This is a genomic window from Aequorivita sp. CIP111184, assembly GCF_900489465.1.
In the GTDB taxonomy this organism is placed as follows: Bacteria; Bacteroidota; Bacteroidia; order Flavobacteriales; family Flavobacteriaceae; genus Aequorivita.
This window is the reverse complement of sequence record NZ_UEFQ01000015.1, coordinates 1-57671: the sequence shown is the minus strand read 5'-3', so window position 1 is coordinate 57671 and position 57671 is coordinate 1. Positions and strand designations below refer to the sequence as shown.

Here is a 57671-nt window from a genome sequence, read left to right as displayed (position 1 = left end):
ACCTCCGCAACAATCTCTGCTTGTCTTTTAAAAGCTTTTCCGCCATTGAACAAAGGTTGCGTTAAGGTGGCGAGGCCCTGGTAAAGCCCTCCATTAGTACTTGAGAGATCGTACCCATAATAATCGCTTGAACCGTTTGAATTTGCTTCAAAACGGGTTTTACCATTTTCTGTTGATATGATAGGGGCAAAAAGATAATTCCCGTTCAGGTCGATTTTTGGTCTATTATAAACTGCTGCAAGCCGCTCCGCTTCGAGTTCGCTCACTTTGGCCTTATTATTATTATCATTGGCCAGAGGGCTGTTGACCCTCGCTGTTTCCAGATAATAATCAAGCGTTTTCTGTGCCTGAAGCTGACTAGCTATCAATAGGAAAAATAGTACAATAGGAAATTTATTCATATAATTTGTAATGGGATTTTATAGAGAAAGGAGTAAGCCTTTGATCAATCGAGCTCTTCTTTTACGAACTTACCATTGTGGTCAAATATGAGCTCCATTCCGGTAATTTGGATTTCTTAGGTTATAGCACCGTCCGGTTTTGCGTCTTTTTCAAAGTGATCAGGAATTTCACCGGAATAGTGGGTCTTTATATACTCTTGGATTATTTTTGGGTTTGCCAACTGGTTTTCCTTAATGACCAGTTCGGTTTCCGTAACCTTACCATTTGGGTCGAGGGAAACCGCCCCTTTTTCATTGCTATCCTTATACTTGGCCTCCCAAATTGGGGGTTCATCGTTCCATTTGGTAATGGTGGCATTCGGATGTAACTTGAAGAACGCTTCTTTTATTTTTTCAGGAGCTTCCCTATTCTTCTTATTTTGGCAGGATATACCGATCAGTAAAAAGAGACTGAGGGTAAGGGCAAAATATCTCATCGTTTTATCTTTAAGCAACAAATATGAGATTCAATTTTAAAGAAAATTTGAATTTTAGAACCTTATCGTAAAATTATGTTCATTTTTTAGATAGCTATAACTGATTATAAAACCATTCAAATCGGCGATTTTTTTAGAAATTGCCAATCCAAGCCCTGAGCTTTCCGCACGTTCCGTACTTCTGGAAAACCGTTTAAAAAGTTTTTCAGCTTCAAGGGCTTCCGTTTTTCCTGAGTTGGCAACGACTAATTGATCTTTGGTCAAAGAAATAGTGATGCGTCCAAATTTTACATTGTGCCGAATGGCATTTAGGAAAAGGTTATTCAACATTATTTCAAACATTCCCTTATTGGTTTGGATAGTTATATCGTAGTCAAAATGTATGTCGATGGTCAATTTTTTTTCCTCGGCCTGTTCTCTAAAATAGGGAAGTACATCCTGAATAATACTTACCAATTGGAGCTTTTCATTCTGCGAAAATTGGTCGTGCTCCAATTGGGCCAATAGGAGCAGGTTTTTGTTTATTCTGTAAAGCCTAGAGATCGCATCGTACATATGTTGTAGAATATGGGCCTGTTCTTCAGTCAGATCCTTGTTTTGCAGAAAAAGATCCAGTTTGGACTGTATGACCGCCAAAGGGGTCTGCAATTCGTGGGAGGCATTTTGTGTAAATTCCTTTTCACGCTCAAAAGCTTTGAGGTTTTGGCCGATGAGTTTATTCAAACTGTTGTTCAACCTATCAAATTCCAAGGTATTCGTTGTTGGGAAATCAGGTTGTCCCCCTTTTTCCAAATTAAATTTGGCGATGTATTCCAGCGTTTGGTTGAAGGGTTTCCATAGTCTATCGGATATAAGTTTGGTTAACAAAACAAAACCTAATAAAAGAATTACGACAATACTGCCGTCAATAAACAAGATCGACTGGATTAGGTCTTCGGATTCAACAAGGTTGATACGGATCATCAGGTTGGCCCTATGCCCATCTACCGTAATCTCCCTGTATAGTACCCGGTACGGTTCAAATTCATCGGCAAATTTATCGTAGAAGACTTGCTGGATGATCTTACCTTTTTCAACGTTTACCGTATCGGGCAATATCTTGATATCGCGACTAAAGGCGTTCCACTTTTGTAGATCTTTATCTTCCAGCTTGGTGTAAGTGCCATCAGTTAAAAACTCTTTCTGTCTAAGCAAAATAGCTTCGTCAACATCGTCCAGATACAATTTTTGCGTTATCCAAAAAAATAACGGAGTCGCAAGACCCAGCATCAATATGGCAAAAAGAGAATAATAGATCAGACTTTTGGTAGCAAGTTTCCTCATAGTTCCCATTTATAACCCATTCCATAGATGCTTTTTATATAATCCTCACCACCAGCACGGGAAAGCTTTTTTTTTAGATTATTTATATGTGTATAAACAAAATCGTGATTGTCCAGCATATCGGCCATATCCCCAGATAAATGCTCTGCGATCGATCCTTTTGAAATGACCCTATTTTTGTTACCGATAAGGAAAAGCAAAAGCTGGTACTCCTTTTTAGTGATTTTTATGGACTTTTTATCTACGAGTACTGACTTGGACATTAAGTTTATTTGTAATTCATTATACTGAAGAATGTTTGTATTTTCAAAATTTTTTCTGCGCATTAATGAATAAATACGTGCGCTGAGTTCCGAAAGATGGAAAGGCTTGGACAGGTAGTCATCTGCCCCAAGCTGCAAGCCTTTTATCTTGTCCTCGACCCGGTCTTTGGCGGAAATAATAATAACCCCCTCATTTTTATTTTCTCTTCTGAACGCTTCAAGGAGTTCAAGGCCATTTCCTCCCGGTAGCATTAAATCCAGAAGGATACAGTCGTATTTGTAATCAAATATTTTAGAAAGGCCTTCTGAATAAGAGGTTATATTTTCGCACAGATACCCTTCTTTGCTCAAATAAGCGGTAATACTTTCTGCAAGGGCTATTTCGTCTTCGATTATCAAAATTTTCATCCTGCAAAGTTAGCAGAGAAATTTGATTTTTTAACTATTTGATCGCAATAGGGGTTGTTTTGACGTAAATCAATTTAATGATTTTTTTGAAGAACATACTATTTTTGATAATAGATTTATAGACAAAATTATGAAAGCTATTTCAACCATTCTGTTACTGATCCTATCCAATACATTTATGACCTTTGCCTGGTACGGGCATCTGAAATTTAGTGAATGGAAGGGCTTCTCCAAGTTCGGTCTTGTCGCGATAATCCTGATCAGTTGGGGTGTTGCCCTTTTTGAATACTGTTTTCAGGTTCCTGCCAACCGTATCGGCTTTGATGAAAATGGCGGGCCTTTTTCTTTGATGCGGTTAAAGGTTATTCAGGAAGTGATTACGCTCACAGTCTTTGTGGTTTTTTCACTTATCTTCTTCAAAACGAAACTTTAAAGATCAATCATTTGATCGGGTTTGGCTTTTTGATCCTAGCCGTCTATTTTATTTTCAAAAAATAAAAAACCACTTTAAGCATAAAGGATTCAAAGAAGAATCAAGCTTAAAAACATAATCTTTTACTCAAAAAAATAAAAATGAATAGTGATTGTGAATAATAATCTTATTTTTGCACACTTAACATATCAAAGGCGATGGAGTTCGCCAATAACCGCGTAAAAAGCTAATGACTCCTACTCAATTTAATCTAAAACGGTTATGGGTAGGATTTTTTTATTGGTGGGCACTGGTGGTTTTTCGGGAAGTATTGCAAGATACCTCAGTGCAATAGGGTTGACCAAACACTTCCTGTCCGCGTTCCCGTATGGAACTTTCGCCGCGAATATATTGGGCTGCCTGTTGATCGGGGTCGTTTTTGGACTGGGGCAACGCTTTGAATGGTTGACCCCTGAACTGCGCCTTTTTCTAGCAACCGGCTTCTGCGGTGGCTTCACAACATTTTCATCCTTCACTTTAGAAAATACAATCTTACTTCAGAATTCCAACTACTTCACTTTTGCCATCTACGCCATAAGTAGTTTTTCAGTTGGATTATTGGCGGTTTTTGGTGGAATAACTGTAACAAAAATATGATTATGAAAAATTTTAATCCTTGGCATAATGTGCCTATCGGAAACGAACAGCCTGAAGTGGTTCAGGCGATTATTGAAATACCCAAAGGGAGCAAGGCAAAATATGAACTGGACAAGGAAACGGGAATGCTCCGGCTGGATCGCGTATTGTTTTCCTCGGTCAATTATCCTGAAAATTATGGTTTTATTCCCCAAACCTTGGGCGAGGATCACGATCCGCTTGATATTCTGGTGCTGTCTCAAATCGAGGTGCAGAGCCCCTTTGTATCATAGAGGCCAAAGTAATCGGGGTAATGCGGATGATAGACAATAACGAAGCCGACGATAAGATAATCGCGGTCGCCCAAAATGATATGAGCGTCAATCACATCAACGATGTTTCTGAACTTCCAGCTCACTTCATCCTGCAATTGCAAAACTTCTTTGAGGATTATAAAAAACTGGAAAACAAAGAAGTAAAAGTAAACGAGTTTCAAGATGTCGAAACCGCCATCCAGATTATTAAAAAAGCCATTACTGATTATCAAAATGAATTTAAAAACCAAAATTAACTTATGAAATTAACAGCAATTATTATCGGAAGCCTATTTTCGCTTTCACTTTGTGCACAAACCACCAAAGCTCAAAATAAGCAAGAGACAAACAAAAAGCCTAAATTAGTAGTGGGCATTGTTGTTGACCAAATGCGGTACGATTACCTTTCAAAATATTACGATAAATTTTCGGACAAGGGTTTTAAAAAACTCATTAGCGAAGGTTTCAATTGCAAAAATACCCATTACAATTATGCGCCCACCTATACCGGCCCAGGACACGCCTCTGTGTATACGGGAACGACACCAGCATTTAACGGTATTGTTGCAAACGACTGGTTTGTCAGGGAAACGGATAAAACTACCTACGTAACAGATGATCCAACAGTTGAAACGGTGGGAAGCAATTCAGAAAAGGCGGGAAAAATGTCCCCTCGAAATCTTCTATCCTCAACAATTGGTGACGAAATGAGGTTGTATTCAAATATGAAATCAAAAGTGATATCCGTTTCCCAAAAAGACAGGGCAGCGATTTTACCGGGAGGTCATTTATCCAATGGTTCATATTGGTTGGACACCGATACGGGCAACTTTATTACTTCTACCTATTACGAAAACAGATTGCCAAAATGGGTAAGTAATTTTAACGCACAACATCTTGCGCAAAAGTATTTATCCAAATCTTGGAAAACACTTTTGCCCATTGATCAATATACCGAAAGCGCCGCTGATGATAATCCCTACGAGGGACTTTATAAGGGCGAGGATAAACCTGTTTTCCCGCATAACCTGCCCAAAATGTATGATAAAAACGATTATGGCGTGATACGTTATACCCCTTTTGGGAATACACTGACCAAAGACCTGGCGTTAGCGGCCTTAAAAGGTGAGAACTTGGGAAAAGGTAATTATACTGATTTCTTGGCCATAAGCTTTTCTTCTACAGATTATGTAGGTCACAAAATGGGGCCGCAGTCGGTTGAAGTTGAAGACACATACCTTCGGTTGGATCGCGACCTTGGAGAAATCATTAGCTATTTGGAAAATGAATATGGAAAGGATGGATTTTTACTTTTTTTAACTGCCGACCACGCCGCAGCTTATGTTCCTTCGCAAATGATGGATTTAAAAATGAACGCAGGCTACTTTAATTATAAAGATTTTTCAGATGATTTAAACGACCACTTAGAAAAAAAATACGATGAAACCCAATTGGTTTCATCCGTAATTAATGGCCAGATTTACCTTGACCACAAAAAGTTAAGGGATAAAAATATCGACCTTAAAAGCATTGAAAACTATATCGCCTCTTTTGCACTTCAGTTTGAAGGCATTGCGAATGCCTATACCTCATTTCAGCTAAATGGCGCCATATTGAAAAATAAATCGGCGCAATTGATTCAAAATGGATTTTACCCTAAACGTTCAGGGGATGTTGCTTTATTGCTGGAACCCCAATGGTTGGACGACTATTCCCATACAGGAACTTCACACGGCAGTACTTACAATTATGATACCCACGTTCCCCTTTTATGGTATGGCTGGAACATTAAAAAAGGAAATACCGCGGCATCAGTTCAAATTACCGATATAGCACCAACAATCGCATCGTTTTTAAATATTATGGAACCCAGTGCGTGTACGGGAAAGCCAATTATGGCGATTACCAAATAAACGAATACTAATAAAAATGAATGGGAATATAAACTTTATTGTAGGTATTCTACTTTTTCTTTTTGCCTGCGCCATTGCACAAAACCTGGATATTGAGGTGCTTAAAGAAATCTACCTTAATAGGAATCAATCTTTGGATGAAACCTTCAGGGTTATTACAAATTTGGCATATCCAATAGTATTTAGTGTTCCTGTTTTTTTATTGGTAAAGGGATTGGCTAAAAAGGAGGTAGCAGCAATTCAAAATATACTGTATGTCATTATTTCAATTTTTTTGGCAGCCGTTATTGCTGCGGCCTTTAAATATGGCATCGACCGGCCAAGGCCATTCGTTACCTATGATTATTTACAAAACGTCAAAGAAAGTATAAGCCCTTCATTTCCCTCTGGGCATACTACTTTAACGTTTGCGTTGGTTGCTTCCCTTGCAAAAATATATGGCAAACGGTTTTTAACCCTGCTTTTATATATTTGGTCAACACTTGTAGCCTATTCCCGACTGCATTTAGGGCTTCATTATCCAAGTGATGTTTTGTTCGGAATGATTATCGGTATTACATCAGCTTTTCTTTGTCATAAAATGAGGCTATACATCGTTAAAAAATAAATTTTTTCTAAAATCTAATTCAAATTTTCATCAAATATGATAGAAAAATTAAACAATATAGACACAAAGCTTTTCCTTTACCTCAATGGTCAGCATAATGCATTTTTTGACCCTATAATGTACTGGGCAAGCGATAAGTTATTTTGGGTCCCATTTTATGTGCTTCTTGCAATACTTTTGGTTTGGCATTATAAAAAGCAGAGCATCCCGATTTTCATTTCCATTGGGCTGCTCATTACATTGGCCGACCAAATAGCCTCACACCTTATAAAACATACCGTTAAACGCTTGCGCCCTTCTCACGAACCTTCGCTTCAAGGATTAATTCATTTGAGTGAAGCTGGACCGGGCGGACAGTATGGATTTGTTTCTTCTCACGCGGCCAACGCTTTTGCCCTTGCTTCATTTTTGTTTTTCATTTTACCGAAAAAATTCAACTGGTTGAAATGGATATTGGGTTTTTGGGCGCTTCTCGTTACCTACAGCCGGATTTATAATGGAGTTCATTATCCCGGCGATGTGATAGTAGCTGCATTTATAGGGATTGTTTTAGGGTTTCTGATAAGTAAGTTATTAATGTTCTATAGAAAAAAGTTACAAGATAAAAGTAAATAACACTTCGAAGTATTTTATTTCAGAATCAAAAAGTAAAACCATTAGTTAAGTTAGTATGAAATTGAAAAAAATTAGAAATTTTCTTACCTCAATAGAGCAAATACCTTCCTTACTTTATCTACTAAAGTGGATTTTAATTTGTGGATTAATCGGTGCCATTGCCGGAAGTATCTCTGCATTTTTTCTTTTGAGCTTGGAATGGGCAACCGCTTGGCGGGAATCCCATTTATGGATTATCGCTTTACTGCCCGTTGGCGGTTTTATAATTGGACTCTCTTACCATTTATATGGAAGTAGTGTGGTAAAGGGAAATAATCTTTTGCTCGAAGAATTCCATTCCCCTAAAAAAACAATTCCTTTCCGTATGGCTCCATTGGTGCTTTTCGGGACTGTGCTGACCCATTTATTTGGCGGTTCAGCGGGTCGTGAAGGTACTGCGGTACAAGTTGGCGGGGCCGTTGCAGATAGATTTACCAAACTGTTCAAGCTCTCGAAGCGCAATCGTCAAATTGTATTGATTGCAGGTATAAGTGCCGGATTTGCTTCGGTTTTTGGAACACCTTTGGCTGGAGGAATTTTTGCCCTCGAAGTTTTGGTATTAGGTAGAATACGGTTAGATGCGATTATCCCGAGTTTTATGGCTGCGGTATTTGCAGACTATTTTTGTAGAATTTGGGGTATCTCCCATACCCAATACCATATAAGCGAAGTGGCCAATATGAATCCCGCAAATCTTTTATGGGCCTTATTGGCGGGGATTATTTTTGGGCTGGTGGGAATGTTGTTTTCCAAATCAACACATTTTTGGGGCAGTTTGTTTAAAAAACATATAAACTATCCGCCTTTCCGACCAGTAATTGGAGGGGTTGTTTTAGCAGTTGCTATCTATTTTATGGGAACTACCAAATACATCGGGTTGGGCATCCCAACTATTGTAGATTCTTTCAATATCCAATTAAATTCTTATGACTTTTTATTAAAACTTTTGTTCACCTCATTTACCCTCGGGGCAGGCTTTAAGGGAGGGGAAGTTACCCCTCTGTTTTACATTGGGGCAACCTTGGGAAATGTCTTGATTTGGTTTATACCCTTGCCAATGGGTTTATTGGCGGGGATGGGTTTTGTGGCCGTCTTCGCAGGGGCGACCAATACACCTATCGCCTGTACGGTTATGGGAATTGAACTGTTCGGGATCGAATCAGGGGTGTTTATTGCATTGGCTTGTAGTACGGCATATTTGTTTTCAGGTCATTCAGGAGTCTATTCTTCCCAAATTATAGGAAGCCCAAAACACCCAGTCTATACTCGTGAAAAGGGACTTCAGTTAGCAGATATTAAAAATAGAAGAAATAAAAACCATAATAAATGAAAAATCATATAACTATTAGGATTTACTTTGAATACGGTCAAAAAATAAAAAACCTTTCTTTTTGGAACAGGTTGAAAGCAGGCGATTTTGCTTCCGAACTGATAAAAAAAGCCAAAGCTTTCGACTTGGCCCAAGCACTCAACTTTAACGTGAGCAAGGGCTATTTTGAAAAAGGAAAAATCCATTGGGGTGTAAGTGAAACAAGACATTTTAAACATCCCCACGTCGTGGAATTAACCGATACAGAAGAAAGAATCAATAATTTTTTGCAACATCAAAAAGAATTACTTGAAGAAACAAAAATAGTATTGGTAAAAAGTGAGATCGAACTGAAAAATTAAAAGATAATTCACAAATTGAATGTTTAAAAATATAACCCGATTAGTCTGGATACTTTCTTTGGTAAGTATGTTTGCGGATATCGCAAGCGAAATGCTGTATCCCATTATTCCGGTTTATCTGCAAAACATCGGTTTTTCAATATTTTTGATAGGAGTGCTCGAAGGGCTTGCGGAAGCTACCGCAGGGTTGAGCAAAGGTTATTTTGGCAATTGCAGCGATAGGCTGGGCAAGCGGATGCCTTTTGTACGGATGGGCTATTTTTTAAGCGCACTTGCCAAACCGATGATGGCCATTTTCACATTTCCGGTATGGATATTCTTATCACGGACTACCGATCGTCTGGGGAAAGGTTTTCGTACCGCCCCAAGGGATGCGCTACTTTCGGGAGAGGCTACATTGGAAACCAAAGGACAGGTATTCAGTTTTCATAGAGGTTGGGACACCCTGGGCGCGGTATTTGGTCCAGCACTTGCTCTATTATTTTTATATTTTTATCCTGGGCAATTACGTTGGCTTTTTTATATCGCTTTTGTTCCAGGGATTATCTCGGTAGGTATTACCTACTTTATCAAAGAAAAACCATTAATTGCCAAAACGGAAAAAAAGTCACCGGGTTTTTTTTCTTTCTTCAACTATTGGAAAGTTGCACCGCCCACCTACAAAAAGTTGATTATCGGGCTTATCGCGTTTGCCCTTTTCAACAGTTCGGATATGCTGTTATTGCTAAAAGTAAATGAAGCAACGGGAAGCGAGAACAATGTGCTCACGGTCTATATCTTTTATAACCTGATCTATGCACTTGCCGCATTTCCTTTGGGCATATTGGCAGACCGTATCGGTATAAAGAAAATATTCCTTTTCGGTTTGATTCTTTTTTCCGGCATTTACTTCGGAATGGCAGAGGCCAGCACCAATTCGCTTTTTTATGTGCTTTTTGGAATTTACGGAATTTATATGGCAGCTACCGAGGGCATTTCGAAAGCGTGGGTGGCAAGTCTGGTCAAAAACGAAGAAGTGGGTACAGCAATGGGGCTTTTTGTCGCCTTGCAGAGCATCGCCCTGATGATCGCTAGTGCGTTCGCAGGATTGTTATGGACATTTTACGGGGCATCGGTCACCTTTTTGCTTACCGCAATAATGAGTATCTTAGTATTTCTGTTTATGTTATTTTTCGTTCCCAAAACCAAAAGTCAAATGAAGCATTAATAATGACTCGTAAATGCAAAAATTAAGGGATATGGCCTACAAGAAAATTTTAATCGCCGTCGATAGTAGTGAATATTCAATGAAAGCCGCCAAAAAAGGCTTAGAGCTCATACATCAATTGAGCGTTAAAGCTGCTCTGCTTTTTGTAATTGAAAATTCCAAGGCCTTGGGCAATATAGATGCCGGAATTACCCACGAACAAGCCTCGATCGTACTAAAGAAAGAAGCAGAGCAGCTTTAATCGAGCACTCCGCTTTTACATTTTCAGGGATTAGCCTTACGGCGAAATAAATACCAATTGGTAATAGAATTAGATCATCGAGATATCCAATTATCGGAATGAAATCAGGAATCAGGTCGATGGGGCTTAGCGCATAAGCAATTATGACAAAAATCAGCACTTTAGCGTACCAAGGTGTTCTTCTGTCTTTGTAGGCCAAATGCAACATAATTAATTGCTGCTTTAGTTTTTTTGCCCAGGTTTTTAATTTTTTCATCTAAATAAGACATTTGGTCTGTCAGATTTTTTTTTCTATGTATTGCCGTAAATAAACGTCTCTAAAAGTTTATAACACTATCCAACGCATCATCAGTATCTTTATGAATAAAGTTAGCTTGGTAACGTATGGTTGTAGTTACTGAAGAATGGCGATATAGTTTTTGCAACATCTGAATCGGGATTTTATCCCCAGAAATATTTCCGAAACTATGTCTTGCAATGTGCATACTGATGTTTTTCTTTATACCTAATTGCTTTACAGCAATCTTTAATCTTCTATTTAGATTTCGGGTAATAGATTGTGTCCTTTTTGAAACTTCTTCTGTGTCATTAAGGTCTATATGTTTTAGTTGAGGAAACACCAAACCATTGCTTTCTGAATCATCCTTATAATTATCAAAAATTTCAATAGCCTTATCGGGTACTTTGAGTGAAACCAATTTGCTGTTTTTGTTCATACGATAAAGTAATCTACCATCGTTAAAATCCGCCCACTTCAACTGAAGGACATCACCAACTCGAATACCAGCAAAATAAAAACTGATAAGCCATATATGGATTGCCTTTTGTTGGGCTTCTGTAATATCTTTGGCATTTTCAAACTTTTGTATTTCATTAGCTGTAAAGCCAATTTTTTGAGATTCAGGAATTCTAATGGTCATTTTACCTTTGCCAAAAGGATATAGTCCTCTGTCCGTGATAGATTCTGCAATAGCAAGATTATAGATTGTTCTGATTAAAATAAGGTAGTTTACAACCGTTCTTGGAGAAAGCTTTTTGCTGTGCAATAAATAGGTTTCAAATTTCTTAAGTAAGGCAACATTTAATTTATTGAAAGGAAGCACATCCTTACCTAAAAATTCCTTGAACTTTTTTAAACGGCCAAACTCAGTATCATATTGATGATGTTTGTTTCTGTTTTTAAGATTTTGAAGATGCATATTAGCAACAATAAAGAAATCGAATCCCTTCTTTTCTACTATCTTATTCCTAATTTCTGCTACTGATTCATACTCTGGTTTCATTTCAGATTTCAAAACCTTATCATTAGCTTCTGCAACTTTGCTGACAATAAAATTGTTAAGCACCTTTGAGTTAGGATGGGACTTCCGCACGTTACGATTTTTTTCGTCCCAAAATTTTTCATCTATATATTGTCCCGTATTTAGGAAAGAACTTTTGCGGTCTTTAGTTATCCGTATGGCAATAGGGAATCGACCAGCTTTATTCTTTTTTTTTCTCAAAACTACTCTTACCGTTGCCATATTAAAATTATTAGATTATAAAGATAATCATTTTAGGTACAACATAGGTACAACATTTGCTAGTTTTGTTTGTTATTAATTGATATCAAAAAATATTGAACGTCGCTTAATACATTGTATATCAGCATATTTGTATTAATATGATGTACGAGTATCAAACACTCATAACCCGAAGGTCACAGGTTCGAGTCCTGTTCCCGCTACAACAAAGCTCCAAGTTTACTTGGAGCTTTTTTTATTTATAAATTCTGTAATTTTAAAGGTATATTTAAACAAATTATATGCTTTGGATTACTTTCTGATTATCACCATAATAATTACACTTGCCGCTACATTCGGTTACATAAATGTACGGTTTTTAAAACTGCCCAATACCATTGGGCTTATGCTGATAACCATAGTTTTTACCTTCGGTGTTTTCGCGCTTAGTTATATTAATCCAACTCTATTAAATGCCGAAAAATATATAATTACCAAAATAGATTTCCGGACAGCACTTCTGGATATAATGCTAAGTTTTCTTCTTTTTGCAGGCGCGCTCCATACAAATTTTGAACAATTGAAGGTGCAACGCTGGCCAATTTTGGTTTTTTCTACGCTGGGAGTGTTATTATCCACTTTTTTGGTCGGTACCTTTCTCTATATGCTGTTGAAACTTACAGGCTTAGAGGTGGAATATCTTTATTGTATTCTTTTTGGTGCTTTAATATCTCCTACAGATCCAATAGCAGTATTGGGAATTATGAAAAAAGCTAAAGTGCCAAAAAATCTAGAAGCAAAGATAGTAGGCGAATCTCTCTTTAATGACGGTGTAGGCGTCGTGGTTTTTCTTACCATTTTTGAAGTTGCAAACTTGGGTGTTGACGAAGTAAGCACGCTAGGGGTTTTAAAATTATTTGGAATTGAGGTAATTGGTGGAATAGCTCTCGGCTTGCTTTTGGGGTGGATTACATACCGCCTTTTAAAAACAATCAATGATTATGATATTGAGGTTATAATTACTTTGGCAGCAGTAATGGCCGGAACAGTTTTAGCTGAGCGCCTTCATGTTTCTGCTCCGTTGGCAATGGTAACAGCAGGTCTTTTTATTGGTAACGATATTGTTAGGCAAGGAGCCATGAGCGAATTAACAGAATCCTATGTAGACAAATTTTGGGAGCTTATTGATATTCTTCTCAATACCATCTTGTTCGTTTTGATTGGTATGGAAATGCTTGCGCTGGAGTTTAAGGGAATCTATATTTTAGCAGGGCTACTCGCTATTCCTGTGGTACTGTTTAGTCGATATACGTCTATACTTTTACCCGTAAATTTCTTTAAAAGGAAGTTGAATTTTGTTCCCCATACCGCAAAAATTATGACTTGGGCTGGCCTCCGCGGAGGTATTTCAATTGCATTAGCTCTTGGGCTTACCGAAGTAATGCATCGCGAATTATTTTTAGTAATAACATATGTGGTCGTGGTATTTTCCATATTAGTACAAGGTCTTTCTGTAGGCAAATTGGTGAAAAGATTGATTCCCACAAATTCAAATCAAGATCCACTACATTAAATATAATTGACTTCTATTTCTAATTGAATCCAACTTTGAATGACCAATTGTTTTAACAAGATTTTTACATCTCATTTATTAACTTCGCAATCTCTCCTTAATTAATAAAAAATGACATACTCAAAAAGCAGCTTTCTTTTTTCGCTGCTCCTTTTCACTTTTTCTGTAGTAATTTCAGCGCAGGAAGTAGTCCCAGACAACCAAAATCTTTTCGATAACTTTTCATACAGACAAGGAAATGTCTACCGTTCAGCCTCGGGAAAACCGGGACCAGAGTATTGGCAGAATTCTGCAGACTACAATTTGGAAGCAACCTTAGATGATATCAACCATACCGTTTCTGGAAATGTAACCATTCGCTACACAAACAACAGTCCAGAGGCTTTAGAGTTTGTTTGGCTTTATTTGGAACAAGATCGTTTCACTGAAAATTCACGTGGAACGCTCACAACACCCGTTCAGGGAAACCGTTACAATGGTGATGTAGAAGGCGGTTTTGAATTGAGTAATGTTTCAGCAAAAACTAAAACAGGCACTTCTTCAAAATATTTAATCACAGATACCCGTATGCAGGTTTGGCTAGATAAACCTTTGGCTGCAAAAGGTGGCGAAGTTGATATAAAAATGAATTTCAAATTTAAAGTTCCCGTTGAAGGAATGGACCGGATGGGGAGACTTGATGTTAAAGACGGAACCATTTACGCCATTGCACAATGGTACCCGAGAGTTTGCGTTTTTGACGATGTTGTTGGTTGGAATACCGATCCTTATCTGGGAGCAGGTGAATTCTATTGCGAATATGGAAATTACGATGTGAAAATTACTGCTCCAGCTGATCAAACAGTAATTTGTTCTGGTACCTTGGAAAATCCAAAAGAAGTGTTGACTAAAACGCAACAAGAGCGTTTGGCAGCTGCAGCTAAAAGCGATAAAACAGTTTACATTATAACCCCTGAAGAGGTAGGTAAACCAGCCACTCATACAAAAAATAATGGAATGGTTACTTGGCACTTTAAAATGCAAAATACGCGCGATGTAGCTTGGGCGTCTTCAAAAGCATTTATTTGGGACGCTGCAAAAATTAACCTTCCAGAAGGGAAAACTGCATTAGCACAATCTGTATATCCTAAAGAAAGTGATGGAGAAATAGCCTGGTCACGTTCTACTGAATTTACAAAAGCATCCATAGAATTTTATTCTAAAACCTATTTTTCATACCCTTATCCAAATGCTATAAATGTAGCCGCCAGTGTTGGCGGAATGGAATATCCTGGGGTTAGTTTTTGCGAATATAAAAATAGGGGGTCTGCAGATCTTTGGGACGTTACCGATCACGAATTTGGACACAACTGGTTCCCTATGATCGTTGGCAGCAATGAGCGTCGCTACCCTTGGATGGACGAAGGTTTTAATACTTTTATAAACCATTATAGTTCGGCAGCATTTAATAATGGCGAGTTTGTTTCAAACCAAGATGCTCCGCGCAATTTGGTGCAATATCTCACCAATGAAAACAGGGAGGGGATCGATACATATCCTGACGTTGCAAATTCACGAAATCTTGCTTATACCGCCTATTATAAACCTGCAATTGGACTTTATTTGCTTCGCGAATATATTCTCGGGCCAGAACGTTTTGATAATGCCTTTAAAAGCTATATTCATACTTGGGCATTTAAACATCCGCAACCGAATGATTTTTTTAACCATATAGAAAATGTTGCAGGTGAAGATTTATCGTGGTTTTGGAAAGGTTGGTTTTACGGCAATGGAAACATAGATTTGGGTATAACAGACGTGAAACCATATTCGGGAAACTACCTAATTACGCTTGAAAATGATGGACAGATCCCGATGCCTGTTCAACTTCAAGTGACTTATGTTGACAAAACAACCGAAAATATTCTGCTTCCAGTTGAAATTTGGCAGCGCGGCAATAGCTGGGAACACCTCTTAAAAACTACCAAACAAGTGCAGCGTGTGGTTTTGGACCCCAACAAAATGTTGCCAGATGTTAATGTTTTGAACGATACCTGGAATAAACTTTAAAAAATTCTAATAAAGGAAAAATGGTTCCAAATTTAAAGTTTGGAACCATTTTTTTATTCATTCGAGCGTGGCACACTGAGCGCAGTCGAAGTGCAGTCAAGAACTAAACACTTAAAGTTAACAACCGCCCAAATGTACATCTGGGTATTTGCTGACATCAATGGTAGCTTCTTTACTTTTCCGCACCAATTCAATCGCCTCATCTGTACTGTATTTATGCGGGCCTATATAAAAAGTTGCTCCGCGTTTCCCTAATTCCTTTATATATTCCACAGGATCTAAATTTGGAACGGGAGGTGCTTAGGCTGGCGTATATAAATTTCCGTTTTCTGCTGAAGGTACTTTAGGAGCTGGCAGCGGTGGCGGTGGAATGTCGCTTTCCTTACCTTTCTTCACTTTTGGAGCTGGCGGCGGTGGCGGAATACATTCAGGAAAAGGTTCCGCATTTGACTTTTGCGCATCGGTCATTTTTTTATAAATTATTTCCAGCCGTTCCAAATCATTCTTTTTTATGATTCGTTTTTCAATGTCCACTGCGTTGTATTTTTTTGCCAGTTTGTTGTATTCAGCAAGCTCTGCTTCAGTGGCTTTTTGTTGAACAATCTCTGATTGAATTTCCTTTTTTACAACTTCTTTCGTGCTAAACCCATAAATCAAGACTGATAATAATGGTAGTAGCAAAAGACTTCGAAGCCAAATGGCTCTCTTTGAGGTGTGTGTTTTCATAACTGTAAATCGTTTTTTGATGGATGAATAATTGATTGAATGTGCCAGTGAAGGCGTAACAGCATTTGATGAGAATGCCAATAATATTTTTTGATAGACTGAAGTTTCTACGCCAGCTTTCAAAACGGCGCGGTCTGCCAAAAATTCATGGTTTAGTTTAACGCTTCTTTTTAGAAAATAAAGCAAGGGATTGAACCAAAACAAAATCTGTAAAATTTCAACAAAAATCACATCCAAACTGTGTTTTTGCCTTGCATGTGCTTCTTCGTGAAGCATAACTTCCGCAGGAATTTCGTGGTTTTCAAATTGTGCCTTATTCAGAAATATATAGTTTAAAAAAGTGTGTGGAATTACAGTTTCCTTTAAAAGAACATTTATAAAACTGTTGTTTCGGTACTTCGGGTTCTTTCGTATTTGTTGAATTAATCCGAAAAGATTCCTGAAAAATTTCAAACTGAAAAATAAAACTCCCAGGCCGTAAACCGTCCATAAAACATAGTGCCAGTAATTGATGGCTTGTTCAGTTTCACTAAAAATAAGTTGTGGAGTTCCTTCTGTATAAGCTGCAATAAATGCCGAAGTTTCTACGTAAGTTGTAAACGTTATTAACGGAATTAAGAAGGATGCCAATAAGCTCCCAAATAAATAAAAACGCTTAAAATTGTGAATGGAAGTGTTTTCCAAAAACAGTTTGTAAAAAGTGAAAAACAGAGCGAGACAGGCAGCGGATTTTAAAATGTACATTTCCATAATCACTTCTTTTTAATTTCTGAATCTATCAATGCTTTTAGCTCTTCAAGTTCTTTTTTGGAAAGATTGGTTTCTTCGGTAAAAAATGAAGCAAACTGCGAAGGGCTATTATTGAAGAAATTTTTAATCAACCCATTTACGTGTTTTGAAAAGTAATCTTTCTTTTTCACCAATGGAAAATATTCACGCGAACGCCCAAGTTGTTTGTAATCTACAAAATTCTTGTCCTGCATTCGTTTTAAAAGCGTTGCTACGGTGGTAGTTGCAGGCCTTGGCTCTGGATATGCTTCTATCAAATCTTTCATAAAGGCGCGTTCCTGTTTCCACAAAATCTGCATCAATTGTTCTTCGGAATTAGACAAAGCCATACTTGAAGTTTTAATTACTGTTCTACAAACGTAGAATAAATATTTTAATTCTACAAGTGTAGAGGTTTAAAAATTTTGAAAGTATTTAATACCAAATTCCAAATGGACGTTTTAATTGAATCGGCTATCTTTACATCCTCATTCTCCAAAGCATTGGCAACGGAGTATAAATTTTAAAAAATGAATTCAGAAAAAGAACTACAGGAACGTAGCGGTAATACATGTGAACTTTGCGGTTCAGAAGAAAATCTGAGCGTTTATGAAGTGCCTAATTCCCCAACAGATGTGGCTGAAACTAGCATTTGGGTTTGCAACACTTGTAAAGAACAAATTGAATATCCTGAAAAAGTAGATGCTAATCACTGGCGTTGTTTAAATGATAGTATGTGGAGCACAGTTCCTGCAGTGCAGGTTATGGCATGGCGTATGCTGACCCGTTTAAAAGCCGAAGGCTGGCCACAGGATTTACTAGATATGATGTATCTGGAAGATGAAACTAAAGAATGGGCAAAGGCTGGTGTTGCAGAAAGTCAAGCAGAAGCTATTATTCATCGCGATAGTAACGGTGTTATTTTGGAAGCAGGAGATTCCGTAGTTCTTATAAAAGATTTAAAAGTGAAAGGTAGCAGTATGGTTGCCAAACAGGGAACAGCCGTGCGCAGAATTTCTCTCGATCACGAAAATGAAAAATATATTGAAGGCAAAGTAGATGGCCAGCAGATAGTACTAATTACTGATTTTGTGAAGAAGGTATAATAATTCACATGAGTTCTCTCCCGATGTTTCGTGAGAGAACTCATGTAAAAATCATAAAATCCCAGGGAACAACGCTTTACTTTTTGCCTTGTAATTTACGTAGGTTTCCCCGAAATATTCAGTAAGCCATTGCTCTTCCAATTTCAATTTTCTCCAAAGGGAAATAAATACTATGAGTATCGCTAAGATTCCGCGATAATCGCCCACAATAATTACATTACCCAAAAACAACAGTAAAATTGCAGTGTATATGGGGTGTCGAATAATTTTATAAGGTCCTTTTTTTATGAGTTCATGGTCCTTTTTCAATTGCACTGAAACACTCCAGTTTTTTCCGAGTAGATAACGCGACCAACACGCAAGCAACGTTCCCAACCACGCTATACTTGCGCCAATAATCCCTACTAAGTCGGTGTGCTCCACAAAATTTTCTCGAATCCACATACCCATAAACCATTCAGTAGGGCCTAAAAGTAAACCTGCTACAATTAGCGGAAACCAATACCATAAAAAACGCTTTAAAAACGGTTCTTTTTGGCTTGCTTTTTTAGTTTGAAATGCTCCTATTGTCCAAACAATAAGAAAAACTGCCCAGGCAAGGTGTAATGCTATTTTAGCTTGTTCCATAAAACTCAGTTTAATTTTCAGTAAACTTAGGGCTGAAAGTTGAGGTTATAGATGGCTTGGGATGAATAGCAAGCTTTTGGGACAAGCGTCAAGAATGAGGGTTCAAAACCTTCATTTTTTCTTCAAAAGAAGAAATTTTATTGCGAGAAACTGGAATAGGGCTTTCAAAATTTTTCAATTTTAATTGATATCCTTGGGCATTTCCGGAGATGTTTTCAATCTTTTTTAAATTCAATAAATACGAACGGTGGGTTTTAGCCACAAAATAAATGGGTTTCAATTGGTTTTCCAATTCAGACATGGTGATTCGTTTTACCAATCTCTGAATATTATTTTCACGTTCTAGGTAGATTTCCACATAATTTTTTTCAGATTTGGCAAAGAGGAAGTGATTAATTTCCAATTTAAAATCATCGACTTTCAATTGCGTAATTATAGGAATTGTATTTTCATTTTCCGAAGATTTAAATAGAGGGTGAAGAGGGATTAATCGTACCGACTTTTCTTGGTAACGATCGTGAAGCCTTTTAAAATTGAAAGGAATAAAAATAAAGATGAACAAAATGCCGGCGAGGAGCGTATTTTTTAGCTCCACCCAAAAATGGTGCACAGACCAATTATTTGGATTGTTATAAATTAGGTCGCGCACTAGGAAATTGAAAATCCCCACGAGAATTAAGTAGCTTAGTATTACTAAAACTTCTTCTTTTACTTGCCACTTTTCATCAATAGAGTTAATTCTTTGAATCAATGAAAAAAGAAAGAAAAATAAAAGGGAAGGGATTAAAGCGTGAACTACACAAATCCATTCATAGCCCATACGGTGCTCCGAAAGTGTTACCTGAAAAGGTTGAAAAAGATAATTGAAGAGAAAGGTAATGGCAAAAATAAGGAAGGAGATAACAGCTAAAGTCTTTCCCCGATAATAAAAAGGATAAGGCTGAGAAAGAAAGTGGGCCAGTTTTGTGAAGCTCATATTTCTCAGCCTTACTAATTATTTATTTACTCAATTCAGTAAAAAAATGATAAAACTGCGGAATGGTTTCAATTCCTTTTAAATAGTTCCATATTCCAAAATGTTCATTGGGTGAGTGGATGGCATCGCTGTCCAGACCAAAACCCATCAAAATGGTTTTGCTATTTAATTCTTTTTCAAATAGCGCTACAATTGGAATACTTCCACCACTTCGTTGGGGAATTGGTGTTTTTCCGAAGGTTTCTTCGTATGCTTTTTCAGCGGCTTTGTAGCCTAAACTATCAATTGGCGTTACGTAAGCTTGTCCGCCGTGATGTGGTTTTACTTTTACAGTAACGCCTTTTGGAGCAATACTTTCAAAGTGATTTTTGAAAAGCTCGGTAATTTTTCTCCAATCTTGGTTTGGCACCAAACGCATACTTATTTTTGCAAATGCGCTACTAGCAATAACTGTTTTGGCACCTTCACCAATGTATCCGCCCCAGATTCCATTTACGTCCAAAGTTGGTCTAATGGAATTACGTTCATTGGTTGAGTAGCCTTTTTCGCCGTAAACTGAATTAATACCTATTGACTTTTCATAATTTTCAAGGTTGAAAGGTGCCTCCGCCATCTTTGCGCGCTCTTCCTTTGAAAGATTTTCTACATCGTCATAAAATCCTGGAATGGTAATGTGATTATCGTCATCGTGAAGAGACGCAATCATCTTAGTTAAAATGTTTATGGGGTTTGCAACAGCTCCACCGTAAAGACCACTGTGCAGATCTCTATTAGGGCCTGTTACTTCAACTTCCACATAACTCAAGCCACGAAGACCAGTTGTTATTGAAGGCGTATCGGGGGCAATCATTCCTGTATCGCTAATTAGTATAACATCGTTTGACAGCTTTTCACGGTTTCTACTTACAAACCATTCCAAGCTGCTGCTACCCACTTCTTCTTCGCCTTCAATCATAAATTTTACGTTGCAGGGCAATTGATCGGTCTGTGTCATATATTCCAAAGCCTTTACGTGCATATACATTTGGCCTTTATCGTCACAACTTCCGCGGGCAAAGATTGCACCTTCGGGATGTAATTCTGTTTTTTTAATAACTGGTTCAAACGGCGGACTGTTCCATAAATCTAATGGATCTGGTGGTTGCACGTCATAATGTCCATAAACCAAAATTGTTGGTAATTTTTCATCAATCATCTTTTCGCCGTAAACGATAGGATAACCCGGAGTTTCGCAGATTTCTACTTTATCGCAACCCGCTTTTTCAAGTTGGTTTTTTACAGCTTCAGCTGTATTTAAAACGTTTTTTTTATAGGCAGAATCAGCGCTGATGGAAGGAATTTTTAAAAGCTCTACTAACTCGTCTATAAAACGTTGTTTGTTTTTTTCAATATAAGGTTTTGCACTTTTCATTGTAAATAATAATTTTTTCTAAAAGTACTAAAAATGCAGTAATTTGTAGGCTGAACCAATGCTTTCATTTTTATGCGAAATGCTTTTTTAAAATTGCCTTTTCAATTTTCGGAAGAAAAACTATTGTGCGATTTGGAAGTTTGCAAAAAATATAATTTCACTTCCCACTTCAATAAAAATGATTATTCTGGCGAATGGACTTCTATTGCGTTGCATTCTCAAAATGGTGAGATTGACAATATTTTCGCCCTCCCGCAACAAGACCAAAAATTTAAAGACACCCAATTGCTAAAGAAATGCACCTATTTTAAAGAAATTATTGATTCTTTTAAGTGTGAAAAGGAATCCATTCGGTTACTGAATTTGAAGCCGGGTAGTATTATTAAAGAACATACCGATTATAATTTGGGTTATGAAGATGGTGTTTTCAGAATTCACATTCCTATTACTACAAATGAAAGAGTTCATTTTTTTATAGATTCCGATGAGGTGAAAATGCTTCCTGGAACATGTTGGTATGGTAATTTTAATCTTTCACATAGCGTCTGTAATGAAGGAAACACCGATAGAATCCATCTGGTAATGGACTGTCTTCGGAATGATTGGTCTGATGCTTTATTTTTGGAATGTGGCTATAATTTTGAAATTGAAAGCGCAAAACCTGACTATTCTGACGAAACAAAATTGCAAATGATCGAGCATTTGAAATTGATGGAAACTGAAACTGCCAAAGAAATGATAGCACAATTACAAAAAGAACTTTAATGAAAGAGGGACCTGAGAACGAGTTAATTTTAGATAAGATTTTTACCTTTTTGGAAGAAATAGGTGTTATTTATAATTTGACTCAAATTGGAGTTGACACCTTTTTACCTGGTTTACAAATTAGAAATGGGGCGTTGCAAATTGATTTACAAAAATTAAAATATCCTGGTGATTTGCTGCACGAGGCAGGACATATTGCTGTAACACCTTCCCAAGAACGAGGTATTATAAATGATAATGTTACCGAAAACAACGAATCAAAAGCGGGTGATGAAATGGCTGTTTTACTGTGGTCTTATGCTGCTGCTCAAGAAATTGGTTTAGCTACTGAAATTGTTTTTCACGAAAATGGTTATAAAGGGGATGCCAAATGGCTTAAAGAACAATTTGAGAGTGGAAATTATATAGGACTTCCTCTCTTGCAATGGATGGGTTTTAGTGACATTTCGGGTGATTATGTATTTCCAAAAGTGAAAATGTGGCTCCGAAAATAAAAAGCTTTAAAAAATTTCAGAATAAGTTGGCAATCATTTAGAAGTATTATTTATATTTGCACTCCTTTTACAATATGTCCTAAGTGTTGTAAAGGATTTTTAATGCAGGCGTGGTGGAATTGGTAGACACGCTAGACTTAGGATCTAGTGCCGTGAGGTGTGAGAGTTCGAGTCTCTCCGCCTGTACAAAAGTAGAAAGCTCTTCAGAGATGAGGAGTTTTTTTTGTTTTTAAAAATGTTTTAATGTGAGAGTTCCCCCGACGCTTCGGGGTCTCCGCCTGTACAAAAGTAGAAAGCTCTTCAGAAATGAGGGGCTTTTTTTGTTTTTAAAAATGTTTTAATGTGAGAGTTCCCCCGACGCTTCGGGGTCTCCGCCTGTACAAAAGCAGAAAGCTCTTCAGCAATGAGGGGCTTTTTTTGTTTTAAAAAGTTTGTAACGTGAGAGTTCCCCCGACGCTTCGGGGTCTCCGCCTGTACAAGTTAAAAGCTTCCCATAATCGGGAAGCTTTTTTTGTTTTCAAAAAATTTGAGTCTCGAAGTTTATCCTGAGCGCAACCGAAGGGCCTGTACTTTCTATTTGCTATTCTTTCCTTCTTCTATCAACTCCTCAACCTCCTCTTTATCATCCCCATTTAGTTTCGGATTTTTTGGAGTTTGGACCTTTTTTTTATGGTGAATTTCATAATACATCGCAAAATGATCGCTACCAAAGTTTTTGGAACGTACCATTTCCCCAACATATAAATCGCGTGTGTGGAAAAGATGATCTAACGGAAAACGCAAAAAGAAATGATTTGCATTATAGGTAGCAAAAAAACCGCGGCCCACACGAGGGTCAATCATACCGGTCATTTTTTTGAAAAGACGAGTTGTTCGGCTCCAAACTACATCGTTCATATCACCACAAACAACAGTGGGTTTATCAAGTTTTCTGATTCTTTTTCCAGTGAGCATCAATTCGGCATCACGCTCTTTTGAAGTTTCGTTTTCGGTTGGGCTTGGTGGCGCGGGATGCAGACAACAGAAAAAGATGGGAGGATTTCCCTCAACGGGAAAATCGAAAAAGATGGATGGCTTATCGTCTTCAATCTGATATTTTACTTCAACATTTTCTAATTCTTTTTTAGAATATAAATGCATTCCATAAAAATTTTCAAGAGGTACTTTTACAGTAAAAGGATAATCATCTTCAATTTCTGAAAGACAGTTTTCCCAGTTCTTGTTGGTTTCCATTGCCAATACCAAATCTGGGTCAAAACGTTTTATTTCATTTAAAAAATCGGGATAGCAGGAATTGGTCTGAAGTACATTTCCGGCTAAAATGGAAACGTGGCCGTCACTTGTAGCGTGCGATCTTCTTCGTGGAAAAAGTGAACTGTAAGGGAATACTTTATAAAGTTGATAAAGGATGGACGCAGATAAAGCTACAAGAAGTATCCAGCTAAATACTGTGTAGTCTTTTTCAAAATAAAGAAACAGCCCCAATAAAATAAATTGGATGAATAGTGATTGAATCCTTACAAAATCGGCAGTCCTGAAAAACCAATGCGGATTCCGGGTTGCTGGAAAAAACGGACTAATGATAAACAAAATTATCAATATATATAATACCATTTTTCAAAGTTACTTCTTTTGGAAATATGTAAAACAACTAAAATAGCTTTTTTGACTAAGCACATATTCCTACTTTTGCGACTTAAAAAATATACAAATGAAAAAAATTATCGTTACTACTTTCTTAACTCTTTTAACTTGTGCACTTGCTATTGCGCAGGATTACACAACCCCAAACACAGGTGTAACTTGGACGCTTGACGATATTGCCGCAGCAAGCCCAACAACCATCACGATAACTGGAAGTGATTATACGCTTTTGGGTAATTTAACCATTGCGGAAAATGATACAGTTATTATCGATTCAGATTTAACCCTTTCCATTGACGCCGATAAATTGATTACTGTTTTTGGTGCATTTACGGTAGATTCCAACGCAGTAACAATTACGGCATTAGATGTGAACACACCCTATGAAGGCTTCCGTTTTGAAGAGTTTTCAGAAATTGATATCAATAACGCAACCATTGAATACGGTGGCGGACTTCGGGTGTTGACCGAGATTTTTTCAATTGATAATTGTACTATTACAAATAATGTTTCTGGTGCTACTACTAGTGCGGTTATTCAACTTTCGCGTGGTTTACCTCAAATTACAAATAATACAATTACGTTAAACGAAAATCCTGCCATTGGTTCTGCTGCAAATTCTGCAGTTTCGGCATATATTTTTAATAATACAATTGAGGGTAATAACCAATCCAATAGCAACCGTCCTCAAATAAATTTGGGCACAACCTTGGCAAATGAGCCATTACAAATTATCCAAAATACAATTATTGGTGATCAAACATTAGATCAAGCTGGGGGAATCGCCATTGCCAATTTTGTAGGCGGAAATATTAATGCAGTTATAAGTGGTAACACTATTCGCGGCAATCGCTACGGAATTACAATCCTTGGTGTAAACGATTCAGTAGAAATCACGAACAATATCATTGAAGATAATAATATTCAGGGTGATCCTAACCTTGGTGGAAGCGGGATTAACCTAAACAGTTCAACAGCAACTAATGCTGTTATTGTTTCTGGAAATGAAATACGCAGAAACCTTTGGGGGATTACAATGCAAGGTTCGGCCGCAATAAATCTTGGTGATGACGCGGGCAACCCTGGCGGAAATGTATTTTCTGAAAATGAAAACGGCGGACAAGTTTATGCACTTTACAATAATACAGCCAATACAATTTCAGCTAAAAATAACTGCTGGATTGAAGGCCAACAAAGTACACCTGCGCAGGTTGAAGATGTTATTTTTCACAGCGTGGACGACCCTACTTTAGGCGAAGTAACTTTTGATCCATTCTTGTGCGGCATCTTGGGAGTTACTCAGAATGCTATTGAAAATTTTAGTTTTTATCCGAACCCAACAAATTGGGAAATCAATTTCAACAACATATTTTCATTTGAAAAAGTTGAAATTTATGGAGTTCAGGGTCGTTTGATTTCTTCGGAAAATATTTCCGAAGGCCAACAAACACTATCAGTCAATCTTCCTTCAGGCTTGTACTTTGTAAATTTCAGTAATGACGCGCAAACCGTTACAAAGAAAATGATTGTTGAATAGCTTAAGTACCTGGTCTATAATAGTATAGACTTTTTTTACTGGCTAAAAGTTCTCAACTTCGATCGAACGGACATATTAGTTTCAAAATGCCTTGGCTTTTCGTCAAGGCATTTTTTATTGGTTTAAACCCCTTAATTCCTTTGTTAAAACCGTAATTTTGCACTTTCAAAAAAATCAAAAAACAAACACGTGAAAATTCAAAATAAAGCTACGCTGGAATTGAGTAATGAAGAAATGAAAAGCTATGGGTATAAAGTAGTTGACGCTATTGTGGAACACTTTGCAACCCAAAATGAAAAACTGCCTGTAGTCTCGGGATCAAGAGGGGAAATGGAAGAATTGTTTCTTGAGGATGCTCCCGAAAAACCAAGCGACCCACAAAAAGTTTTAAATTTTATTCTGGACGAAGTGATGACCAAAAGCAATATCGTTTCGCACCCAAAATCCTATTCTTTTGTTCCAGGTCCCAGTAACTATATCAGTGCGATGGCAGATGGCTTGGCTTCTGGCTTTAACATATTTTCTGGAGGCTGGCAGGCTTCTCCGGCTGCTGCCGAGATGGAAATCGTAACGATGAACTGGCTTCTTAAAATGTTCGGTTTTCCGCAGAAAAAAGGGGGTGGAATTTTTACCAGTGGCGGTTCAATGGCGAATTTAACCGCATTGGTTACTGCGCGAACTGTAAAATGTGGCGACGATTTCAGTAAAGCTATTATCTATCTTTCAGACCAAGCGCATTCTTCAAACATAAAAGCCATTCGCGTACTTGGTTTTCGAAAAGAGCAAATTCGCATAATTCCAACTGATGGCGAGTTTAAGTTTTCACTTAATAAATTAAAGAACGCTATTGCAAAAGATCGTTTGGAAGGTTTGCAACCTTTTTGTTTGATTGCAACTGCCGGAACTACAAATACGGGAACGGTTGATCCGCTTTCCGATATTGCGAAAATCTGTAAAAAAGAAGATATTTGGTTTCATATTGACGGCGCTTATGGCGGTTTTGCTATTCTTGCTGAAAATGGAAAGCAACTCTTAAAAGGAATTGAAAAAGCAGATTCACTTACCATTGACCCTCACAAGTGGTTTTTTCAGCCTTATGAAATTGGTTGTTTGTTGGTTAAAAACCACAAATGGCTAAAAGGGACTTTTACCGAAAAACCTGAATATCTGCGCGATATTGAAGGAAATACTTCCGAAATAAACTTTTATGATCACGGCATCGAATTAACACGCCGTTTCCGCGCATTGAAGTTTTACATGTCAGTAAAAACCTTTGGAATGGAAGAATTTCGAAAGGCGATAACTTATAACGTGAAACTGGCAGAGGCTACCGAAGCATTTCTTCGTAAAAGCTCCAATTGGGAAGTTATTTCTCCAGCTACTTTAGCGGTAATTAATTTCAGATATAATCCGATTGGCAACAAACTTTCAGAGAAAAAGTTAGATGCGCTGAACCAAAGAATTTCACAGAATGTTGTAGATTCTAAACAGGCTTTGCTTGTAACCACAGTGCTTAACCAACAAGTAGTTTTAAGAATGTGTTTGATAAACCCGCGAACTACTCTTGAAGATGTAAAAGAAACCATCGCCCTCTGCGAAAGTTTTGCAGAAGAAAAAGTACTAGCTTGAAACAGGCAGATGTTATAATAATTGGTGGCGGCGCGGCGGGATTTTTTACGGCAATCAATGCTGCAGAAAAAAATCCTGAGCTTAAAGTAATCATCCTTGAACGCGGAAAGGAAGTTCTGACCAAAGTAAAGGTAAGCGGTGGCGGACGTTGCAATGTGACCCACGCTGAGTTTATTCCAAAGGAATTGACGCAAAACTATCCGCGTGGCAAAAAAGAACTTTTAGGGCCTTTCCACACTTTTATGACCGGCGATACCATTGAATGGTTTGAAAAACGGGGAGTGGAGCTAAAAATTGAGGAAGACGGAAGAATGTTTCCAGTTTCAGATTCTTCGCAAACCATTATTGATTGTTTTCTTTCTGAAGCAAAACGTTTGGGGGTTGAAATGCTTTTGAATCAATCTGTGAAAGAGATTCAAAAAGAAGCATATAATTTCATAATAAATACAACTACAGATACTTTTTCAGCTGGAAAAATTGTGGTTGCAACTGGCAGCAATCCGAAGATTTGGCAATTGCTGGAAAGTTTGGGACATACTGTTGTACCAGCCGTTCCTTCGCTTTTCACATTTAATATTAAAGATGGAAGGATTATAGATTTGCCTGGATTGAGCACGGATGCTTCGGTGAAAGTTCTGGATGAAAAAGGAAAAACGGTTTTGGAAAGTAGCAGTCCGTTGTTGATTACTCATTGGGGTATGAGCGGTCCCGCTATTTTAAAACTTTCGGCTTGGGGTGCGCGGGTTTTAGAGCCTTTAAAATATCATTTCAATATTGAAGTGAATTGGCTGAATACACTTTCCGAAGAAGATGCTTTGGATGCTTTGAAAGAATTAAAATCACTGCAGGGAAAGCAGACACTTTTTAAATATGCCCAATTTGAATTGCCAAAACGACTTTGGCAAAGTATTGTAAAAGCTTCGGGAATTGATGAACGGATCACTTGGGCAGATGCAACACGCGAAAATCTTCAGAATTTGGCAAACCAATTAACGGCTGCTATTTTTGAAGTCACCGGAAAGAGCACCTTCAAAGAAGAATTTGTAACCGCTGGTGGTGTCGATTTGAAGGAAGTGAACTTTAAAACCTTTGAAAGTAGAGTCTGCAAAAACTTATTTTTTGCTGGGGAAGTACTCAATATTGACGCCATAACAGGCGGTTTCAATTTCCAGAATGCTTGGACGGGCGGCTATCTTGTTGCGCAGGCAATAACAAAGTAAATTATGAAAACATATATAGCACTTCTTCGGGGAATTAACGTTGGCGGCCATAAAAATCTAAAAATGGCGGACCTGAAACTTCTTTTTGAGGATTTGGGGTTTCAAAATGTGAGCACCTACATTCAAAGTGGAAATGTGGTTTTTTCAGCGAAAGAAGAAAATGATATTTCTGACATGATTTCTAAGGAAATAGAAAAATGCTTTGGATGGGAAGTTCCGGTACTGGTCAAAACGGCGTATTCGATTGCACAAATTATAAAGGATTGCCCTTTTGAAGAAGCTAAAAAAACCGAGGCTTATTTTATGCTACTTGCTTCAAAACCCGAAACGAAACTTATGGAGGCGGTCCACGAAATTAGTTACCCAAACGAGGAATTTGTACTGACTGAGGATTGTGTTTATATCTACTTTAGTAAGGGATATGGCAATGCGAAGCTGAATAATAATTTTTTTGAGAAGAATCTGAAAGTTGCGGCAACTACGCGAAATTATAGAACGCTTGCTAAGTTGGTTGATTTGGCGGGATAATTATACTTTTTAGAGTGCTTTCATTTCAAATGTAATGTGATTTCTATACTATTACTTTTCATTTTTAAATTTCCATTCATTCATAAGTTCTGCAAGTTTTATGGTTTTCACCCCATAGGTTTGGGGTAATGCCCCTTGATAAGAAGAAAGAAATCTAGCAACTTTTTTTCCGGTTTTATGTTTTTTATGTTCTCCGGTATAGTTGAAAACAACCATTGCATGAAACCTGATATAGAATATTCCGAACCCATCTACCTCTTCCCATTTTGTAAAATTGCTGCGGTATAATGAGCACACTTCAAAACCCTCGTTCGATAACTTTAGATATGCAGAATTTGGAAATAATTCAATAATAAATACAATAATTCCTAAACCAAAAAAGATTATTCCAACCCATTTTACAAGGATTTTTTCATCCATTACAGTAAATCCTGTAATAACAAAAAGGGTGCATATTAAAAGCCATATAATTGTGGTTATTTTTTTTGGTTTTAATATTAATGTTTCTTCTTTCATATTAACCTGAAATAGCGAAATATAAGTGAAATCTACAAAAAGTTTTTATGGGTTTACTTCCCTTTCTCCGCTTTCCAAGCCATATATCTACTAGCTAAAAAAGCATTTCCTTTTTCTTTGTATTCAGCAGTAAATACCGTAAAATGATCTCCAGGAAAATATTCAAACTGAAATTTTGTGTTTAGTGGTTGCATAGCTTCATCCAGCTTATGCACCGCACCGTTCAAGAGAAAATTATCCTGTTCGCCTACAGAAACGCGTATTTTACCTTCTAAGTCTTTTTTTAGGGACGACCAATTGTTACGGAGGTACAAGGAAAGGTCATACTTTTTCCAATGTTCAAAAACTTGTGGGTTTATTTCTCCGGTTTTGGGATCGCATATGCGTAGCGGATTGCCATCCGCACCTTTTGTGCTGAAAACAGCATCTAAAGAATGCATCTGTTCGCCACGATAAATTATATTTTCCATACCGTACATTTGTTTGCTCGACGCCCACGGGAAACGTCCTGCAACAGTTGCCACACTTCTTTGCGCCCCGTCTTCTTTGTAAAGCATATTTTCACCTTCATAAAGATTAACGCCTTGGTAGTCTCTAAAATCAACAACATCTGGTGAACTGCTCCAACAACCATCAAACACTTCTGGATAATGCACTTGAAGTGAAAGTGCCGTCCAACCGCCACTGCTATGGCCTGTTAAAAGCTTGGCGCCGTTGGTTCTGTATTGCTTTTCCAGCGTGGGTATAAATTCCTTAGTAAGCGCATCACCCCACGGCCCATTGTTTTCACTATTTGTATAAACCGAATGTCCTAAAGGGCAGTTGCCATCTAAATAAACCGTAATGCAAGCAATGGTATCTATGGGTTGGCTTTTATAGGTTTTGGTATTACTAAGATTATAATAATTGCCCCCATAACCAGATATATTAAATGAAACAGGAAATTTTCTATTGGGTTGCTCGTAATATTCTTTGGGAAGAATGACAGCCGCATCAACCGATACTTCTCTATTGTAGAATTTTGATAGTAGGATAGAGTTAACTTTCAATTCTTTTATAAATTCGGTATCTACAAAGGTGTTTTTTGGAAGTATTTCGGAACAATTTACCGTGTAAACGGCATCTCTGTTTTGTGAAATAGTTACTTTGGTAGCTGTATTGTAGATATTACCCGGACTTTCATTAATTGCGCGTCCCCCAAGATTCCGGTCCCAAACAGCTTGCACGTAGTATTCACCTCGTTCAATATCTGATAACTTTACAGGGTAACTTTTGGCATCATCATTAAAAACAACCATCTCACCAGATTTTACATCTTCAACATCTATAGAAAAAACAGGAAAGGAAGTAATACCCACAAAGCCGTCTTTCGGATTTTTGTTTTCCTTGCTCATATACAGAAATACCTTTCCCGTAAACGGACCTTTAAAATCTGAATCGGTATAGCTTACTTTAAATTGTTGGGCAAAAGAAAAGCTGCAAATAAGAAGGAGAAGGAGTGTAGTTAGTTTTTTCATATGTCAGATTATGGTTTGTTTTTCAGTTTTAGGAATTTAAAACTACAAAATTTCTTCCCAAACTAATGATGATATTTCTAACTCCTTTTCGATGTGTTTTTAATCTGACTACTGAGTGTGTGATTAAGTCTATAAATGTGAGGGAAAAAGCTTCTGGGAAGTTGTTACTTGGGACTTTTTTATTCAAAAAACAAATACATACCACGTTCATCATTATGAATTACGGGCTCTAAACGATACGCGGTTTTCATGTTTTCTGCATTAAGCACTTCTTCTTTGCTTCCAGCGGCCAGCAGTTCACCATTGTTCAGCAAGATTAAATGGTCTGCAAACTTAGCTGCGAGGTTGAGGTCGTGCACTACACCAACAATCACTAAATCCTTTTGTTTTAAAAGTTCACGCAATTTGTGCATAAACTGAAATTGGTAATGCACATCCAAAAAGGTGAGGGGTTCGTCCAAAACCAAATACCTACAACCATTTTCTGAAGGATACCAAATTTGCGAAACCACGCGCGCAAAGTGAACCCTTTGTTTCTCGCCGCCGCTTAATGTTAAGTAATCGCGATCTGCCATTTCAGAAACATCAAAGAATTCCATTGCTTCCTTTACGGCTTGCTCATCTTTTGCGGTAGGATTTACAGAAAAATGCGGGTAACGGCCCATGGTAACAACTTCTTTTACTTTTAAAGGAAAAGCGAGCTCCGTATTTTGTGAAAGCACGGCACGTACTTTTGCAAGTTCTGCTACTGAAGTATTTCGGATGTTATTTCCTTCATAAAAAACACTTCCATCTTGTGGTTTTAATTGATTGCAAATAACCTTTACAAGCGTAGATTTTCCCGCACCGTTGGGTCCTAGGATGAGGTTTATCTTTCCAGCTTCAAAATTTACGGAAATATCTTTGAGGATGGTTTTGCTTCCTATTTTATATGTTATGTTATTGGCTTGTATCATTTTTAGAAGAAATAATTTTTTCGCTGAAGCAAAAAGATGAAAATAGGTACACCAACCACCGAAGTTACAATTCCGATAGGAAGTTCCGCAGGACGCAAAACCATTCTTGAAATTAAATCGGCAACACAAAGTAAGATTCCACCAAGCAAAGCACTGTTCCGGATTAGGAAACGATTGTCGCTGCCATTAATGATTCTTAAAAGATGCGGAACAATCAAGCCCACAAAACTGATAACGCCCACAAATGCCGTTGCAACCGCAACCATAATTACATTAATGAGCAATATTTTCCACTTGAGGTTTTTGATGTTAACACCCAGAAATTGGGCTTCTTCTTCGCCTATCATCAGTGCATTTAAATGTTTTGCGTAGCGCAGGGAAATTAATATGGTTCCCACGGTTGAAATTCCAACAATTAAAACAGAAGTCCAATTGGCACCGCTCATTGTTCCAAGATTCCAAAAAACGATAGATCGCGCCTGTGGATCGCGGGCTATATAGCTTAAAAATCCAACGCCGCTTAAAAAAAGCGCATTTATGGCAATACCTGTAAGCAACAATGCTACAATGGAGCTTTTACCGCTATTCCGTGATTGAGAAAGGAAAAAAACCAAACTAGTTGATAACAGTGCTCCCAAACAAGCTGCTAAAGGAAGTGTCCATTTGCCTATGCTAAACCCGAAAGTAGCGCCCAATGCAAAATAAAGCGCAGCGCCAAAAGCCGCTCCACAAGAAGTGCCAATGAGCCCAGGTTCTACAATTGGGTTTCTAAAAAGTGCTTGTAGCAATGTTCCGCCCACAGCTAAACTGGCACCCACAAAAATGCAGAGAATGGCTCGCGGCAAACGTATTTCTATAAAAATACGTTCGGTAAGATCCATTGAATCGGGTGCGGTAAAGAATTTTTTCAATGAAGAAATTATTTCTTCCATAGAAATACTAACCGATCCATACCGAATGGAGAAGAAAGTGATTACTACTAAAAGAAGTAATAAAATTGGAAATGTTCCTTTATATCTATTGTTTTTCATCAATACTAAATATTCAACCTATTTAAAGGCACAAGTGAAATGCTACAAACACTAATTTTACTCACTACTCACTACTCACTACTCACTACTCACTACTCACTACTCACTACTCATTACCGTGTATTAACTTTTGTAATTCAATAATATTTTCACCCGTTCTTGGCCCTAAATAAACCATATCGTGCTCTTCCACACGAAATACTTTTCCTTCTTTAAAAGCTCTAGTGCTTGAAATTCCTGGTAGCGTTCCAACTTCCTCGGTGGAACCCAAACGGTCATAACCAAAATCTGTTAACAGTATTACATCTGGATCGCTTTGAGCAACAATTTCTGGGGAAAACTGGGTCATGCCGTGCTCGCCATCAACAGCCATTTCGCCGCCGGCCCAATCAATCAGTTTTCCAGCGGTGCTGTTTTTGGTCATTACTAAATAAATATTATTTGCCTGCCCAAAATGGATTACCAACACTTTTGGCTTCTTTTCATACCAAAGTGCTTGTTGTTTTGCGTAATTTATATCGGTATCTAATTTTTTGCAGAGTTCCTCAGCTTTTTCTTCTTTGTGAAAATAGCTGCCCATTTCGCAAATTAAGGAATCGGTTCCAGCGATAGTATTTTCATATTGCCCGAATTGTTTCATCGGTATTTTTAAATCCTTCAACTGTGTAACCACGTGTTCGGGACCAATGTTGTTGTCTTCCATAATCAAAGTTGGTTTCATTGAAAGTATAGGTTCCGCTGCCAAAGCACGATGATAGCCAATGGTTGGCAAATTTTTTATTTCTGGCGGATAAGTACTGGAAACATCTACCGCCACTATATCTTCTTCCGCACCAAGCGCATAAATTATTTCGCTGTATTGTTTTGAAATGCAGACGATACGCTCTTCGTGGTCTTTCTTTTTGTCTTCATTGCCAAATCTTCCGCAGGAACTGAGGAGTATTGTACAAATGATTAATAGGATTGCTTTCATCATTTTTTTATTTGTCAGTTCGAGCGCAGTCGAGAACTACCCATTAGGTTTCGACTGCGCTCAACCTGACATTTGAACTTTTAAAAATTATATTTCAAGTTAAGTCCGCCATAAAAAACGGTGTCTAATGGCGCTGGAATGTATGCGTCATCCAATTGGTTCAAGAAAAGCATCATGTAATATTTCTCGCCAGTAATGTTCTCTGCACCTGCATACGCATCAAGGTCAAAGTGCCCAAAACTCATTCTGTAACCAAGTTTGGCATTCAGCAAACTATAGCTATCTGCAACGTTTAAACCATCTGAGGTAAAAGGAACGGGATCGTGATAAGAATAATTCACTGTTCCGTAAACTCCTAAATTTGTGTTGAAATCAATACCTGCGTTTACTACCCAAGGTGCTACACCGGCCACGTCGTTTCCGCTGTAATCTTCTGTTACTACATTGCCACCAACAATTTTTTGGTATTGAAAATCATCGTACTGAAAATCTGAATATGCCAGATTTAAATAAGGACTAATATTTCCGAAGAAACCTGTTGCAGATTCATAAGCGGTATATTTTACCAATGCTTCCACGCCTTTATTGTTCAATTCACCACCGTTCGCTATGTATGAATAAAGTGTAGTGCCATCACCCGCCGGTATAGCTATGGAAGTGAATTTATTTTTGAACTTCGCTTGAAACAGAGCCACTTCATAATGCAATTTGCTGTCCAACAAATTTCCTTTTGAACCAATTTCAAATTGGTCGCCTTCTTCGGGAACCAGACCAGTGTTGAGATCGCCAGTAGCTCCAATAATTACGTTCCCACTAACTGGAGCTTTGTAGCCTTTGCTGTAAGATGCATAAACCGAAACCATATTGTTAAAGATTTTGTTCACTGCGAAATGTGGCGAAAACAAATCTTCATAATTTGCGGAAACCACTTGTGGCTTTCCACTTGTTGGGTCAAATGCACGATCTTCAAGATCAAGATTCATAGTGCTTTTGCCGATACCTGCAGTGAATGAAATGTCATAAGGCATTTTTAAAATCCATTCTGTAAAAAGCGATTTGTTTTTCGATTTTGAATATTGATTGCTTTTTATGCCGCCAATAATATTATACCCTTCCGGGTCTGATGGGTTTTCTATCATTGAATAACTGATGGATTGTGCTCGTTGTTCCTGAAATTCAAGACCTGCAACTCCCGAAAGGCTGAAGTCTTCGCTTAAATCAAAATTGAGGTCAAATGTTATGCGTGTTCCGAAGTTAACGGGGTCTTTATCAGTCCAGCCACCAGCAGAGCTTGCGTTTGTATTCAATCCAGAACCATAAACAGTTGCGGTATTGGAAAGCCATTTTGTAAAGTTGTATTTATGGCTCAAACCTGCACGGAAGCTAATCACTTCGCTGTGTGCGTTGTTTTTAATGTACCGAGCATTTCCGCTGTAGTCCAAAGTATCGTATTGACCAATGGTAAGCTCACCACCGCGTTCGTCATAACTGTTGCTAAAACCGAAATAAGTACTTACGGCTTGCTTTTCACTTGGATGAAAATCCAGAACGGCATTCAAAAAATCTTTTCGTGAAGCGTTGTGGTCTAAATAGCCATCAGAAATTTGGTGGCCGTAATTCAGTAAAACAGAAGATTTTTCAAGACCCATTTGCAATTGGGTAGTGAATCGCGCTAAGCCGTAACTTCCCACAGTTATTTTTTCACCTAGTGAAGTTTGCCCTTTTTCGGGACGAATTGTTTTTAAATTAACAACACCTGCTATTGCAAATCCGTATAATGAACCAGCCGGACCTTTAATAACATCAACACTTCCCACAGAGTCGAAATCTATATCGTCCAACATCGTGATGCCCTCAGCATCTGTAAGCGGAATGTTGTTGTAATACACTTTGTAGCCTTGTCCATCAAAGTTATTGGTGGCGCCTTTAAAGCCAACTCCATTTCCATAACCGCGAATGTTGAATTGTTGCCCCGATGATACCGCTCTTCGGCTCATGTTTACGCCGGGAACGTTTGCATTTATTGCATCGTCAAGATACAGTCCTGTGCCACGATCCAGTTCTTTTTCATTCAACTGAATTACTGAAAGAGGTTTTTCAAGTACCTTTTTATTGTTGTCTAGCGTGCCGCTTAGCTGCACCTCATCAAGTGTACTTATAGTTGTTTTTAAACCGATATTTAATATTTCGGCGCAATTTTTTACTTTAATAACGGAAGTTTCAAAACCAATGTAGCTAATACTTAGCGTTTGATTTTCAATGCAGGGGATGGAAAAATTTCCATTGGCATCAGTGCTGGAAACTTCAGTGCCGTTCATTTCAATTTTGGCTCCCACAAGTGGAGCATTTGTGGCTGCATCATATATTTTTCCGGAAAGTTTTTCCTGTCCAAATACAGATACAGTTATAAGCAGTCCCAACAGGGACAAATAAAGTTTTGTCATTTTTAAAAAGTTTTATAATTTAGGAATATGCCTATCGGTACCAAATGGTTCCGAATGAATTCTTAAGGGAAGCAGAGGTGCTTCAAAATAAATTATAAAACTTGTTTGGGTGGAGGGCTCAAAATTTCGAGCGAAAGTGATGCGTAGTTGTCATGATAAATAAAATTGGGGCGAATCACTTTATTTGAAAATGCCAACTCCTCTTTCTGCGGAATTGGATTTATTTTTTCAATATATTTTATACTCTTTACTGAATTGGTGCGGTTATTTTTATCCTTGCGTTTCTTCTTGAAATCTTTGTTGTATTTCGCAATAAGATTTGTTTCTTGACTGTCGGAAATACAGTGGTAGACTTTAGTGTTTTCGTCCAAAATCTCAATGTGAACAATATCATACATCGTTCCTTTATATCGAAATTCTTCGTGATCTTTCCAAATAAGTTGGTTTTCATTTTCTGACGAAACGGTAATGCTCGTTAAATCCTTTTCAGAAATACCTAGTTTTATTTGGTGGACTATTTCCCTGCGAATATGATTTTGTTGAATTTTAAAAATAACATAGCTTCCTCCAATATTGAAGCTGAAAATAAAGAGTAGAAAAAAGGAAGTTGCATTTTTCAATGCGATGTATATTTTTATTAATGACGGCTAATTTAATTAAAAATACTAAAGTAGTGGTCTTTACGGCTAATTTATTGGGCTGGCCTGCCTTTCATTTAAGCGAATGATTTTTTTAAAAATACTCTTAAGGAAATATAGTTTTTAAAGTATTTCCAGATTTTGTTAACGCCCTGTTAAACAAGTCTCTTTGCGAGCCGACACCATATTTATTGAGTAAATTTAATGTTCAAAATTTACGTTATCATGCAACAAGATATTTACAACCTCAAAAAAACCCTGGAATCTTCCGAGGAAAAATTAACTTACTATAGTCTCCCTGAACTTGAAAAGCAAGGGTACAATATTAAAAAAATGCCTTTTTCGATTCGAATTCTACTCGAAAATGCGCTTCGTAATTACGATGATTTTTCGGTTACAAAAGATCACTTAGACTCAATTTTAAATTGGAAACCTGAGAAAAGTGAGAAAGACATTGCCTTTAAACCCGCTCGTGTTCTGATGCAGGATTTTACAGGCGTTCCTGCGGTAGTTGATATTGCATCTTTACGTTCAGAAATGGCTCGAAAAGGTGGTGATGCTTCAAAAATAAACCCATTGATTCCAGTGGACTTAGTAATAGACCACAGTGTGCAAGTTGATTATTTTGCCGCACAATACGCCTATCAACAAAACATGGAAGAGGAATACAAGCGGAACAGAGAACGTTATACTTTTTTGAAATGGGCGCAGAAATCTTTTAATAATTTTAGCGTGGTTCCACCTGGAATGGGCATTTGCCACCAAGTGAATTTGGAGTATTTTTCAAAAGGTGCTATCGCCCGAGACGGCATGGTTTTCCCCGACACACTTGTAGGGACTGACAGCCACACACCCATGGTTAACGGAATTGGCGTAGTAGCTTGGGGCGTAGGCGGAATTGAAGCCGAAGCTGCCATCCTCGGCCAACCTATCTATTTTATAAGTCCCGAAGTAATCGGACTTAAACTTACTGGAAAATTGCCGGTGGGAACAACAGCAACAGATTTAGTGCTTACAATCGCCAATCTGCTTCGTAAATACGGGGTAGTTGGAAAATTTGTTGAGGTTTTCGGCCCTGGTTTGGATAATCTTTCGGTTCCTGATAGAGCTACTATTGGAAATATGTCACCCGAATTTGGTTGTACAGTAACCTATTTCCCAATTGACGATAAAACGTTGGAATACATGCGAAGCAGCAACCGAAGTGAGAAACAAATTCAGTTAGTTGAAGATTACTGCAAAGCTAATATGCTATGGCGAAAAGACGAGGACCAAATAAACTATACCGATGTATTAGAACTTGATATTTCCACGATAGAGCCAAGTGTTGCAGGTCCAAAGCGCCCACAGGATAAAATTGTTTTAAAGGATTTCAGAGATAAATTCATTGAACTGCTAGATAGCGGTTTTGATAGAAAATATATAAAACCTGCTGAGCGAGAGGAAGCCATCACTCGTTGGAAAGAGGAAGGTGGAAGCCAACCAGTGGAACAACCTAAAGACCCCAATCTTGATGTTGAAATAGAAACCAAAACAAAAAATGGTTTAAAAACTGTTTGGATTTCAAACGGCAATGAAAAATATATGCTTTCCGATGGTTCCGTAGCAATAGCGGCAATTACTTCTTGTACAAACACCTCAAATCCTTTTGTGATGATTGGGGCGGGGTTAGTAGCCAAAAAAGCAAGAGAACACGGAATAGATGTAAAACCATGGGTGAAAACTTCGTTGGCGCCAGGTTCTAAAGTAGTGACAGATTATCTTGAAAAAGCAGACCTTTTAAAAGATTTGGAAGCGTTGCAGTTCCACTTAGTGGGTTATGGTTGTACTTCCTGTATCGGGAATTCTGGGCCTTTACCTCCACAAATAGCTAAGGCAGTAGAGGAGCAACAGTTGGTGGTTGCATCGGTACTTTCAGGAAATCGTAATTTTGAGGCGCGTATTCACCCTCAAGTTAAAATGAACTTTTTAATGTCGCCTATGTTGGTGGTTGCTTTCGCAATTGCAGGACGAGTTGATATCGATTTAACTACTGAACCGTTAACATCTGACCATAATGGAAAAGATATTTTCCTAAAAGATATTTGGCCTACCGATGATGAGATTCACGAAGTGATGAAAAAAGTACTTTCACCAAAAGACTTCGAAAAAAATTATGGGGAAATATTTGAGGGCAACGAAATATGGAGAAACCTCGATGTGCCAGATGACAAAATTTACAAATGGGATGATGATTCAACATATATAAAAGAAGTGCCGTTTTTCCGTGATCTTTCTGATGAACCCAAAGAATTGAAAAATATTGAAGACGCGCGCGCACTTTTGGTTTTAGGTGATAGTATTACAACAGACCATATTTCACCTGCGGGAGCCTTTTCCGAAGATTCCGCCGCTGGACAATATTTGAAATCAAGAGGTGTTGAAAAGAAAAACTTCAACAGCTACGGTTCACGCCGCGGAAATGATGAAGTTATGGTGCGGGGAACGTTTGCGAACGTCCGTATCAATAACCAGTTATCTGATAAAGAAGGCGGTTACACAACACACCTTCCATCGGGCGACGGAATGACGGTTTATGAAGCAGCCCAAAAATATATAAAAGACAAAACTCCACTCATAGTCTTGGCCGGAAAAGAATACGGAAGCGGCTCCTCCCGCGATTGGGCTGCCAAAGGAACATTTCTTTTGGGAATAAAAGCCGTTTTGGCAGAAAGCTACGAACGTATCCACAGAAGTAATTTAATTATGATGGGTGTATTACCGCTTCAATATTTAGAAGGCGAAAGTGCCAAATCACACGGATTGACTGGAAGAGAACATTTCAGTATTATAGGAATTGAAAAGGATTTAACCCCTTCAAAAAAAGTAACAGTGACTGCCAAAAACGACGATGGCAAGGAAATTGAATTTAAGGCAATAGCAAGACTGGATTCCCCGATTGAGGTAGCATATTATCAAAATGAAGGAATTCTTCAATATGTATTGCGACAGTTTTTGAAAAAATAAACGTGTGATTCTGCTTGTCCGTCCAAAACTCCTCCGTAAAAATTTTAACGGAATAACGTTGTGGCCTTTTGTGGTCTTAAAAAACCACGCCTTAAAAGAAGATGCAGTCTTTCTAAACCACGAAAGCATTCACCTTTGCCAACAAAGAGAATTATTGATAGTTTTTTTCTATCTGTGGTATGGATTTGAGTTTTTAATTAGGGTGGTTCAATTTAGAAATCGCCATAAAGCCTATCGAAATATTTCCTTTGAACGGGAAGCATATCATTACGAAGATGAAATAGGTTATTTGAAAAAACGAAGAGCTTACGGATTTTTAAAATTTCTATAATATCCTAAAGACAATTTTAAAACATGTGTCAGTCTGAGCTTGTCGAAGACTTGTTAATTAAAAAATAAAAAATAGCAATAAAAAATAATATGAGCATTCTCTTTTCCCCCTTAAAAATAAAAGAAGCAACCTTCAAAAACAGAATGGTCGTTTCGCCAATGTGCATGTACAGCAGCGATGATGGTTTTGCAAACGATTTTCATTTGGTGCATTTGGGAAGTCGCGCCGTGGGGGGTTCGGCATTAATGATTCAAGAAGCAACAGCCGTTTCGCCTGAAGGAAGAATTACCCATGGTGATATGGGCATTTGGAAAGATGAACATATTGAAAAGGCGAAACAAATAACCGATTTTGTTCACACACAAGATGCTTTAATTGGAATTCAACTGGCTCACGCTGGTAGAAAGGCTAGTTACCAATTGCCAAAAAATGGAGCTAGAAAAATCGCTCCTGATAAAGAAAACGGTTGGCAAACAGTTTCAGCTTCGCCATTGCCTTTTCGCGAAGGAGAACCGGCGCCAATTGCTTTGGATGCTACAGGAATTGAAAAGGTAAAAAATGATTATATCGCAGCCACACGTCGTGCCGAAAAAGCAGGGTATGATGTAGTTGAAATTCACGCCGCCCATGGATATTTATTCCACCAATTCTATTCTCCATTGGCCAATGAGCGTAAAGATGAATATGGTGGCAGTTTTGAAAATAGAATTCGCTTCTTACTTGAAGTTACTGAAGTTGTTCGCGAAGAATGGCCAGATGAAAAACCGCTTTTTGTAAGGATTTCTGCCACAGATTGGACAGAAGGGGGTTGGACTATTGAAGACTCGGTAAAACTTTCAGTGAAATTAAAGGAATTAGGGGTTGATCTAATTGATACTTCTTCCGGCGGAAATGTTCCACATGCAACTATCCCGAGCGAGCCGGGCTATCAAGTTCCTTTTGCTGCACAGATTAAAAACGAAGCAAATGTTTTGACTGGAGCTGTAGGACAAATAACAACTGCAGAACAATCTGAGGTTATTTTAAAAGAAGGAAAAGCTGATTTAATTCTCTATGCCCGTGAAAGCTTAAGACAGCCTTATTTTCCATTACATGCAGCTCACGAATTAAACGTAGATGTTAATTGGCCATTACAATACGAAAGAGCTAAAATTTGAAAAAATGTCATGCTGAGCTTGTCGAAGCGTAATATTAAAAAAGAATATGAATAAAGAAAAAGATTTAAAAAACATCCCTTTTTCGGTTTTGGATTTGGTTCCCGTAATTGAGGGAAGCACCCATAAAATCGCAATGGAAAACAGCCTTGCTTTGGCACAGCAAGCTGAAAAACTAGGTTATAAGCGCTTTTGGATTTCCGAACATCACAATGCAGAAAGCCTCGTGAGTTCCGCTACGCCACTACTAATTGGTTATATAGCTCAGGGAACAAAGACAATTCGTGTAGGTTCTGGTGGTGTAATGTTGCCAAATCATGCTCCCATAGTGGTTGCGGAGCAATTTGGTACGCTCGCTACGCTATATCCAAACCGAATAGATTTAGGTCTAGGTCGAGCCCCAGGAACTGATCAGCAAACTGCTCGTGCTCTTAGACGTGAACGCGTGGAAACGGTAAATGATTTTCCAGAAGATGTACAGGAATTGGAAAGGTATTTTTCAAAAGAAAACCATAATAGTCCTGTCCGGGCTATTCCAGGAGAAGGATTGGAAGTGCCTTTATACCTATTGGGCTCAAGCACATATAGTGCTCAACTCGCAGGAGCATTAGGACTGCCTTATGCATTTGCCAGCCATTTTGCACCAACCCATTTGCATGATGCACTGCGTTTATATCATTCAAATTTTGAACCTTCAAAACAATTAAACAAGCCTTATGCCATGGCTTGTGTAAATGTAGTTATTGCAAATACGGATGAAGATGCCGAATATTTGGCGACCAGCATGAAGCTTTTTATGCTAAACGTAATACGGAATACCCGCAAACCACTTGCCCCACCAGTGAAAAGCATGGATGGACTTTGGAACCCAATGGAAGAGGCTCATATCTCCCAAATGATGCAATACTCCTTTGTGGGCAGTAAAGAAACTGTTCAAAAGAAGTTAGCTGATTTTGCTGACGAAACGCGGGTAGATGAAATTATTGTTGTAGCCCATATTTATGACCAAACAGCGCGCTTGCGCTCTTTCGAACTTTTATCACAAATCAATCAAGGTACTATATGATATATTCACAATTGGGGAAAAAACCATCGGGCGAAAGGCTGGAACGAATCCAAAATTCACCCAATTTTCGTGATGGGGCATTTCAAAATATAAATGATACGCCGCAATTGGCTGAAGGGTATAGTTTCGGCAAAGTAATGTTCGATTTTTTTTTTAGAAAACCGAAAGACATAAAGCCTTCGCAACCCATTCCCTTTGTTAAAACCAATTTGAAAGAATTGCCAATAGAATCTAATATACTTTTGTGGTTTGGGCATTCTTCGTATTATATTCAGTTAAATGGCAAGAGTTTTTTGATAGATCCTGTATTTAGCAAAAGCGCTTCCCCAATTCCCCGAACCAATAAACCCTTCAAAGGCAGCAATGATTTTTCTGTAGAAAATATTCCCGAAATCGATTATTTGTTGATTTCGCATGATCATTATGATCATTTGGATTATAAAACAATTCAAGAGTTAAGACCAAAGGTGAAACAAGTAATTACAGGCTTGGGTGTAGGTGCACATTTTGAATCTTGGGGATTTGCTTCGGAATCTATTATAGAACTTGATTGGAACGAAACAAGAGAATTGGATAATGATATTACATTAAACACAACTTCAGCGCGTCATTTTTCTGGAAGGGGTTTTAAACGGAACAACACACTTTGGCTTTCCTTTGCTCTTCAAACAGAAAGCTATAATTTATTTCTGGGTGGTGATAGCGGATATGATACACACTTTAAGGAAATAGGCGAAAAGTTTGGTCCTTTTGATTTAGTGATTTTAGAAAACGGGCAGTATAATTTGGCGTGGCACTACATCCACATGCTGCCTGAGGAAGTTCTTCAAGCTGCGCAGGATTTGAGAGCAAAACAGCTTTTTCCTGTTCACTCTGGAAAGTTTGCGTTAGCATTGCATCCTTGGGATGAACCTTTAAATAGGATATTCGAAAATAGTAAGTCTTCAAATATTCCTTTGGTAACTCCACGTATTGGAGAGCTTGTTTATTTTGAAAATTCTTCACAACAGTTTTCGCAGTGGTGGAAGGAAATCCAATAATCAAACAATCTATAAATCGAACAATCTAACTACCTTTGCAAAAAAAATATAACATGCTAAAAGCCGTACTTTTTGATATGGATGGCGTCATTGTAGACACCGAACCACTGCACCGAAAAGCATACTTCAAAATGTTTGAGGAAGTAAATATTGAAGTGAGTGAGTCTATGTATAATTCTTTCACGGGACAATCAACTCTTCCAATTTGCAGAACACTTTGCCGTCATTTTAGTCTTACGGAAAGTCCAGAACATCTTGTTTCAACAAAAAGAAAACACTTTAAATATCTTTTTGAAAACGATAACGACCTTGCGCTTTTAGACGGTGTGCATGAATTAATAAAAGATTACCACGCCAATGGACTCACCTTGGTTTTGGCGTCTTCGGCATCTATGCCAAACATCAACCGCATTTTTGAGCGGTTTGATCTCGATAAATATTTTAAAGCTAAAATAAGCGGTGCCGATTTAAAAGCATCTAAACCACATCCAGAAATTTTCTTAAAAGCTTCTGAATTGGCGGGAGAACATACCGATCATTGCATGGTTATTGAAGATTCCACCAACGGAATCGCTGCTGCCAAAGCTGCTAATATTTATTGTGTGGGATACAAAAGTCAGCATTCAACAAATCAGGATTATAGTAATGCCGACAGAGTAATCAAAAGTTTTGATGAGATTGCTTTTTCGAATCTAATTAGTCTTTAAATTCAAAAAGGCCTTTATTTTTTTTAGCAGAATTGCTTGTCATTACTTTCATTCTCTGTAATGTAAGCTGCAATGGTTCGTCAAAATAAACCACATTTTGCTCTCCGTTCTTTTTAAGATGGCTGCGGATAATGGCGTGAGTGTGATATGTGGCCTGCTGCAATTTTAAAAATGGTTCATAGTCCTCAATATTACTGATAGCTTCGCTTCGGTCAAAAAAACCAAAACCTTTGTATTGTCCGTGAGCTACTAAGGCAAAGGCTATCTCCCCTTCTGTTCTTCCTTTTCCTTGAATGGCAAACGTAGGTTTGTTTTCTTTTAAGGATTGGATGGCTGCCTGAACTTTTAAATTATAATTTTCTACATTTTCAATGCCTTCACAGATACCCTCGCAATTTTTGATGCGATAGTGAGAGCATTTTTCAGAATTGCTCTGCAGCGTACAAAAACGTGGGCACAGCTTAAAGTTTTCACATATTTCTTCCAGCTTTTCGGTAGCTTCGGTTCTATTGTAAAAAGTGCTTACAGAATCGTGCAATGCATTTGTCTTTCCCAAGGCAAGTTGAATAATACCACGTTGGTTCAAATAACTAATAATTTGATAGGTAGTTGTTGGCCACTTTTGTGCACTGTTGAATTTTGGATAATGTTTCCGTATGTGTTCTGATTCTACGAGCAGCGCAAGTAATTCATTCCCCGTAAGTTCGTAGTCTATAAAATGGGTTTCCTGCCCAAGATGATATTCCTTTGTTTTCTTATCATAAAAATGTGAAAGCACTCTTTTCTTGATATTCTTTGCCTTACCAGCATAAATTACTTGATGCTTTTGATTTTTAAATAGGTAAATTCCGGATTGTTCAGGTAGTTCGTTTATTTGTTCCGCAGGCAGGTGAGGGGGTAAGGTAGCTTGTTTGGATCGCGGATTCAGAAAAGTAGTGATAGTTTCAAAATTATCATCTAAAGAAAATAATCTTTGAAAAAGAATTACAGTGGCATCTACATCGCCTTCAGCTCTGTGACGGTTGAGATGCGGAATGTTAATGGAGTTGCAAAGCCTTCCCAAACTATAAGATTGCAATCCGGGAATTAACTTTCTTGAAAGCCTTACGGTACATATCTTTTTTCGGTTGTAATGCTGTCCCAAAAGTCGAAACTCTCCGCGAATTACATTGTAATCAAAACTAACGTTGTGCGCCACAAAAATTGCATCTTGTGTAAACTCCTCAATTTGCTGGGCTACTTCAAAAAAACGCGGAGCATTCGCTACCATTTTATTATCAATTCCTGTAAGTGCCGTAATATGTTGTGGAATATCCCGCTCAGGATTTACAAGAGTGGTGTATTTATCAACCACTACATTCTCCCTCATCAGTGCAATGCATATTTCGGTAATCCTATTACCTGCAATGCCGCCACCGGTGGTTTCTACGTCAATGATTGCGAAAAGTTGTGAGTGCATTTATTTTTTACTAGGGATACAAATGTAGAAAATCATATTCAATTTTGTTGGAATATTTCCCGCTAAATGGAAATAATCCAAATATTTATAGTAAAATCTTATACTTGATAGGTGCCTTCTCGTATTTTTACAAGTAATATCGTAAGATTACGATTACAATATTGCTTCTTTAAAAGATACAAACTATTAGACAACAATTACTTGCCTTTATAGGCTGAAGTTATTTATTTCATGTACGTACTTACACGTATATAAAATTTAACAAAATATTATACTTTAGCCGCCTTTAACAAAAACCCCAAATATAATGAAACAACTTACTTTCCTGTGGATTGTAATTTGCTCGTGCTTTTTTCTTACTCAAAAAGCCAACGCGCAGTGTACATCCACCAATTATGATCCGGAAACCTGTTCCGATTATTTTCAAATAGTTCCCACTGTCAACGGGAGATCCAATTCTGTACAAAATTTCATGCCCAGCTTTGCGCCAGGCGATTTGTATTACATTAATTCTACTGTAGGAAATCCTTGGGGCAATAACACCAACCAAGTTGCTATGGATAGCGCTTTTGGTGCCGGCAATTGGACCCAAGAATTTTTTGAGACCTTAAATGCAGCAGTTGTCTTTGCTGCTCCTACAAAATTTGTCTTTATAGACGGAAGCGATTCTAATGCGACCGAACTGGACGCTTTTTTAGTTGGAAACCTTCCTGCCATTGAGGCTTGGGTAAATAACGGAGGTACACTGTTATTGAACAGCGCACCCAACGAGGCTGGCAATATTAATTTTGGATTTGGTGGCACCACTTTGGTTTATCCAAATGAGAGTAGTTCAGTTTCAGTAGTAAATACTTCCCATCCAGTATTTATAGGCCCTAATACTCCAACTGCTACCCCAATGACGGGTGGTAATTATTCACATGCTTCAATTACAGGTACTGGTTATAGCAACCTTTTGGTTGATAGTACCAATCCAGCAAAAGTGCTTTTGGCCGAAAAGGCTTGGGGTGCTGGAAGGATTATGGTAGGTGGAATGACTACGGTTAATTTCCACTCCCCCAATCCAGCAGCAACCAATTGGCGTATAAATTTATTGGTATATATGGAATCATTGGCAATAAACGGTCCCATTATTAGCTGTCCAGGAGATATCACGGTTTCTAACGATCCAGGTATCTGTGGTGCAGTAGTAAATTATACCGTTACGGCTTCAAGCAGCACTTCCACAATTCCACCGCAAGATGGATTTGGTAACTTTACAAAATTGGGTGCTTATAACGGACATACCTATTACGTATCTAATAACCCTATGAATGGTTCGGCAGCTTTTGCTGATGCCCTTAGTAATGGTGGTTATGTTGCTACTATCAATGATGCAGCAGAAAATACTTATATAAATAATGCAGTTCTAGCGACTATTCCCGGTTTGGATGTGTTATTAGGTCTTAATGATTTAGCCACGGAAGGAAGTTTTGAATGGCAAAATGGAGACCCACTGGGTTATACTAACTGGAATGCAGGTGAGCCTAATGACGCTGGAGGAAATGAGGACTATGCAGTGATGTTTACTACAGGACTTTGGAACGATGTTCAAGAAGTTACCCCTCATCGTTACGTTTTAGAAATAGATGCAACTTTTGAGCAGACAGCAGGACTTCCTTCTGGTTCAACTTTCCCAGTAGGTACCACAACCAATACTTTTGAAGTTACGGATAGTAATGGAACTTCTAGCTGTAGTTTTGATGTTACTGTAAATGACACAGAAGTTCCTGTTTTTGCAGATATTTACGGGGATGGTACTTTAACTAATCCTTTTACTTCCCTACTTCCAGAAATAGTTGGAAGTGTAACATCTGGAACGTATTACTTTGCTTTTAACGGAAGTACTTTCCAAGGGGTATTGGATAACGATACCGATGGTGGCGGCTGGTTAATGATCCTTAACTACGTACATCAAGCAGGAGATAACTCAGTGTTGGAGGTTAGAAATACAGATCTTCCTTTATTAGGTGCATCTACCTTGGGAACCAGTGAAGCGGCTTCACCATCTTGGGGCCACTTCGGAAATGTATTGGCTGCCGATATCGATTTTGAAGAAGTGCGTTTCTTTGGGCAAACCTCAAGAGATTTAAATAATGTAATTGATTTCACCACAGACTTTTCTGCAGTTTTGGACTATGTGAAAACAGGAACTGGTAGTTTTTCTGGAATTAATAATCCTGCAAACTATACGCTAGGTGCAAATCATAATGCTTCAATTCCACAAAATGCTCCAGATTTCTTTTCGAACGAAGGTGATTTTGCCTTGACCAATTTCCCTTTTTGGAGAAATGGACAGGCACACTGGGGAGTTAGAGGTGCAGGAAATCGTTGGGAAGTAGATGATTTTACTATTAATAGTTTTAGCACCATTCATCGTGTATGGGTAAAAGGAGATCTTTCTCCAACTTTTAATAACGAAAATGTTACTATCACAGTGCAACTTGATGGGTCAGGAAACGTAACCGTATCGCCTGCCGATTTTGGATTAACGACCGCAGATAATTGCGGTGCTGTAACTCAAACATTAAGTATAACTGATTTCGATTGTTCAGATATTGGAAGTAATACCATTCAATTAACAGCAACCGATGGCGCTGGAAATGAAACAACAATTGATGTTATTGTTAATGTTGAAGATACAGAAGCCCCGGTAATAACTTGTGTTGCAGATACAACTCGCGATACTGATTCTGGAGTATGCCAATACACAATTGTAGGCACCGAGTTTGATGCAACTTTTACTGATAACTGTACCAGCGGAAGTATCACAAACGACTTCAACGGAACGGATACGCTTGCAGGTGAAATCTTGCCAACTGGTGATACTACAGTAATTTGGAATGTAGATGATGGTAATGGTCAGACAGCTACTTGTACTACTGTAATTACAGTAGAAGACAATGAAGCGCCAATCATAGCCTGTCCTGTAGACATTACCGCCAACACAAGTGCGGGTAACTGCTTTTCAACAGTAAGTTTCTCGATGCCTTATACACAGGATAACTGTGGTATTGATACCGTAGTGCAGACAATGGGTGACCCAAGCGGAAGCCAGTTCCCAGTTGGCGTGAACACGATTGAGTTCACCGCCACCGATGTAAACGGAAACGTAAGCACTTGTAGCTTTACCATTACGGTGATCGACAACGAGGCGCCAGTTGCCGTTTGCCAGAACATCACCATCCAATTGGATGCCGCTGGTAACGCAGCTATAGTTGCAGCAGATGTGGACGGTGGCAGCACTGACCAATGTGGTGTGGCTACTATTTCAATAGATATGGATACGTTTGATTGTTCCAATGTTGGAGACAACAATGTAATCCTTACAGTTACCGATGTAAACGGAAATACAAGTACGTGTACCGCCATCGTAACGGTAGAAGATGTAACCGCCCCAGTGGTAGCCTGTCAGAACCTTACCGTGGAACTTGATCCTTTAACGGGAACGGTTACCATAGCCGGAACTGATATAGACAATGGCTCTACCGATACCTGTGGCATTGCGAGCTATGATCTTGACATCGATACTTTCGATTGCTCGAACATAGGCGACAACACTGTTGTACTAACCGTAACCGATGTAAACGGAAATACTGAAACTTGTACCGCCATCGTAACGGTGGAGGACAATACAAGTCCGGTACTTGTATGTCAGGACTTCACATTGGAACTTGGAGCAGATGGCACCGCCACCCTTGACCCAAGCGATGTGATAGCGAGCAACGATGATGCCTGTGGTATCTTTACAGTAGCCGTGGACATTACACAGTTCAGCTGTACCGATATTGGTACTCCTGTAACCGTTCAGATCTTCAGCCAAGACAACAACGGCAACCTTGCCACTTGTACTGCGGTTGTAACCGTGGTTGACAACCTTGCGCCAGTGGTTACTTGCCCAGCAGACCAAACGGTAGATCCAGGTCAGGGGAACTTGTTCTATATTGTTCCTGATTACTTTGCAACGGGAGAGGCAACGGCAGTAGACAACTGTACCGATCCTGTTACCGTTACCACTCAGGACCCGGCTGCGGGAACAACACTTTCAGACGGCACCTATACCATCATGCTAACCGCAACAGATGCGTATGGCAATACGGGAACCTGCGAGTTTGAGCTTGTTGTGGATAGTGTACTTGGCACGGGAGGCAACAACCAGAGCCTTGGAAGCATCGCGATGTATCCCAACCCCGCAAAAGGAAATGTAACCATCGGCAACCCACAGAGCCTAGAGCTTGAGCGTGCTGATATTTATGACCTAACGGGAAGATTGGTGCAGTCGTTCAACTTAAAGGGAATGGCAACGGCCAAGACCTTAAATGTAGATAACCTTGCTGCCGCTACCTATGTAGTGATCATCAAAGGCAAAAACGGTCAGATAACCAAGCGCCTGTTAAAAGAATAGTTTTCTTTTAAATATTTATAAAAAACCCCTTGTGCAAATTGTACAAGGGGTTTTGTTTTTTTAGTAATCAAGGGTCATATTTTTTTTTCGATGATAAGCACTCTTGAAACTTCAAATAATTTTTTTAGGAGTATTTACGTACCATGCAATACAACATGCATTTGCTTTCATAATTTCTACTTTTAAAAATGGGCATCCTGTAAAATAGGCATAGATGAATTTAAGAATCCCAAACCTCAAATCCACAATTAATTAAACACAAATCCCAGATCCGAATCATAGAATATTAGGTGATTTCTTATATATTTACTGCCCCTAAACCTCCCTATGAAAAACCTGATTCCCCTAACTCTATTCATTTGTATTTATTTTAGCTCCCCAGCCCAAACTCCGAAGATAGATAAGCTTAACCAACAGATAGAAAACAGCGTGCGATCAAATCCCGATTCTGCTAAAATCTATATGTTCCGTTTATTGAAACATTCCGCTGAGCTTCACGACACGATCATAGCTGTAACTTATAGCAATATTGGTATTCAATACAATAAGTTGGCTGTTCTAGATTCGTCTGAGTTTTATATGAAAAAAGCACTTCTGTATGCAGAAAACTATCCACTAACGCGAGCTCAGTTGTATTTAAATTTGGCAATCAATTATCGCATAGGTTCTCGATACGAGGAGTCTTTAAAGGCATTAGATAGTGCGATGCAGCTCTACAAAGAAGAAGATGACCGCCAAGGAGAGGGTATCGTTTTGGGTGAAATGGGCTCCAATTATAACTATATGATGAATAGTGAAAAGGCATTGGAATATCTTAAAAAATCAATTGCCATTCTTAGTGAAGGAAAAAACGTTCGAGAACTGAGTGTAGTAAGACAAAAATTAGCCAATCTTTATTATAACAACCGTAACTATGCTTTTGCTAGAGATATTTATGAAGAGGTTCTGCCTGTATTTGCAAAAAATAAGAGTGCCAATTATTATTATACTTTAATAAGTTATGCTAACTGCTTAGTTCACTTAGAGGAGAATTACCAAGCGGCTGAAGAGGCGCTGAAGGAAGCTATATCTGCACTAAAATTGATGAATAATATGGAAATAGTTTGGGTCAGTGTAAGTAATTTGGCCCAAGTTTACAATGCTACAGATAGAACTCAACTGGCACAAAATGCCTACCAAGAAGCCTATGAAGGATCGTTCCAGCTAAATTCACCTAGGTTTTTGGAAATTAGTGCCCAATACTTGGATTTTTTAAATAGCCATAAACTTTATAGCCAAGCCCTCAATGTAATAGGCCAAGTTAAATCTTCCTCTAAAATTCCTCTTTTAAAAATGAATGCCGACAACGAAATAGCCTTTTTGAAAGAGGCTGTAGCTACCTATAGTCAAAGTGGACTGGTGGAGAATGCCTTGGAAGCTTTTGAACGGATGGATTTTTTAAAAGATTCGCTTAACACCGCTATAAATCAAACTAAATCGTTGGAGCTCCAGCAAACCTACCAAAATGAATTACAACGTGAAAAAAATATTGTATTAGAAAAAAACAATGAACTATTAAGCGAGAACAATTCTAAAAAAGACAAAATTTTATTTCTGAGCATCCTCAGTTTCGCACTAGTATTAGCTATGGTACTCCTTTTGTATCTAGCAAATAGAAACAAACTCAAACTACAAAATCAGTTGGTAGTAAACCTTGAAAACTCCAAAGAGGTTTTGGAAGAAAACCACAAACTGGAGAGCGAATTGCTGGAAGAAAGGGAAAGGACACTGGCAAATAAGGAAAAGGAATTGGTTCAAGTGTCTCTGGAAATCTCTAATCTTAAAAGTAAAATAATTGAATTGATAGACCTACGCGAAAATCCGGAGCAATCCCATGCACTGGCTTCCGAATTAAAAGAACTGTTAGGCAATCACAATTATTGGAAATACTTTAAGGGCAAATTTGTTGAGGTACATCCGGCTTTCGCATTGTTACTCACGGAAATGTTTCCAAACTTATCTGATAATGATATTGCATTCTGCTGTATGTTGAAACTTCAGCTTTCAGCCAAAGAAATCGCTCCACTAATGGGTATTAGTGTAGAACAAGTGGATTCAAAAAAAGCAAGTCTTCGCAGAAAAATGGGCATGGAGGATGATATCTTGGGCTTTGAAAAATTAATAGATCATCTGGAATAACAACTAAAAACTACCCTGAGTGCCTACAGTCGGTGAAGCTGTAGCGAAAATTAAACGGCAGAAGTATCCTTGCCAGCGCTGCAAAGCAATCTCTTGAATATGATCAGAACTATAAGCATCCCTTCGCAGCAAAGTAATCTTATTGTAACTTTGTACTTGAATACCCATAAACAGCATCTACAAAGTGAAGAAATCTTATAAAACCGCTGCCATCATTGGCTTTGTTTCCAAGGGCGTTATCTATTTGGTAATCGGCATCCTTTCCCTTTTGGCCGCATTGAATATGGGTGGCGAAAGCTCGGGTACCAGCCAAGCGCTAACATTTCTTAAAAAACAACCTTTTGGGCAAATACTGTTGTTGCTATTAGGGGCCGGTCTGCTGTGCTATTCCTATTGGATGTTTATACAGAGCATTAAAGACCCTGAGAATATAGGCAATAGCAGAAAGGCAAAACTAAGGCGTTTCGGACTTTTTACAACCGGCTTGGTTTATACATTTATAGCAGTGCTTGCTTTTTATCATGTGTTTAACCATACAACCGAAGGAAGTTCCGGGTCCAGTTATCTCAACTTTTTGGGAACTTCCACCTTATCCATTATTTTTATTTGTGTGGGAATCATTTTGGCAATCCAAGCCATCGTTTTAATGATAGGGGTTTTTAAAGGGGGCCTGTTAGACCAGTTTAATCTGGAGGGACATAAATATTACAAACTTATTCGTCATTTTGGCCAATTTGGTTTTTATGCCCGCGCATTTATAGTAGCCATAATCGCCTATTTCTTTTTACGGGCTGGAATATATACTGGCAATCACGAGATAAAGGGAATACAGGAAGCTTTCTTGTTTTTAAACCAATCTGATTTGGGTAGAATCTTGATGGCTGTTACCGCCGTAGGCTTTATTTCCTATGGAGCATTTTATGTTTTTCTTACACGGTATCGGAGTTTTGAGGGGGAGTGAGATAATTTTACAATCTAACCTTAGGTAGACACAATTATAAAAACGCTATTTCCTCCAGCAGATTATACCATTATGACGCACGAAGAAATGGATACTATGGGTGGACAATAGTTAAAAAGTTGCTCAGTTTTAAACCTACTCCATTGGGGTTTCTAAATTTTACGCTATTGGGTCTTCCCTCGTGTATAGGCAGTTTGTTTAAAACTTCGGAGAGTTCTATAATGGCGGGATTACGCGCTTGTATCTGCCCTGGCTCCAGTTTAAAATAAAGGTTCAGAGCAAGGATTATTTCACGATGCCATTTTGGGTTATGCAAGACGATTATTTTAACCAAAAAATTGAATTTATTGGTGCTTATAAATATACCAGGCCTGAAATATTAATTGAGTTTAAAAAATCAAATTTCGAAATTGAACTTTCTATAAATTAATCTGATACTGTATTCTTCTATTACTTATAATTCCTCAATTGTCATCATAACATAGGATGGAGACAATATGTTTAGGCATACATAGGAAACAGTCCTATTTCAAGATAATACTATTTGTGATACAGGCAGCAATTCTCGAATACGAAATGCTTCGTCAATTAACTATACTGCGTGTTACACAGTCGTTGTTTTTCTTTCAAGTTCGGTAAGTTTACTTGTCAATACTCGCTTTGCTTCCGTTATGGAGTCTTTTTTCAAGGGTACGCCCAAAATCAATATTGTGTTTATAACTTTATTTATTCCGTTTTCATATTGAATACTTTTTATTTCTATTTGGTCTGATGGGTAACAAAGAAAGCCATATTTGAAATCTGTCTTGCTGAATGAGGAATATGCCATTATCTGATGTAGGTCTTGTCTATGGTATTCTTTAAGTAATTCACTTTTTTCAAATTTATTGTATAAATTTGATTTGTACTTTGCGTCAATAAACACTAGAAAATCTTCTTTCTGAAAAATAGCGTCCGGTTCAATATGCTTTAGTTCCCAAGAGTAATGTTTTGAGGTACTTGAACGAAATTTAAAGTTCGAATAGAGTCGCCCGCCTATCTCTTTTGCTGCTTCTCTGAAGATGTGTTGTATAAACTTTTCAAATACATCTGAGAAGTCAACACGCCAAGCTGTACTGTCAACAAGGTTAAAATTTAAAATTTTATTGGCTTGTTCCTTACAATTTTTGACTGCTGGGCTGTCTGAAAATCGAATAATTATTTTATTGGTTGCTTTTGGCTTATGATGATATAACCGCTCTTCAAGAAAGTTTAACTTATTTCTAAGTGTATTTTTTATTCTTTGTGGCGTATTAGCTGAGAGGAGTTCAATTTTACAAATGTCAAACACATATCTAATTTCAGCATATTCAGTGTGGAACTCGCTTAATACATTGGTTCTAGCTGGAAACTTTAAACGATTTTCGACTTTATATTCTGAATCAATATATTTCGTCCAGTTAACTTGTCCAGTTGGTTCATTTGAAATCTTTTCAACGTTGTCAAACTTGCGCCAAGGTTTCATTGTCAGTTTTTCAAGAGAAGCAATGAATTTTACAGCTTCTAAATATAAGGGTGGTCTAAAATTTTTACCCGATGCTAGGGGCAAACTGTCAATGACTTCTGGACTGATCTCTGTTCCAAGTAAGTTTAAAATTTCAATATAATCCTCAAATCTATCGCGCCCAGTAAATCTGGGCATTACTACAAAATCACCGATTTGCTTTCCGGTGTCAGAAGCTCTTAATGGAATGGAGCCAATAAAGCTTGATGAATGAAAAGTTAAGGCAGTACTTTGGTCTGAGCCAATTATGTAAGGTCGAACCCCTAAGAATTTAAATTGCTCTGAATTGTAATCAATAAATTTTTGAAGGTATTGCCCAATGATTCTTTTGTCTGCCGATTTGAACCATTTTTTTTGTAGCTCAATTCCGCCTAACTTTCTTGATTGTTCAGTTAAGCAAGGGATTTCACAAAATACATCTAATGATTTTGTCATTCAAAGAGAGATAGGTTTATTCTTGTTGAGAAATAGTTATTAAACTCTTCTTTAGCATTTCGTAACAGCCCTTCCTGTAAATATTCTTTAATCAGAGGAAAAATTTCGTAACGGATTCTATTCAGCATTTCTATTTCATTTCTAGCGATGAAATACCCTTCACCTGGCTGAAGGTTTAATTCAGTACTTGAAGCATACCAATTAAAAATTTCCTCGATAACAGCGAAGTCTTCTTTAAAGAAAAACTCTTCATCAGTTACCTTATTGACAGAGACATTCCCAAGCTTTTTGCTTGGACCAATAATAATTTTTGGAGTCAAAGGATACCAAGCAAACCTTCTTCTCAAGGCAAAATCCACAACGGCCAAACTTCTGTCGGCTGTATTCATAGTTGCAATCACCAAAAAATTGTTAGGTAGTTTCTTTATCTTGAAATTAGGAGAAATTTCAATTTCTACGTTTGAGACATCCATCTTATGTTCGAATAAGTAAAAGATTGGTCCTAAAACATTTGAAAGGTTAGCCCTATTTATTTCGTCGATGATTAAAACGACTTTTACTGTGCTATGTTCAACGGCATACTTCAACGCTTCCGAGAAACTACCCAAATATTCTCTATATCGAAGTTTTTCGTTTGCGGTATCAGGTCTTAATCCAAAAATGAAGTCGGAAAAACTAGTTTCTGCGTGAAATTGGGTAAAAAATGTCTTTGCACTAATTTTGTCTGCAACCATTTTTGCTGTTCTAGTCTTTCCCGTTCCTGGAGGACCTTGAAGTACAATATATTTTCGCTCATTTAAGAGGCTCTTGACTTCTTCTGCTTCATCAGTAATTTCTATTTTAAAAAAAGGTTCTAGTGCTTCAGTAACTGCTTTTCGATGGTCTTTGTTAGAAGGCCAGTCTCTAAGCTTCGCATAACCTGCTACGAAAGCTGCAATAACTTGTTTTCCTTCTTCGCTTTCCGGGTCGTTAACAATTTGACAAGTAGGTAAAACTTTGGTGTAAGTTTTAATAGAGTTTTTTATATGCTGTAAGCTTGGGCTTCCTGTGATTGATTTAGGTAAACTAGTTTCTATATCTGAAAAATCCGATTTACAAAAGCCTCTTTCGTTTGTTAAGTTTGAAAACAATCGCCTTAATCCAGGATATGTTGCAAGCTCATAGTCATTTTTAAACCCACTGGAACCAATTCCAAGGCAAACAAGCCAAGGTTTATTCTGGTCGTTGGGAAATATTGTCAGAGAAAAGTCGTGAAATGGACCGGATACTTCTTCTTCTGGGTGAATAAAGCCAAAATAAGCACCATTATCTTTAAGAGCTTCTTGTCCTGTGTTATTCCTTTCAACATAGGATTTATTGAATTCGTTGTCAGTCTTGGCACCGAATAGTTCAGCTTTTTCTTTTATAAATTGTCTAATATTTTCTATACTCATATTCTTTTTTTATGTGCCCTTTTACAATACCTGATATCAAAAGATTTAATCTTCAGTTTTTAGTTTATACTTTTCGAGTAATTCTTTGGAGTTATCAAACTTCAAGAGTTCGTCAACAGTTAATTTGAATACTTTCGCAAAAACTGCCATATTAGTAAGAGAAATATTCCGCTCACCTCTCTCTATCATTCCTATATAAGTTCGGTGAAATCCTGTTTTATATGATAGTTGTTCTTGACTTAAATTTTCTTGAATTCTTAAGTATCTAATTCTACCACCAAATTCTTTTAAAAGAAAGTTATTTATCATAGCTCGAAACTATACTAATTGTATGTTTTTATCAACCGACAATATGTATCATTTAGCCTAAATTTTCTTTGAGTTAGGGATTGAATTGGAAATCCTTTTTTTTTTTCAGCCGAAAAAATTGCATCGGAAAGTGCGACTTTAGGTAACACGCAAATAATTAATAAAAATGAAATTTGGGAATATTGTCTTCTCCTAAAAACCCCAGCCACGGATACTCCATAGCAAAGCCATAGCAAAGTCATTAGATTGTAAGAAAACAGCCCTTTTTTCTACAAATTAAAAAACAGCAGAAAATAATCAGCAATGAGCGGTCAAAATCCCGATTAGATGAGAATAAATAATAAAAAATAATAAGAGTGACCCACTAAATATTTTAACTTCACTACTCACTACTCACTACTCACTACTCACTACTCACTACTCACTACTCACTACTCACTACTCACTAC

At 37.9% G+C, this 57671-nt stretch carries 53 protein-coding genes, 1 tRNA gene, 1 pseudogene and 1 riboswitch (1 of these 56 running past the window's edge); of the genes and pseudogenes, 30 read left to right on the top strand and 25 right to left on the bottom strand.

Features of this window, described 5'->3' with window-relative positions:
* From AEQU1_RS04640 to AEQU1_RS04625, 4 genes are all read right to left on the bottom strand, one after another.
* On the bottom strand, nucleotides 1–401 hold the beginning of the coding sequence (locus tag AEQU1_RS04640) for a TolC family protein (RefSeq protein ID WP_111879189.1). Its footprint begins 874 nt before the window's first position; the window shows 401 of its 1275 coding nt (coding positions 1–401); its start codon is at nucleotides 399–401; its stop codon lies beyond the left edge, outside the window.
* Between the two features lie 116 nt (nucleotides 402–517).
* Nucleotides 518–877, bottom strand: a complete 360-nt coding sequence (locus tag AEQU1_RS04635) for a hypothetical protein (protein ID WP_146743713.1) — start codon at nucleotides 875–877, stop codon at nucleotides 518–520.
* A 54-nt stretch (nucleotides 878–931) separates the two neighbouring features.
* Nucleotides 932–2200: a HAMP domain-containing sensor histidine kinase gene (locus AEQU1_RS04630; RefSeq protein ID WP_181566712.1), complete on the bottom strand. Its 1269-nt coding sequence runs from the start codon at nucleotides 2198–2200 to the stop codon at nucleotides 932–934.
* The gene (locus AEQU1_RS04625) at nucleotides 2197–2871 is read right to left on the bottom strand and encodes a response regulator transcription factor (RefSeq protein ID WP_111879184.1); all 675 of its coding nucleotides are present in this window, start codon (nucleotides 2869–2871) and stop codon (nucleotides 2197–2199) included. The genes AEQU1_RS04630 and AEQU1_RS04625 overlap by 4 nt, the downstream gene beginning before the upstream one ends.
* A gap of 130 nt (nucleotides 2872–3001) precedes the next feature.
* Between AEQU1_RS04625 and AEQU1_RS04620 the strand changes: the two genes are divergently transcribed.
* From AEQU1_RS04620 to AEQU1_RS04575, 11 genes are all read left to right on the top strand, one after another.
* Nucleotides 3002–3304 (top strand): DMT family protein, encoded by a 303-nt coding sequence (locus AEQU1_RS04620; protein ID WP_258455129.1) that lies wholly within the window; start codon nucleotides 3002–3004, stop codon nucleotides 3302–3304.
* Nucleotides 3305–3488: 184 nt separating this feature from the next.
* Nucleotides 3489–3550: riboswitch (Fluoride riboswitch) on the top strand.
* A gap of 15 nt (nucleotides 3551–3565) precedes the next feature.
* Nucleotides 3566–3940, top strand: coding sequence for a fluoride efflux transporter CrcB (gene crcB / locus AEQU1_RS04615; protein WP_111879183.1), 375 nt, complete (start codon nucleotides 3566–3568; stop codon nucleotides 3938–3940).
* A gap of 2 nt (nucleotides 3941–3942) precedes the next feature.
* Nucleotides 3943–4212, top strand: a complete 270-nt coding sequence (locus AEQU1_RS16275; protein WP_258455128.1) for an inorganic diphosphatase — start codon at nucleotides 3943–3945, stop codon at nucleotides 4210–4212.
* Nucleotides 4213–4232: 20 nt separating this feature from the next.
* Nucleotides 4233–4490, top strand: a complete 258-nt coding sequence (locus AEQU1_RS16270; protein ID WP_258455127.1) for an inorganic diphosphatase — start codon at nucleotides 4233–4235, stop codon at nucleotides 4488–4490.
* A 3-nt stretch (nucleotides 4491–4493) separates the two neighbouring features.
* Nucleotides 4494–6146, top strand: coding sequence for an alkaline phosphatase PafA (gene pafA, locus AEQU1_RS04605; protein WP_111879181.1), 1653 nt, complete (start codon nucleotides 4494–4496; stop codon nucleotides 6144–6146).
* 16 nt (nucleotides 6147–6162) lie between these two features.
* Entirely contained in the window at nucleotides 6163–6753 is a 591-nt protein-coding gene (locus tag AEQU1_RS04600; protein ID WP_111879180.1) for a phosphatase PAP2 family protein, read from the top strand.
* 36 nt (nucleotides 6754–6789) lie between these two features.
* On the top strand, nucleotides 6790–7368 hold the full coding sequence (locus AEQU1_RS04595; protein WP_111879178.1) for a phosphatase PAP2 family protein: 579 nt from the start codon (nucleotides 6790–6792) through the stop codon (nucleotides 7366–7368).
* A 55-nt stretch (nucleotides 7369–7423) separates the two neighbouring features.
* Entirely contained in the window at nucleotides 7424–8737 is a 1314-nt protein-coding gene (locus tag AEQU1_RS04590) for a voltage-gated chloride channel family protein (RefSeq protein ID WP_111879177.1), read from the top strand.
* Nucleotides 8734–9078 (top strand): DUF190 domain-containing protein, encoded by a 345-nt coding sequence (locus tag AEQU1_RS04585; RefSeq protein WP_111879175.1) that lies wholly within the window; start codon nucleotides 8734–8736, stop codon nucleotides 9076–9078. Before AEQU1_RS04590 ends, AEQU1_RS04585 begins: the two co-directional genes overlap by 4 nt.
* Before the next feature lie 19 nt (nucleotides 9079–9097).
* Complete coding sequence (locus AEQU1_RS04580) at nucleotides 9098–10285, top strand: MFS transporter (RefSeq protein WP_111879174.1); 1188 nt, start codon at nucleotides 9098–9100, stop codon at nucleotides 10283–10285.
* A gap of 31 nt (nucleotides 10286–10316) precedes the next feature.
* Nucleotides 10317–10526 carry a universal stress protein gene (locus AEQU1_RS04575; RefSeq protein WP_258455125.1) on the top strand — a complete coding sequence of 70 codons (210 nt, stop codon included), beginning with the start codon at nucleotides 10317–10319 and terminating at the stop codon, nucleotides 10524–10526.
* Between the two features lie 7 nt (nucleotides 10527–10533).
* Here AEQU1_RS04575 and AEQU1_RS04570 read toward each other — a convergent pair.
* Both AEQU1_RS04570 and AEQU1_RS04565 read right to left on the bottom strand, forming a co-directional pair.
* Nucleotides 10534–10725 (bottom strand): annotated as a pseudogene (locus AEQU1_RS04570) (YkvA family protein); the annotation flags it as partial.
* 118 nt (nucleotides 10726–10843) lie between these two features.
* Nucleotides 10844–12049 (bottom strand): site-specific integrase, encoded by a 1206-nt coding sequence (locus AEQU1_RS04565; protein WP_111879171.1) that lies wholly within the window; start codon nucleotides 12047–12049, stop codon nucleotides 10844–10846.
* A gap of 286 nt (nucleotides 12050–12335) precedes the next feature.
* Here AEQU1_RS04565 and AEQU1_RS04560 point away from each other — a divergent pair, with 286 nt between their 5' ends.
* Both AEQU1_RS04560 and AEQU1_RS04555 read left to right on the top strand, forming a co-directional pair.
* Entirely contained in the window at nucleotides 12336–13601 is a 1266-nt protein-coding gene (locus tag AEQU1_RS04560) for a sodium:proton antiporter (RefSeq protein WP_111879547.1), read from the top strand.
* A gap of 111 nt (nucleotides 13602–13712) precedes the next feature.
* Nucleotides 13713–15650: a M1 family metallopeptidase gene (locus AEQU1_RS04555; protein WP_111879169.1), complete on the top strand. Its 1938-nt coding sequence runs from the start codon at nucleotides 13713–13715 to the stop codon at nucleotides 15648–15650.
* A gap of 117 nt (nucleotides 15651–15767) precedes the next feature.
* Here the strand turns inward: AEQU1_RS04555 and AEQU1_RS04550 are convergent, their stop codons facing one another.
* Genes AEQU1_RS04550 through AEQU1_RS04540 form a run of 3 tightly spaced genes read right to left on the bottom strand, consistent with a single transcriptional unit; the run spans nucleotide 15768 to nucleotide 17494 of the window.
* Entirely contained in the window at nucleotides 15768–15923 is a 156-nt protein-coding gene (locus AEQU1_RS04550; protein WP_181566711.1) for a hypothetical protein, read from the bottom strand.
* A 27-nt stretch (nucleotides 15924–15950) separates the two neighbouring features.
* Nucleotides 15951–17126 (bottom strand): M56 family metallopeptidase, encoded by a 1176-nt coding sequence (locus AEQU1_RS04545; protein ID WP_111879168.1) that lies wholly within the window; start codon nucleotides 17124–17126, stop codon nucleotides 15951–15953.
* A gap of 2 nt (nucleotides 17127–17128) precedes the next feature.
* Nucleotides 17129–17494 (bottom strand): BlaI/MecI/CopY family transcriptional regulator, encoded by a 366-nt coding sequence (locus AEQU1_RS04540; protein WP_111879166.1) that lies wholly within the window; start codon nucleotides 17492–17494, stop codon nucleotides 17129–17131.
* 180 nt (nucleotides 17495–17674) lie between these two features.
* Between AEQU1_RS04540 and AEQU1_RS04535 the strand changes: the two genes are divergently transcribed.
* Nucleotides 17675–18250, top strand: a complete 576-nt coding sequence (locus AEQU1_RS04535; protein ID WP_111879164.1) for an alkylphosphonate utilization protein — start codon at nucleotides 17675–17677, stop codon at nucleotides 18248–18250.
* 51 nt (nucleotides 18251–18301) lie between these two features.
* Here the strand turns inward: AEQU1_RS04535 and AEQU1_RS04530 are convergent, their stop codons facing one another.
* From AEQU1_RS04530 to AEQU1_RS04520, 3 genes are all read right to left on the bottom strand, one after another.
* Nucleotides 18302–18877 (bottom strand): isoprenylcysteine carboxylmethyltransferase family protein, encoded by a 576-nt coding sequence (locus AEQU1_RS04530; protein ID WP_111879163.1) that lies wholly within the window; start codon nucleotides 18875–18877, stop codon nucleotides 18302–18304.
* 88 nt (nucleotides 18878–18965) lie between these two features.
* Nucleotides 18966–19853, bottom strand: coding sequence for a LytTR family DNA-binding domain-containing protein (locus AEQU1_RS04525; RefSeq protein WP_111879161.1), 888 nt, complete (start codon nucleotides 19851–19853; stop codon nucleotides 18966–18968).
* A 22-nt stretch (nucleotides 19854–19875) separates the two neighbouring features.
* Nucleotides 19876–21264: a dipeptidase gene (locus tag AEQU1_RS04520; protein WP_111879159.1), complete on the bottom strand. Its 1389-nt coding sequence runs from the start codon at nucleotides 21262–21264 to the stop codon at nucleotides 19876–19878.
* Nucleotides 21265–21357: 93 nt separating this feature from the next.
* Between AEQU1_RS04520 and AEQU1_RS04515 the strand changes: the two genes are divergently transcribed.
* The 3 genes from AEQU1_RS04515 to AEQU1_RS04505 all read left to right on the top strand — a co-directional run bounded on the left by AEQU1_RS04515 (nucleotide 21358) and on the right by AEQU1_RS04505 (nucleotide 22709).
* Entirely contained in the window at nucleotides 21358–22029 is a 672-nt protein-coding gene (locus tag AEQU1_RS04515; RefSeq protein ID WP_220092308.1) for an aspartyl/asparaginyl beta-hydroxylase domain-containing protein, read from the top strand.
* Entirely contained in the window at nucleotides 22029–22523 is a 495-nt protein-coding gene (locus tag AEQU1_RS04510) for a hypothetical protein (protein WP_111879156.1), read from the top strand. Before AEQU1_RS04515 ends, AEQU1_RS04510 begins: the two co-directional genes overlap by 1 nt.
* Nucleotides 22524–22627: 104 nt before the next feature.
* Nucleotides 22628–22709 (top strand) — tRNA-Leu (locus tag AEQU1_RS04505).
* Between the two features lie 387 nt (nucleotides 22710–23096).
* Here AEQU1_RS04505 and AEQU1_RS04500 read toward each other — a convergent pair.
* The gene (locus AEQU1_RS04500; RefSeq protein ID WP_111879154.1) at nucleotides 23097–24137 is read right to left on the bottom strand and encodes an endonuclease/exonuclease/phosphatase family protein; all 1041 of its coding nucleotides are present in this window, start codon (nucleotides 24135–24137) and stop codon (nucleotides 23097–23099) included.
* Between the two features lie 97 nt (nucleotides 24138–24234).
* Here AEQU1_RS04500 and AEQU1_RS04495 point away from each other — a divergent pair, with 97 nt between their 5' ends.
* The 4 genes from AEQU1_RS04495 to AEQU1_RS04480 all read left to right on the top strand — a co-directional run bounded on the left by AEQU1_RS04495 (nucleotide 24235) and on the right by AEQU1_RS04480 (nucleotide 29081).
* Entirely contained in the window at nucleotides 24235–25704 is a 1470-nt protein-coding gene (locus AEQU1_RS04495) for a T9SS type A sorting domain-containing protein (protein WP_111879152.1), read from the top strand.
* Between the two features lie 234 nt (nucleotides 25705–25938).
* Nucleotides 25939–27333, top strand: coding sequence for an aminotransferase class V-fold PLP-dependent enzyme (locus AEQU1_RS04490; protein WP_181566716.1), 1395 nt, complete (start codon nucleotides 25939–25941; stop codon nucleotides 27331–27333).
* The gene (locus AEQU1_RS04485) at nucleotides 27330–28553 is read left to right on the top strand and encodes an NAD(P)/FAD-dependent oxidoreductase (protein ID WP_111879149.1); all 1224 of its coding nucleotides are present in this window, start codon (nucleotides 27330–27332) and stop codon (nucleotides 28551–28553) included. The genes AEQU1_RS04490 and AEQU1_RS04485 overlap by 4 nt, the downstream gene beginning before the upstream one ends.
* A gap of 3 nt (nucleotides 28554–28556) precedes the next feature.
* Complete coding sequence (locus AEQU1_RS04480; RefSeq protein WP_111879148.1) at nucleotides 28557–29081, top strand: DUF1697 domain-containing protein; 525 nt, start codon at nucleotides 28557–28559, stop codon at nucleotides 29079–29081.
* Nucleotides 29082–29132: 51 nt separating this feature from the next.
* Here AEQU1_RS04480 and AEQU1_RS04475 read toward each other — a convergent pair whose 3' ends face one another.
* From AEQU1_RS04475 to AEQU1_RS04445, 7 genes are all read right to left on the bottom strand, one after another.
* Nucleotides 29133–29597, bottom strand: coding sequence for an STM3941 family protein (locus tag AEQU1_RS04475; protein WP_111879146.1), 465 nt, complete (start codon nucleotides 29595–29597; stop codon nucleotides 29133–29135).
* Nucleotides 29598–29650: 53 nt separating this feature from the next.
* Nucleotides 29651–31114, bottom strand: a complete 1464-nt coding sequence (locus tag AEQU1_RS04470; RefSeq protein WP_111879145.1) for an alpha/beta hydrolase-fold protein — start codon at nucleotides 31112–31114, stop codon at nucleotides 29651–29653.
* Between the two features lie 179 nt (nucleotides 31115–31293).
* Entirely contained in the window at nucleotides 31294–32070 is a 777-nt protein-coding gene (locus AEQU1_RS04465; RefSeq protein ID WP_111879143.1) for a heme ABC transporter ATP-binding protein, read from the bottom strand.
* A gap of 2 nt (nucleotides 32071–32072) precedes the next feature.
* On the bottom strand, nucleotides 32073–33101 hold the full coding sequence (locus AEQU1_RS04460; protein ID WP_111879142.1) for an iron ABC transporter permease: 1029 nt from the start codon (nucleotides 33099–33101) through the stop codon (nucleotides 32073–32075).
* Nucleotides 33102–33207: 106 nt separating this feature from the next.
* On the bottom strand, nucleotides 33208–34077 hold the full coding sequence (locus AEQU1_RS04455; protein WP_111879140.1) for a hemin ABC transporter substrate-binding protein: 870 nt from the start codon (nucleotides 34075–34077) through the stop codon (nucleotides 33208–33210).
* Between the two features lie 77 nt (nucleotides 34078–34154).
* Nucleotides 34155–36518, bottom strand: coding sequence for a TonB-dependent receptor domain-containing protein (locus AEQU1_RS04450; RefSeq protein WP_111879139.1), 2364 nt, complete (start codon nucleotides 36516–36518; stop codon nucleotides 34155–34157).
* A gap of 92 nt (nucleotides 36519–36610) precedes the next feature.
* Nucleotides 36611–37138, bottom strand: coding sequence for a hypothetical protein (locus AEQU1_RS04445; protein ID WP_111879137.1), 528 nt, complete (start codon nucleotides 37136–37138; stop codon nucleotides 36611–36613).
* Between the two features lie 243 nt (nucleotides 37139–37381).
* On the opposite strand from AEQU1_RS04445, the gene acnA reads away from it, so the two are divergent.
* From acnA to AEQU1_RS04415, 6 genes are all read left to right on the top strand, one after another.
* The gene (gene acnA, locus AEQU1_RS04440; RefSeq protein ID WP_111879545.1) at nucleotides 37382–40162 is read left to right on the top strand and encodes an aconitate hydratase AcnA; all 2781 of its coding nucleotides are present in this window, start codon (nucleotides 37382–37384) and stop codon (nucleotides 40160–40162) included.
* 4 nt (nucleotides 40163–40166) lie between these two features.
* Nucleotides 40167–40493, top strand: a complete 327-nt coding sequence (locus tag AEQU1_RS04435; RefSeq protein ID WP_111879136.1) for a hypothetical protein — start codon at nucleotides 40167–40169, stop codon at nucleotides 40491–40493.
* An 89-nt stretch (nucleotides 40494–40582) separates the two neighbouring features.
* A complete protein-coding gene (locus tag AEQU1_RS04430) occupies nucleotides 40583–41650 on the top strand; it encodes an NADH:flavin oxidoreductase/NADH oxidase (RefSeq protein ID WP_111879134.1) in 1068 nt (355 codons plus the stop codon).
* A gap of 46 nt (nucleotides 41651–41696) precedes the next feature.
* Nucleotides 41697–42713, top strand: a complete 1017-nt coding sequence (locus AEQU1_RS04425) for an LLM class flavin-dependent oxidoreductase (protein ID WP_111879132.1) — start codon at nucleotides 41697–41699, stop codon at nucleotides 42711–42713.
* The gene (locus AEQU1_RS04420) at nucleotides 42710–43753 is read left to right on the top strand and encodes an MBL fold metallo-hydrolase (RefSeq protein WP_111879131.1); all 1044 of its coding nucleotides are present in this window, start codon (nucleotides 42710–42712) and stop codon (nucleotides 43751–43753) included. Before AEQU1_RS04425 ends, AEQU1_RS04420 begins: the two co-directional genes overlap by 4 nt.
* Nucleotides 43754–43806: 53 nt before the next feature.
* Nucleotides 43807–44460 carry an HAD family phosphatase gene (locus AEQU1_RS04415; protein WP_111879129.1) on the top strand — a complete coding sequence of 218 codons (654 nt, stop codon included), beginning with the start codon at nucleotides 43807–43809 and terminating at the stop codon, nucleotides 44458–44460.
* Here the strand turns inward: AEQU1_RS04415 and AEQU1_RS04410 are convergent.
* A complete protein-coding gene (locus tag AEQU1_RS04410; RefSeq protein ID WP_111879128.1) occupies nucleotides 44450–45919 on the bottom strand; it encodes an exonuclease domain-containing protein in 1470 nt (489 codons plus the stop codon). The two genes, AEQU1_RS04415 and AEQU1_RS04410, sit on opposite strands and share 11 nt — an antisense overlap.
* A gap of 307 nt (nucleotides 45920–46226) precedes the next feature.
* Here AEQU1_RS04410 and AEQU1_RS04405 point away from each other — a divergent pair, with 307 nt between their 5' ends.
* The 3 genes from AEQU1_RS04405 to AEQU1_RS04395 all read left to right on the top strand — a co-directional run bounded on the left by AEQU1_RS04405 (nucleotide 46227) and on the right by AEQU1_RS04395 (nucleotide 53502).
* Complete coding sequence (locus AEQU1_RS04405) at nucleotides 46227–50363, top strand: HYR domain-containing protein (protein ID WP_111879126.1); 4137 nt, start codon at nucleotides 46227–46229, stop codon at nucleotides 50361–50363.
* A gap of 327 nt (nucleotides 50364–50690) precedes the next feature.
* Nucleotides 50691–52541: a tetratricopeptide repeat protein gene (locus AEQU1_RS04400; RefSeq protein WP_111879125.1), complete on the top strand. Its 1851-nt coding sequence runs from the start codon at nucleotides 50691–50693 to the stop codon at nucleotides 52539–52541.
* 184 nt (nucleotides 52542–52725) lie between these two features.
* Nucleotides 52726–53502 (top strand): DUF1206 domain-containing protein, encoded by a 777-nt coding sequence (locus AEQU1_RS04395; RefSeq protein WP_111879123.1) that lies wholly within the window; start codon nucleotides 52726–52728, stop codon nucleotides 53500–53502.
* Nucleotides 53503–53596: 94 nt separating this feature from the next.
* Here the strand turns inward: AEQU1_RS04395 and AEQU1_RS04390 are convergent, their stop codons facing one another.
* The 4 genes from AEQU1_RS04390 to AEQU1_RS04375 all read right to left on the bottom strand — a co-directional run bounded on the left by AEQU1_RS04390 (nucleotide 53597) and on the right by AEQU1_RS04375 (nucleotide 57222).
* Complete coding sequence (locus AEQU1_RS04390; RefSeq protein ID WP_181566710.1) at nucleotides 53597–53818, bottom strand: hypothetical protein; 222 nt, start codon at nucleotides 53816–53818, stop codon at nucleotides 53597–53599.
* Nucleotides 53819–54106: 288 nt separating this feature from the next.
* A complete protein-coding gene (locus AEQU1_RS04385) occupies nucleotides 54107–55480 on the bottom strand; it encodes a hypothetical protein (protein ID WP_111879122.1) in 1374 nt (457 codons plus the stop codon).
* Nucleotides 55477–56913: an McrB family protein gene (locus AEQU1_RS04380; RefSeq protein WP_111879120.1), complete on the bottom strand. Its 1437-nt coding sequence runs from the start codon at nucleotides 56911–56913 to the stop codon at nucleotides 55477–55479. Before AEQU1_RS04380 ends, AEQU1_RS04385 begins: the two co-directional genes overlap by 4 nt.
* Before the next feature lie 45 nt (nucleotides 56914–56958).
* Entirely contained in the window at nucleotides 56959–57222 is a 264-nt protein-coding gene (locus AEQU1_RS04375) for a helix-turn-helix domain-containing protein (RefSeq protein WP_111879119.1), read from the bottom strand.
* Nucleotides 57223–57671: the final 449 nt, after the last annotated feature.

Bases quoted from the DNA above. Each gene is read 5' to 3' on its own strand.
- AEQU1_RS04635 (WP_146743713.1), bottom strand. From the start codon at position 877: ATGAGATATTTTGCCCTTACCCTCAGTCTCTTTTTACTGATCGGTATA.
- AEQU1_RS04630 (WP_181566712.1), bottom strand. From the start codon at position 2,200: ATGAGGAAACTTGCTACCAAAAGTCTGATCTATTATTCTCTTTTTGCC.
- AEQU1_RS04625 (WP_111879184.1), bottom strand. From the start codon at position 2,871: ATGAAAATTTTGATAATCGAAGACGAAATAGCCCTTGCAGAAAGTATT.
- AEQU1_RS04620 (WP_258455129.1), top strand. From the start codon at position 3,002: ATGAAAGCTATTTCAACCATTCTGTTACTGATCCTATCCAATACATTT.
- crcB (WP_111879183.1), top strand. From the start codon at position 3,566: ATGGGTAGGATTTTTTTATTGGTGGGCACTGGTGGTTTTTCGGGAAGT.
- AEQU1_RS16275 (WP_258455128.1), top strand. From the start codon at position 3,943: ATGAAAAATTTTAATCCTTGGCATAATGTGCCTATCGGAAACGAACAG.
- AEQU1_RS16270 (WP_258455127.1), top strand. From the start codon at position 4,233: ATGCGGATGATAGACAATAACGAAGCCGACGATAAGATAATCGCGGTC.
- pafA (WP_111879181.1), top strand. From the start codon at position 4,494: ATGAAATTAACAGCAATTATTATCGGAAGCCTATTTTCGCTTTCACTT.
- AEQU1_RS04600 (WP_111879180.1), top strand. From the start codon at position 6,163: ATGAATGGGAATATAAACTTTATTGTAGGTATTCTACTTTTTCTTTTT.
- AEQU1_RS04595 (WP_111879178.1), top strand. From the start codon at position 6,790: ATGATAGAAAAATTAAACAATATAGACACAAAGCTTTTCCTTTACCTC.
- AEQU1_RS04590 (WP_111879177.1), top strand. From the start codon at position 7,424: ATGAAATTGAAAAAAATTAGAAATTTTCTTACCTCAATAGAGCAAATA.
- AEQU1_RS04585 (WP_111879175.1), top strand. From the start codon at position 8,734: ATGAAAAATCATATAACTATTAGGATTTACTTTGAATACGGTCAAAAA.
- AEQU1_RS04580 (WP_111879174.1), top strand. From the start codon at position 9,098: ATGTTTAAAAATATAACCCGATTAGTCTGGATACTTTCTTTGGTAAGT.
- AEQU1_RS04575 (WP_258455125.1), top strand. From the start codon at position 10,317: ATGGCCTACAAGAAAATTTTAATCGCCGTCGATAGTAGTGAATATTCA.
- AEQU1_RS04565 (WP_111879171.1), bottom strand. From the start codon at position 12,049: ATGGCAACGGTAAGAGTAGTTTTGAGAAAAAAAAAGAATAAAGCTGGT.
- AEQU1_RS04555 (WP_111879169.1), top strand. From the start codon at position 13,713: ATGACATACTCAAAAAGCAGCTTTCTTTTTTCGCTGCTCCTTTTCACT.
- AEQU1_RS04545 (WP_111879168.1), bottom strand. From the start codon at position 17,126: ATGGAAATGTACATTTTAAAATCCGCTGCCTGTCTCGCTCTGTTTTTC.
- AEQU1_RS04540 (WP_111879166.1), bottom strand. From the start codon at position 17,494: ATGGCTTTGTCTAATTCCGAAGAACAATTGATGCAGATTTTGTGGAAA.
- AEQU1_RS04535 (WP_111879164.1), top strand. From the start codon at position 17,675: ATGAATTCAGAAAAAGAACTACAGGAACGTAGCGGTAATACATGTGAA.
- AEQU1_RS04530 (WP_111879163.1), bottom strand. From the start codon at position 18,877: ATGGAACAAGCTAAAATAGCATTACACCTTGCCTGGGCAGTTTTTCTT.
- AEQU1_RS04525 (WP_111879161.1), bottom strand. From the start codon at position 19,853: ATGAGCTTCACAAAACTGGCCCACTTTCTTTCTCAGCCTTATCCTTTT.
- AEQU1_RS04520 (WP_111879159.1), bottom strand. From the start codon at position 21,264: ATGAAAAGTGCAAAACCTTATATTGAAAAAAACAAACAACGTTTTATA.
- AEQU1_RS04510 (WP_111879156.1), top strand. From the start codon at position 22,029: ATGAAAGAGGGACCTGAGAACGAGTTAATTTTAGATAAGATTTTTACC.
- AEQU1_RS04500 (WP_111879154.1), bottom strand. From the start codon at position 24,137: ATGGTATTATATATATTGATAATTTTGTTTATCATTAGTCCGTTTTTT.
- AEQU1_RS04495 (WP_111879152.1), top strand. From the start codon at position 24,235: ATGAAAAAAATTATCGTTACTACTTTCTTAACTCTTTTAACTTGTGCA.
- AEQU1_RS04490 (WP_181566716.1), top strand. From the start codon at position 25,939: ATGAAAAGCTATGGGTATAAAGTAGTTGACGCTATTGTGGAACACTTT.
- AEQU1_RS04480 (WP_111879148.1), top strand. From the start codon at position 28,557: ATGAAAACATATATAGCACTTCTTCGGGGAATTAACGTTGGCGGCCAT.
- AEQU1_RS04475 (WP_111879146.1), bottom strand. From the start codon at position 29,597: ATGAAAGAAGAAACATTAATATTAAAACCAAAAAAAATAACCACAATT.
- AEQU1_RS04470 (WP_111879145.1), bottom strand. From the start codon at position 31,114: ATGAAAAAACTAACTACACTCCTTCTCCTTCTTATTTGCAGCTTTTCT.
- AEQU1_RS04465 (WP_111879143.1), bottom strand. From the start codon at position 32,070: ATGATACAAGCCAATAACATAACATATAAAATAGGAAGCAAAACCATC.
- AEQU1_RS04460 (WP_111879142.1), bottom strand. From the start codon at position 33,101: ATGAAAAACAATAGATATAAAGGAACATTTCCAATTTTATTACTTCTT.
- AEQU1_RS04455 (WP_111879140.1), bottom strand. From the start codon at position 34,077: ATGATGAAAGCAATCCTATTAATCATTTGTACAATACTCCTCAGTTCC.
- AEQU1_RS04450 (WP_111879139.1), bottom strand. From the start codon at position 36,518: ATGACAAAACTTTATTTGTCCCTGTTGGGACTGCTTATAACTGTATCT.
- acnA (WP_111879545.1), top strand. From the start codon at position 37,382: ATGCAACAAGATATTTACAACCTCAAAAAAACCCTGGAATCTTCCGAG.
- AEQU1_RS04430 (WP_111879134.1), top strand. From the start codon at position 40,583: ATGAGCATTCTCTTTTCCCCCTTAAAAATAAAAGAAGCAACCTTCAAA.
- AEQU1_RS04425 (WP_111879132.1), top strand. From the start codon at position 41,697: ATGAATAAAGAAAAAGATTTAAAAAACATCCCTTTTTCGGTTTTGGAT.
- AEQU1_RS04420 (WP_111879131.1), top strand. From the start codon at position 42,710: ATGATATATTCACAATTGGGGAAAAAACCATCGGGCGAAAGGCTGGAA.
- AEQU1_RS04415 (WP_111879129.1), top strand. From the start codon at position 43,807: ATGCTAAAAGCCGTACTTTTTGATATGGATGGCGTCATTGTAGACACC.
- AEQU1_RS04410 (WP_111879128.1), bottom strand. From the start codon at position 45,919: ATGCACTCACAACTTTTCGCAATCATTGACGTAGAAACCACCGGTGGC.
- AEQU1_RS04405 (WP_111879126.1), top strand. From the start codon at position 46,227: ATGAAACAACTTACTTTCCTGTGGATTGTAATTTGCTCGTGCTTTTTT.
- AEQU1_RS04400 (WP_111879125.1), top strand. From the start codon at position 50,691: ATGAAAAACCTGATTCCCCTAACTCTATTCATTTGTATTTATTTTAGC.
- AEQU1_RS04385 (WP_111879122.1), bottom strand. From the start codon at position 55,480: ATGACAAAATCATTAGATGTATTTTGTGAAATCCCTTGCTTAACTGAA.
- AEQU1_RS04380 (WP_111879120.1), bottom strand. From the start codon at position 56,913: ATGAGTATAGAAAATATTAGACAATTTATAAAAGAAAAAGCTGAACTA.
- AEQU1_RS04375 (WP_111879119.1), bottom strand. From the start codon at position 57,222: ATGATAAATAACTTTCTTTTAAAAGAATTTGGTGGTAGAATTAGATAC.